General features: G+C 46.7%; 45 protein-coding genes. 19 read left to right on the top strand and 26 right to left on the bottom strand.

Features of this window, described 5'->3' with window-relative positions:
- Nucleotides 1-158: 158 nt before the first annotated feature.
- The 3 genes from MHN31_RS06365 to MHN31_RS06355 form a co-directional block, all read right to left on the bottom strand.
- A complete protein-coding gene (locus MHN31_RS06365) occupies nucleotides 159-566 on the bottom strand; it encodes a VOC family protein (RefSeq protein WP_010380361.1) in 408 nt (135 codons plus the stop codon).
- A 72-nt stretch (nucleotides 567-638) separates the two neighbouring features.
- Nucleotides 639-1,049: an AraC family transcriptional regulator gene (locus MHN31_RS06360; protein ID WP_138539235.1), complete on the bottom strand. Its 411-nt coding sequence runs from the start codon at nucleotides 1,047-1,049 to the stop codon at nucleotides 639-641.
- Between the two features lie 330 nt (nucleotides 1,050-1,379).
- Nucleotides 1,380-2,513, bottom strand: coding sequence for a fibronectin type III domain-containing protein (locus tag MHN31_RS06355; protein ID WP_239443786.1), 1,134 nt, complete (start codon nucleotides 2,511-2,513; stop codon nucleotides 1,380-1,382).
- 273 nt (nucleotides 2,514-2,786) lie between these two features.
- On the opposite strand from MHN31_RS06355, the gene MHN31_RS06350 reads away from it, so the two are divergent.
- Nucleotides 2,787-3,260: a GNAT family N-acetyltransferase gene (locus MHN31_RS06350; RefSeq protein WP_275446759.1), complete on the top strand. Its 474-nt coding sequence runs from the start codon at nucleotides 2,787-2,789 to the stop codon at nucleotides 3,258-3,260.
- 105 nt (nucleotides 3,261-3,365) lie between these two features.
- On the opposite strand, the gene MHN31_RS06345 is transcribed toward MHN31_RS06350, so the two are convergent.
- Nucleotides 3,366-4,487 (bottom strand): response regulator, encoded by a 1,122-nt coding sequence (locus MHN31_RS06345; protein WP_239443785.1) that lies wholly within the window; start codon nucleotides 4,485-4,487, stop codon nucleotides 3,366-3,368.
- A 17-nt stretch (nucleotides 4,488-4,504) separates the two neighbouring features.
- On the bottom strand, nucleotides 4,505-5,584 hold the full coding sequence (locus MHN31_RS06340) for a two-component system response regulator (RefSeq protein ID WP_138539238.1): 1,080 nt from the start codon (nucleotides 5,582-5,584) through the stop codon (nucleotides 4,505-4,507).
- 91 nt (nucleotides 5,585-5,675) lie between these two features.
- Here MHN31_RS06340 and MHN31_RS06335 point away from each other — a divergent pair, with 91 nt between their 5' ends.
- The 4 genes from MHN31_RS06335 to MHN31_RS06320 all read left to right on the top strand — a co-directional run bounded on the left by MHN31_RS06335 (nucleotide 5,676) and on the right by MHN31_RS06320 (nucleotide 13,101).
- The gene (locus tag MHN31_RS06335) at nucleotides 5,676-9,677 is read left to right on the top strand and encodes a hybrid sensor histidine kinase/response regulator (protein WP_239443784.1); all 4,002 of its coding nucleotides are present in this window, start codon (nucleotides 5,676-5,678) and stop codon (nucleotides 9,675-9,677) included.
- A 220-nt stretch (nucleotides 9,678-9,897) separates the two neighbouring features.
- Nucleotides 9,898-11,931, top strand: a complete 2,034-nt coding sequence (locus MHN31_RS06330; RefSeq protein WP_239443783.1) for a S9 family peptidase — start codon at nucleotides 9,898-9,900, stop codon at nucleotides 11,929-11,931.
- A 50-nt stretch (nucleotides 11,932-11,981) separates the two neighbouring features.
- Nucleotides 11,982-12,740 carry an alpha/beta hydrolase gene (locus MHN31_RS06325; RefSeq protein ID WP_239443782.1) on the top strand — a complete coding sequence of 253 codons (759 nt, stop codon included), beginning with the start codon at nucleotides 11,982-11,984 and terminating at the stop codon, nucleotides 12,738-12,740.
- 76 nt (nucleotides 12,741-12,816) lie between these two features.
- Nucleotides 12,817-13,101: an energy transducer TonB gene (locus MHN31_RS06320; protein WP_239443781.1), complete on the top strand. Its 285-nt coding sequence runs from the start codon at nucleotides 12,817-12,819 to the stop codon at nucleotides 13,099-13,101.
- A gap of 436 nt (nucleotides 13,102-13,537) precedes the next feature.
- Here the strand turns inward: MHN31_RS06320 and MHN31_RS06315 are convergent, their stop codons facing one another.
- Nucleotides 13,538-13,891: a MerR family transcriptional regulator gene (locus tag MHN31_RS06315; protein ID WP_125557654.1), complete on the bottom strand. Its 354-nt coding sequence runs from the start codon at nucleotides 13,889-13,891 to the stop codon at nucleotides 13,538-13,540.
- An 81-nt stretch (nucleotides 13,892-13,972) separates the two neighbouring features.
- Here MHN31_RS06315 and MHN31_RS06310 point away from each other — a divergent pair, with 81 nt between their 5' ends.
- Nucleotides 13,973-14,788 carry an aminotransferase class IV family protein gene (locus MHN31_RS06310; RefSeq protein ID WP_239443780.1) on the top strand — a complete coding sequence of 272 codons (816 nt, stop codon included), beginning with the start codon at nucleotides 13,973-13,975 and terminating at the stop codon, nucleotides 14,786-14,788.
- 59 nt (nucleotides 14,789-14,847) lie between these two features.
- Here the strand turns inward: MHN31_RS06310 and MHN31_RS06305 are convergent, their stop codons facing one another.
- From MHN31_RS06305 to MHN31_RS06290, 4 genes are all read right to left on the bottom strand, one after another.
- A complete protein-coding gene (locus MHN31_RS06305; RefSeq protein ID WP_239443779.1) occupies nucleotides 14,848-15,450 on the bottom strand; it encodes a hypothetical protein in 603 nt (200 codons plus the stop codon).
- Nucleotides 15,447-15,935, bottom strand: a complete 489-nt coding sequence (locus MHN31_RS06300) for an RNA polymerase sigma factor (protein ID WP_239443778.1) — start codon at nucleotides 15,933-15,935, stop codon at nucleotides 15,447-15,449. Before MHN31_RS06300 ends, MHN31_RS06305 begins: the two co-directional genes overlap by 4 nt.
- 183 nt (nucleotides 15,936-16,118) lie before the next feature.
- The gene (locus MHN31_RS06295; RefSeq protein ID WP_239443777.1) at nucleotides 16,119-18,281 is read right to left on the bottom strand and encodes a S9 family peptidase; all 2,163 of its coding nucleotides are present in this window, start codon (nucleotides 18,279-18,281) and stop codon (nucleotides 16,119-16,121) included.
- A 290-nt stretch (nucleotides 18,282-18,571) separates the two neighbouring features.
- Entirely contained in the window at nucleotides 18,572-19,444 is an 873-nt protein-coding gene (locus tag MHN31_RS06290) for a LysR family transcriptional regulator (RefSeq protein ID WP_239443776.1), read from the bottom strand.
- Nucleotides 19,445-19,545: 101 nt separating this feature from the next.
- On the opposite strand from MHN31_RS06290, the gene MHN31_RS06285 reads away from it, so the two are divergent.
- Nucleotides 19,546-19,899: a DoxX family protein gene (locus MHN31_RS06285; protein WP_239443775.1), complete on the top strand. Its 354-nt coding sequence runs from the start codon at nucleotides 19,546-19,548 to the stop codon at nucleotides 19,897-19,899.
- A gap of 42 nt (nucleotides 19,900-19,941) precedes the next feature.
- Here MHN31_RS06285 and MHN31_RS06280 read toward each other — a convergent pair whose 3' ends face one another.
- On the bottom strand, nucleotides 19,942-20,931 hold the full coding sequence (locus MHN31_RS06280) for a tetratricopeptide repeat protein (RefSeq protein WP_239443774.1): 990 nt from the start codon (nucleotides 20,929-20,931) through the stop codon (nucleotides 19,942-19,944).
- Between the two features lie 89 nt (nucleotides 20,932-21,020).
- Nucleotides 21,021-21,476 (bottom strand): DUF6326 family protein, encoded by a 456-nt coding sequence (locus tag MHN31_RS06275; protein ID WP_239443773.1) that lies wholly within the window; start codon nucleotides 21,474-21,476, stop codon nucleotides 21,021-21,023.
- A 209-nt stretch (nucleotides 21,477-21,685) separates the two neighbouring features.
- Here MHN31_RS06275 and MHN31_RS24370 point away from each other — a divergent pair, with 209 nt between their 5' ends.
- Nucleotides 21,686-22,876, top strand: a complete 1,191-nt coding sequence (locus MHN31_RS24370; RefSeq protein ID WP_239443772.1) for an AraC family transcriptional regulator — start codon at nucleotides 21,686-21,688, stop codon at nucleotides 22,874-22,876.
- Between the two features lie 33 nt (nucleotides 22,877-22,909).
- Here MHN31_RS24370 and MHN31_RS06265 read toward each other — a convergent pair whose 3' ends face one another.
- The 6 genes from MHN31_RS06265 to MHN31_RS06240 form a co-directional block, all read right to left on the bottom strand.
- Entirely contained in the window at nucleotides 22,910-23,317 is a 408-nt protein-coding gene (locus tag MHN31_RS06265; protein ID WP_239443771.1) for a GNAT family N-acetyltransferase, read from the bottom strand.
- A complete protein-coding gene (locus MHN31_RS06260; protein ID WP_125557632.1) occupies nucleotides 23,310-25,265 on the bottom strand; it encodes a methyl-accepting chemotaxis protein in 1,956 nt (651 codons plus the stop codon). Before MHN31_RS06260 ends, MHN31_RS06265 begins: the two co-directional genes overlap by 8 nt.
- A 194-nt stretch (nucleotides 25,266-25,459) precedes the next feature.
- The gene (locus MHN31_RS06255; protein ID WP_155946430.1) at nucleotides 25,460-25,615 is read right to left on the bottom strand and encodes a hypothetical protein; all 156 of its coding nucleotides are present in this window, start codon (nucleotides 25,613-25,615) and stop codon (nucleotides 25,460-25,462) included.
- 193 nt (nucleotides 25,616-25,808) lie between these two features.
- Nucleotides 25,809-27,149: a sigma-54 dependent transcriptional regulator gene (locus MHN31_RS06250; RefSeq protein WP_239443770.1), complete on the bottom strand. Its 1,341-nt coding sequence runs from the start codon at nucleotides 27,147-27,149 to the stop codon at nucleotides 25,809-25,811.
- Nucleotides 27,149-27,685, bottom strand: coding sequence for a hypothetical protein (locus tag MHN31_RS06245; protein WP_239443769.1), 537 nt, complete (start codon nucleotides 27,683-27,685; stop codon nucleotides 27,149-27,151). The genes MHN31_RS06250 and MHN31_RS06245 overlap by 1 nt, the downstream gene beginning before the upstream one ends.
- Complete coding sequence (locus MHN31_RS06240) at nucleotides 27,682-29,091, bottom strand: HAMP domain-containing sensor histidine kinase (RefSeq protein WP_239443768.1); 1,410 nt, start codon at nucleotides 29,089-29,091, stop codon at nucleotides 27,682-27,684. Before MHN31_RS06240 ends, MHN31_RS06245 begins: the two co-directional genes overlap by 4 nt.
- Before the next feature lie 287 nt (nucleotides 29,092-29,378).
- Between MHN31_RS06240 and MHN31_RS06235 the strand changes: the two genes are divergently transcribed.
- The 3 genes from MHN31_RS06235 to MHN31_RS06225 are packed head-to-tail and all read left to right on the top strand — an operon-like array spanning nucleotide 29,379 to nucleotide 30,071.
- Nucleotides 29,379-29,600 carry an EF-hand domain-containing protein gene (locus tag MHN31_RS06235; RefSeq protein WP_239443767.1) on the top strand — a complete coding sequence of 74 codons (222 nt, stop codon included), beginning with the start codon at nucleotides 29,379-29,381 and terminating at the stop codon, nucleotides 29,598-29,600.
- A gap of 26 nt (nucleotides 29,601-29,626) precedes the next feature.
- The gene (locus tag MHN31_RS06230; RefSeq protein WP_125557622.1) at nucleotides 29,627-29,854 is read left to right on the top strand and encodes an EF-hand domain-containing protein; all 228 of its coding nucleotides are present in this window, start codon (nucleotides 29,627-29,629) and stop codon (nucleotides 29,852-29,854) included.
- A 10-nt stretch (nucleotides 29,855-29,864) separates the two neighbouring features.
- A complete protein-coding gene (locus MHN31_RS06225) occupies nucleotides 29,865-30,071 on the top strand; it encodes an EF-hand domain-containing protein (protein WP_194867042.1) in 207 nt (68 codons plus the stop codon).
- Between the two features lie 109 nt (nucleotides 30,072-30,180).
- Here the strand turns inward: MHN31_RS06225 and MHN31_RS06220 are convergent, their stop codons facing one another.
- On the bottom strand, nucleotides 30,181-30,738 hold the full coding sequence (locus MHN31_RS06220; RefSeq protein WP_194867043.1) for a GNAT family protein: 558 nt from the start codon (nucleotides 30,736-30,738) through the stop codon (nucleotides 30,181-30,183).
- Between the two features lie 20 nt (nucleotides 30,739-30,758).
- Nucleotides 30,759-31,925, bottom strand: a complete 1,167-nt coding sequence (locus MHN31_RS06215) for an MFS transporter (RefSeq protein ID WP_230090695.1) — start codon at nucleotides 31,923-31,925, stop codon at nucleotides 30,759-30,761.
- Nucleotides 31,926-32,032: 107 nt separating this feature from the next.
- On the opposite strand from MHN31_RS06215, the gene MHN31_RS06210 reads away from it, so the two are divergent.
- A complete protein-coding gene (locus MHN31_RS06210) occupies nucleotides 32,033-32,917 on the top strand; it encodes a LysR family transcriptional regulator (protein ID WP_239443766.1) in 885 nt (294 codons plus the stop codon).
- Between the two features lie 87 nt (nucleotides 32,918-33,004).
- On the opposite strand, the gene MHN31_RS06205 is transcribed toward MHN31_RS06210, so the two are convergent.
- A complete protein-coding gene (locus MHN31_RS06205; RefSeq protein WP_239443765.1) occupies nucleotides 33,005-33,595 on the bottom strand; it encodes an outer membrane beta-barrel protein in 591 nt (196 codons plus the stop codon).
- 194 nt (nucleotides 33,596-33,789) lie between these two features.
- Between MHN31_RS06205 and MHN31_RS06200 the strand changes: the two genes are divergently transcribed.
- Nucleotides 33,790-35,973 carry an OsmC domain/YcaO domain-containing protein gene (locus MHN31_RS06200; RefSeq protein WP_239443764.1) on the top strand — a complete coding sequence of 728 codons (2,184 nt, stop codon included), beginning with the start codon at nucleotides 33,790-33,792 and terminating at the stop codon, nucleotides 35,971-35,973.
- Between the two features lie 192 nt (nucleotides 35,974-36,165).
- On the opposite strand, the gene MHN31_RS06195 is transcribed toward MHN31_RS06200, so the two are convergent.
- From MHN31_RS06195 to MHN31_RS06175, 5 genes are read right to left on the bottom strand one after another with little or no spacing between them, the layout of a single operon-like run.
- Nucleotides 36,166-38,172, bottom strand: a complete 2,007-nt coding sequence (locus MHN31_RS06195) for a YcaO-like family protein (protein WP_239443763.1) — start codon at nucleotides 38,170-38,172, stop codon at nucleotides 36,166-36,168.
- A gap of 14 nt (nucleotides 38,173-38,186) precedes the next feature.
- Nucleotides 38,187-38,939, bottom strand: coding sequence for a phytanoyl-CoA dioxygenase family protein (locus MHN31_RS06190; RefSeq protein WP_239443762.1), 753 nt, complete (start codon nucleotides 38,937-38,939; stop codon nucleotides 38,187-38,189).
- Nucleotides 38,932-40,080 carry an amidohydrolase family protein gene (locus tag MHN31_RS06185; RefSeq protein WP_239443761.1) on the bottom strand — a complete coding sequence of 383 codons (1,149 nt, stop codon included), beginning with the start codon at nucleotides 40,078-40,080 and terminating at the stop codon, nucleotides 38,932-38,934. Before MHN31_RS06185 ends, MHN31_RS06190 begins: the two co-directional genes overlap by 8 nt.
- Before the next feature lie 54 nt (nucleotides 40,081-40,134).
- Nucleotides 40,135-40,860, bottom strand: a complete 726-nt coding sequence (locus MHN31_RS06180) for a hypothetical protein (protein WP_125557604.1) — start codon at nucleotides 40,858-40,860, stop codon at nucleotides 40,135-40,137.
- A 1-nt stretch (nucleotide 40,861) separates the two neighbouring features.
- A complete protein-coding gene (locus MHN31_RS06175; protein WP_239443760.1) occupies nucleotides 40,862-44,965 on the bottom strand; it encodes a TOMM system kinase/cyclase fusion protein in 4,104 nt (1,367 codons plus the stop codon).
- A gap of 455 nt (nucleotides 44,966-45,420) precedes the next feature.
- On the opposite strand from MHN31_RS06175, the gene MHN31_RS06170 reads away from it, so the two are divergent.
- From MHN31_RS06170 to MHN31_RS06145, 6 genes are all read left to right on the top strand, one after another.
- Nucleotides 45,421-46,149 (top strand): hypothetical protein, encoded by a 729-nt coding sequence (locus tag MHN31_RS06170; protein ID WP_239443759.1) that lies wholly within the window; start codon nucleotides 45,421-45,423, stop codon nucleotides 46,147-46,149.
- 96 nt (nucleotides 46,150-46,245) lie between these two features.
- The gene (locus MHN31_RS06165; protein WP_239443758.1) at nucleotides 46,246-47,484 is read left to right on the top strand and encodes a hypothetical protein; all 1,239 of its coding nucleotides are present in this window, start codon (nucleotides 46,246-46,248) and stop codon (nucleotides 47,482-47,484) included.
- Nucleotides 47,485-47,494: 10 nt separating this feature from the next.
- On the top strand, nucleotides 47,495-48,466 hold the full coding sequence (locus tag MHN31_RS06160; protein WP_239443757.1) for a formyltransferase family protein: 972 nt from the start codon (nucleotides 47,495-47,497) through the stop codon (nucleotides 48,464-48,466).
- Between the two features lie 172 nt (nucleotides 48,467-48,638).
- Nucleotides 48,639-49,112, top strand: coding sequence for a hypothetical protein (locus MHN31_RS06155; RefSeq protein ID WP_125557594.1), 474 nt, complete (start codon nucleotides 48,639-48,641; stop codon nucleotides 49,110-49,112).
- Nucleotides 49,113-49,281: 169 nt separating this feature from the next.
- A complete protein-coding gene (locus MHN31_RS06150; RefSeq protein WP_010380455.1) occupies nucleotides 49,282-49,896 on the top strand; it encodes a tail fiber protein in 615 nt (204 codons plus the stop codon).
- Between the two features lie 136 nt (nucleotides 49,897-50,032).
- Nucleotides 50,033-57,671: Ig-like domain-containing protein (locus MHN31_RS06145; RefSeq protein ID WP_239443756.1), on the top strand; the 7,639-nt coding region annotated here is incomplete at its 3' end.

The raw sequence follows: 57,671 nt of genomic DNA, 5'->3' as shown, positions 1-57,671 counted from the left end.
CAGGTGGAGCGGCTATTACCACGAAAATCATGTAGGCAGCCAGAGCCCGGAGAGTGATAGACACAAAATAGTGAGCACTTCTTAGGTGCTTAATATATGCAAGGCAAAGCAGCAGAGCCGCATGGCGCGACTTGCTGACTTTATTTAGTGATCTGGTTTTATCTTTGTACCAAACTAAACCAGTTTCCGGAGTTGTCCAGACCCATGGCTTCTACGCCATATAATTGCTCTGTTGGCGGCTGAATGAATTCCACGCCTTTGGCGACAAGCTCTTCGTACGTTTGCTGACAATTTTCCGTTTCGAAGACGCCTGCGCCGAATGCGCCTTCTGCAATTAAACTACGTATTTTTTCGGCAGCCTCTTTGTTAAACATGGGCCCTTCTTTTGGCTCTGCTAATACCAGCTGGAGCTGTGAATTCGATTTCGGATAGACAGTTAACCACCGGAAACCACCTTCTACTTTCATATCATCACCGATTTCGAAACCAAGCTTATTTTTATAAAAATCAAGCGCCTCGTCCTGATTTAGTACATATATTGTGGCATGCGCTATGGATGTGATCATCTTCATATTCCTTGTTGTGAGTTCACCTTTATTGTATAGATAAAATCCAGCAAAGGTTTCTCCAATATTGCGCTATTTGCCTAAAAAGTGACGAGCATAACAGGCCGGTATGGCCTGAGCGGGAAAGCAAAATGGCTCAGCTGACAAGGCCCAAAGTTTGCGTCGATATAAAGTCGGTGCCATGCCTGTTTGCTTTAAAAATAAAGAGGAAAAGCTGCCAAGACTTGAATAACCCACATGCTCACAAATCTCTGAGACACTGTGGTTTTCGGTAATCAGCAGTTTCTTTGCGTGTGCTACTCTGAGCCGGATCAAAAATTCATTGGGCGTTTCGCCATAAGTGTCCTTGAAAACCCGTAAAAAATGGTAGGGAGAGATATGCGCGTGCTGTGCCATATCAGAAAGGCTCAGTGCATTGTGGAAGTTGTCGGCAATGTGATCCCTGCCAGCTTTCACTTTTTTAAATTTGTAATTTGTGGCCATAACATTTAACGCTTATTCCCTGTAAAAATGACGGGCGTACTGGCATTACTTCAGGCCTGTTAACGCTTTCAACAGCCCTATATACGCATCATTCATTGCGATAACGAAGCAAATAAATTACCACTGCTAAACCCCTTACTCAAGCACAACCAGATTAGAAAGGCGACCTATAGAATAAACGAAAATTATGTCACTCATTCTGAAGAAAAGCCGACTTATATAGCTTAACAAATTTCAACGCTCCTTAATTGCAGGCTAATTCATTACTCAATGGCGACTACCAACCTTCATTCAAAGCATTGAGGTTGGTAGCCGACGCGGATTAAAGCGTTAGTTACTTACAACGTTAGATGCAGGTGATGCGTTGTAGCAAATGCCACTTTGTGTACATGCTTTGACGCGATATTGCCTGTTGCCTGACCCTAAGTTTGACCAAGAGATACTGGACGTGTTTGGTGCGCTGTAGAACCGGTAGTCAGTCCAGTTATTGTTGTTGTACTTGATTGAAAGTACATACTGATATGCGCCAGGCACATCGTTCCAATCCACAATGATGGTATTGCCATTTAATCTGGCGTATGGCGCGTTGGGTGTACCCAAGCCTGAGCTCACTGTAACTGTGTTTGAGATCGGCGAAGGTTGAGAGCAGCCATAGCTATTACAAGCAACGACGCGATAACGACGATTACCATCATTTAAGTTGTGCCAACTCATGTAGGACGCCGAAGCCGGACTTGGAATATATTGATAGTCGGTCCAGCTATTGTTGTTATATTGAATGGCAACTTTATAGGTTGCACCGCTGACAGGTTCCCAGTTTACATTCACGCTGTTACCTGAAGCTGAGGCATTGATCCAGCCTGGTGCATCAGGCACACCAGGCACTTCATATTCATAATCAACGCCGATGGTGTATTCGAAATACATATAGTCTTCGCATTCAGCGGGGTTTCTATTAGCACACCGCAAACTCACGCTGTTGCTCAGCTGTGCCTTCAGAGTGAATGACAGATTATCTAAGCGAGTACCATTAAAGGGTAGGTTTACTGTTGAAGACCCTAACGAGTTTGCACCGTATGCCGACATAATGGCCTTCACCTGACCCGTTAGCGGATTAGGTAAATAGGGAGAAGATGCGCTAACTGTGAGAATATAATCGCCCAGCAGCAGGCCCCGGGTCAGTACTTGTCTATCCGCATAGGCAGTAAAACTCGCGCGAATATTGGTGATAGTCGCATTGTTTGGGACTTCACAGCTCTCGGCGCCAAAGACGGAGTATTTGGCGGTTGTCACGTAGTCATTGTTGTCCCAACTCATAGGCGGCGCGCCCGGTTGGGTTCTGGATATTTCACAATATCCATTTTGTGTCGCTGCGGTGGCAGAGAAAGTGGGGAGAAGTCCGAGTGCCAGCGTGGCGCTCACACATAACGCTGAAGCACAGCTTGGTAATAACTTAGAGATCATACTTACTTTCCTTTTATAGTCTGTCCTAAAAAATGTGGGGCTGGCACATCTTGCCAGCCATGAGAAAAGTGCACTTTTAATTACAATGGCCATTTGATGTTATATTAAAATATTCATCAGGTAATTGATTTAGTCGGCATTCCGGATGCAAATTTTCGAAGTTGAAAGGCCTTGAATGTTTTGTACAAACAGACAAAAAGCACGGAGTTATTACTTTCTTGCAAGTCTGTATCAATATTGCGACAGTGGACCTATTCAACAAACAGACCAGGCATGATTACATTGGAATTTTGCTTTCTCGCTGAAAGACCGGAGTTTACGGCGCTGGTTGCTCACTGGTATTTCAACGAGTGGGGGGCGCTGGCTCCTGGCGCCACAGTAAACTCGTTTGAAGATAAGCTCGCAGGGTATCTGCAAAAAGATGCTATCCCACTGGCGTTGCTGGCAATGCAGGCAAACAAACCTGTCGGCGTTGCTCACCTGCGCTTTCACGAAATGACCATTTACCCGGATAAAACGCACTGGCTGGGAGGTGTGTATGTCGCACCTCACGCAAGAGGGGAGCAGGTCGCTTCTGCGTTGGTAAAAAGAATCGAGCAGTTGGCTCAGTCTTTTGGTGTCCGGGAACTACACTTACAAACCGAACAACAAGACGGCGGGCTTTACCAGCGTTTAGGTTGGAAAGCACAGGAACGAGTAAATTATCGCGGCGTGGATGTGGTTGTAATGAGCAAGTCGCTTTCCTGATTTGAGCCCCCGGTGTATGCGGTTTCTTTGCTTAGCATGGCACTCGCTTTCGATGTAAAAACACTGAGTGCCATGATGCATTTAACCCTGATATTACCCTCAGCATTAATCGATTAGCTTATCCAGCTTGATAAAAAAGTCATTAAAGGTTGTCGACATGTCTTCTGAGTGTGCTTGTATCTGTTGCAAATCGTCCTTTGCTCCGTCGAGGGTCTCGCGAATTGTCCGCTCCTGCGCATCGCTGAACCCAAATGTTAGCATTGACTCCTCGATATCAAAGATAAGTCGTTCAATCAGCTCCTGACACGATTCATTATAGTGCTTAAAAATGTGCTCGATACTTTCTAAATCTTTGCTGGCAATCTGGCTTAGTTCCTTAAGGCCCTGGTTTTTTGCCTGAATAGCCTGAACATTGCTCTCCAGGCTTTTTAGTCTGGCATTCGCCCCTCTGACGACCAGAGCCAGGATGTCATTGAAGCGCCCATATTTCTCTTCGTCGTCTGTGGGCATATTTTTAACCAGCAAGGAGCAATATGCGCTGTTAAAGAAGCTCCGCTTTTCAATATTGATAACGGTTTTGCTCTCGCGGCCTTTTTTTAATAATTCGCGCTCAAGCGGGTTAATTACGCCAAAGTTGCTAAAATCCCGAAACTCTCCCAGTAACCCGAGCTGTAAGGACGCTTTCAGGTTAAGGTTTTGACAGAGCGCCAGGATGGCTGTGGAGAGCTCTGAGAGTGTATTACACCGATATGTGTTTTCAATAAACTCAAGGCACAGCCCCAGCTCGCTGCAACTGGTTATGGCGGTCATCGTGACTTCTTCAGCGGCTTCGCAGTTTACTTTCAAAGTATCTATTTCATTGCTGTACTTCACCAGGCGTTCGATTCTGAAAGCCAGCTCGTCTGCATCAAATGGCTTGGTGATGTAATCATCACCACCCGCCTTAAAGCCTTCCAGTTTGTCGTCAATACAGTCTTTGGATGACACAAATAAAACCGGGGTATCGTTATGACTTGAGGCATTGCGAATTGCCTGACAAACCTCGTAGCCGTTCATTCCCGGCATGACGACATCCAGTAAAACAGCATCGTACTTTCGTTCACTGAACAGTGTCAGTGCGTCTTTCCCATTAAATGCCGAAAAGTAGCTATGTGTTTCGCCCAGCATGGTCATTGCGATGTCATGGTTTACCTCATCATCGTCCACTAATAAAATTGAGTAAGGCATAAGTCCCCCGTTCGATCTTAGTCCCGGTATTGTTGAGAAATCTTAAAAAATGCGCTTTCTTGTGCCAGAAATTCATCTAATAGTTCGGGGTCAAAATGACTACCTCGGCCTTCTTTCATAATCGCAATTGCGTCGCTGTGTTCCATGGCATCTTTATAAACTCGTCGACTGATGAGTGCATCGTAAACATCGGCAATGGCCATCAGCCTGGCACTGAGTGGGATATCTTCTCCTTTGAGGCCTTCGGGGTAACCTGAGCCATCCCATTTTTCATGGTGATAATGAGAAATCTCTTTTGCTGTTTGTAAAAAGCTGTCGGTCTGGCCCAGCGCTGACTCGGCTGTTTCGATAGCATTGCGGCCAAATACGGTATGGCTTTTCATAATCTCAAACTCTTCAGCTGTAAGCCGGGCTGGTTTGAGTAGTACATTGTCCGGTATGCCAACTTTGCCAATATCATGCAGTGGCGCAGATTTGTAATAAATATTGATGACTTCGGGGGTCAGTATCTGCTTATACTTTTCTTTGCCACTGAGTATGGTGGCGAGCAACTTGACATAAAGTTGTGTACGGCGAATATGATTACCGGTTTCCTGATCCCGGGTTTCTGCAAGGCTTGCCATTGCCTGAATAGTAACGTCCTGCAGCTGCGACATTTGCTCGGTCCGTTTCTGGACTTCTTCTTCTAAGTAATTGTTTTTGTTTTTAAGAATATCTTTAGATTCTTTGTTTAGCAGATGCGTATTTAGGCGAGCCAACAGGATGGGGGGGCTAATTGGTTTGTTGATATAATCACATGCGCCCAGCATAAAACCTTTTTCTTCATCCGAGACACTGGTTTTTGCGGTCAGGAAGATGACCGGAATTTCACAGTGAGACTCATGTGACTTCAGATACTTAATGACATCGTAGCCATTCATTTGTGGCATCACAACGTCCAGCAAAATAATATCTATCTGATTGTTCTCAACAAGGTTAATCGCGGCTTCGCCACTTTTTACTGCCAATACACGATATTTGTCTTTGATAATTTCCGCCATGAAAGCCAGGTTCTCTTTCACATCATCTACTACCAGCACGGTCTTCAGTTCTTCCATAGCCTCTGTTACCACTATGTTGCACGATTGCACGACGTACTCAGAAATATAGGTCTATTATTAGTGAAACGCCAAATAGGGATAGAGTAAAATGAAAAGCTTAAGAGCTAGCTTCTTTATCACTTTTTTAATGATGCTGGTTGTGAGTTGTGGGATCGGCTTGATGTCGCATTTTGTCAGGGTAGAGGTCAATGCCTTATCACAGAAGCAAGCTCAGTTATTTCAGCTTACGGAACTTGCCCATGAATTGAAACTCAGCTCGGATAACTTAACTAATTTTGCCCGGGCCTATGCGGTAACCGGCGATGAAAAATGGCAGCAGTTGTTTCAGTTTGTTTTGCTTGTACGGGATGGCAAAGTGCAAGCCCAAAGCGCCAATACTTTCGATTATTGGGATAATCTCGCGTCACCTCATGCCAGCATGCCAAAGTTACAGCGGATAGAAGACGGGCATAATATTATCGAGCGCTTCCAACAACTTGGTGCACAAGATTTTGAACTGTTGCAAATGCAAAATGCCCTGTCCACGTCGAATGGATTAGTGGGGTTAGAAAGGCAGGCTTTTAACGCCATTCAGGGGATCTATCGGGATGAGTATGGGAATTGGGTGGAAGGCGGGGAACCCGATTTAACAAGTGCGCAGAAGATTTTATTCAGCGATACGTTTTTAGCCGAAAAATCAAAAATTATGACCGCAATTGGCGAGGCGCACAGAGCCATTGCAACACGCCTGAATAATGAATTGCAAAGCCATCAAGACAGTCTCAGCGCTGCTTATATGTTCAGAAACATATTTAATCTGATTTTACTTATCAATATTGCATTGTCATTTTATCTGCTGTGGAAACTGTATATTAACCCCGTTGCCTCTATCCAAAAGCAGGTGGTCAGCAATGTGGAGCAAGGTAACTATAATTTTACGCTTGATGAATCTGTAAAAGGGGAGCTGTCAGACCTCTCTATGTCTATGAACAAGCTGCTTAATGACTTATCTGAGCAACTTGAGTTTAACACCATTATGAAGGATTTTGGCCTTGCATTGCGGGGCAAGAAAAGTCCGCATGATCTTGGTGAAGAGCTGTTACAGTTTCTGGAGCAGCGGTTATCCGTTCCCTTACTTGGCTTATATGTATTTGAAGATCAGAAAGCACTTAACCGAGTTGCCGGAACAGGTTATAGCAGTAGCTGCGCCACAACATACAGCAATTATGACTCCATTCACTTTCATGTTCTTAGCACTCAAAAGCCCTACTCTATGAAGTTTGAAAAAGAGCAATATGCTATCGAGTTGAACGGACAAAAGCTCTCTATTAGTGAGCTATATTACTTCCCGCTGGTGGTGAGTAACGACAGTATCGGGTTATTGGAATTAGGCAGCCTGGTTGAACTGACGGAGCAGGACTACAAGTGGGTTAAATCGGTTATTAATGATCTGGCGGTGAGTTTGCAATTGACCCAGAATATTGACCTACAGTCTAAAGCAGAAAAGCGCATTGTCGAGCAGCTTGAGTTGAATAAGAAAATTCTCGACGCCATCCCCAGCCCCATGTACTACAAAAATAGCGAAGGCCAATATTTAGGCGTAAATAGCGTTTTTAATCAATACTTTGGGACATTCGATGCCGATGTGTTGGACGCCACGGCTGAGGATATTTTCGATTACGAGATTGCTCAGGTTTTTGAGCAATCTCATCAGGATTTAATCGACAGAGAGTCAAACCACCATTATGAAATAACAATCGAGAATGCAGAAGGCGACCCCAGAAATTTCATTGTGTATGAGGCGTTATTTACCAATGCTGAAAATCGGCTTGCAGGCGTGGTCGGTTTGCTGCTTGACGTGACAGAGCGCAAACATATGGAGCAAGAATTAAGGCAGGCTAAGGATAAAGCCGATGAAATGAGTACCGCAAAAGGGGAGTTTTTGGCAAATATGAGCCACGAGATCCGAACCCCGATGAATGCCATTATCGGAATGAGCCATTTGGCGCTTAGAACCGATCTTACCCCTCAACAGATGGGCTATATCAATAAAATAGATCAAGCCGCGAAAAGTTTGCTGGGGATCATTAACGATATATTAGATTTTTCCAAAATTGAGTCAGGTAAGCTTGAAATTGAACACATCGACTTTTCTTTGCAAGAGGTCCTGGACAATGTGGTCAACATCAATGTGATTCGGGTGCAGGAGAAAGGCCTGGAGATGTTGCTAGATATCGCCCCTGATGTGCCAATTAGCCTGGTTGGCGATCCCCTGCGCTTGGGGCAGATCCTGATTAATTTGTGTGGTAACGCCATTAAATTCACTGAGCAGGGTGAAATTACTATTTCGGTGACCGCCGCCGAGCAAATTGAAGACCAGGTAACCTTAAAGTTCTCGGTGAAAGATACGGGCATTGGCATGTCTCGCGAGCAGCAAAATAAGTTGTTTCAGGCCTTTTCGCAGGCAGATGGTTCAATCACACGTAAGTATGGTGGTACTGGGCTTGGTCTGAGTATCTGCAAGAAGCTTGTGGAGCTCATGGGGGGCTCTATTGGTGTTCACAGTGGGCAGGGGAAAGGCTCTGAGTTCTTTTTCACCATAAAGAGTGGCTTACAGTCAGCTAAGCTCACCAATGTAATTTGTCCTGACAGTCAGCTCGCGGGTAAGCAAGCACTGGTTGTCGATGATAATGAAAGTGCACGGGCCATTTTAACTAATTTGCTTAAAGCAATGAAGTTTCAGGTGACATGCTCTGCCAGCGGTTCAGGTGCCGTCGAACTGGCGCAAGCCGGGGGCTACGACATTATTTTTATGGACTGGAAAATGCCGCATATGAGCGGTATTGATGCGATAAAACATATTCGGGCATTAGAGCTGGAAACAGAACCTAAATATGTGCTTGTGACAGCATATGGAACGGATATTGGCATGAACTCAGAGGTGAATGAACTTATTGATTCGGTCATTTTGAAGCCCGTGAATGCGTCTGTGCTGCTCAATTCGATCATGGAGTCTTTTCAGTTGTCGGATCAGAAGGGGGGCAATGAGTCATATAAAAAGATCGACAATACTGCGCTTTTGTTTGAGCAGCAGCATGTACTTTTGGTTGAAGACAACAGCACAAATCAGGAAATCGCCAAAGAAATGCTGTCCTCGTTAAACCTCCAGGTGAGTATTGCTGAAAATGGTCAGGTTGCGGTCGAAATGATTAAGACACAAGCGTTTGACATTGTACTGATGGATATACAAATGCCTGTTATGGACGGGTATTCTGCAACAAAGTACATCAGAAAGCTCAGTCAGTTTAATGCATTACCAATTATCGCAATGACAGCAAACGTTATGAAGGAAGATCTTAAAAAGTGTCAATCTGCCGGAATGAATGGCCATATTGGTAAACCAATCAACTTCAATCAAATGGCAGAAACAATACGCTGTCACTTATATAAGCAATCTGAGCCTACTGAACCTGTTGCGCTGCAAACTGAAATGCAGCTGGATAAAGGCAAGGAAGCGAAAAACGATGAGCAAATCGAAATAGCTGGTGTAGACGTTGAACGTGCAATCAAGCGGCTGGGCGGCAATGACAAGGCGTTTTGGAGCATTATTAAGAAATTTGCCAGAAACCAAATTGAGGAAACCATCAATTTGAATCAGGCGCTGGTCATAGGTGATCTGGAACATGCTGAGCGTATTGCTCACTCTTTGAAAGGCGCTAGTGCCAATTTATGCATGGATGACTTATCAAAACGCGCCGCAGAGATTGAAAAAGCGATTGGCAGCGGTGAGCTAGTTGAGTTGGAACAGGTAGAGCATCTGACTGAATTTCTGAGGGGTCTACACAAGCAGCTGAGTGAACTAAATCAGGAAGATACACCCTTAGTTAAGCGAACAAATGTGGTTAGTTTAAAGGTGACGAAAGAGGATTTTACTCAGCTGGAAGCACTGTTGCTCAGTTGTGATACGCAATCAGTTGAACAGGTGCGTGAGCTTGCCGCCAGCCATAAGTTGGACGAGGCGACCAGCAAGCGGCTGATTGATCTGATCGAAGATTTTGAATTTGAAGAGGCTACCAAGGTGGTTGCCCATTTGTTAGAAAAATCAGCGTAGTGAATCCATAGTGTCCACCAAGGGATACAAACCAAAGCGTATCAAGCTCAATAGATTAACAGCCAGACATTGGTTTGGCTGACTTAAACGACATTCAATATCTGTGTGATTATATAACACATCGGGTTTTTATTCCGTTTTATCGCGTATTGGATGACATCTGTATTCAGCTGAATAACTATGTGGCCTTTATTAAAATGATAACAATAGGAGGCTGCCCATGCCTTTTGGACTGAAACGTACTTTGCAATGTTCTTTATTGGCGTTTGCAACACTACCCGTATTGGCGCAGGCAAATGCCGGGCTACAGGCTGAAGATATTTTTGAGCTTGAATATGCAAGCGATCCGCAAATATCGCCCAACGGCGAGCAAGTGGTGTACGTACGTAACAGCAACGACGTGATGAAAGATGCCAAAAGACAAAACTTGTGGCTGGTCGATGCAAAAACGGGCGTACAGTCTCCTTTGTTCTCAGATGAAAACCGCTACTATCAGCCGCGCTGGTCACCCGATGGCAGCAAGATCGCCTTTTTGAGTGATGTATCTGGCAGCACTCAGGTGCACGTGCATTACATTGCGCAAAATCGCACCGCTTTGTTGACTCAGTTACAGGCTGGGATCAGTGATTTGACCTGGTCGCCTGATGGTAAATGGCTGGCATTTAGCCAAAAGGTAGAAGAAAAGCCTGCGGTCATCGCCAAAATGCCGGCAAAGCCAAAAGGCGCCAAGTGGTCCGAGTCGGCCATTGTGATTGATAAAGCCTATTATCAGGCGGATGGACGCGGTCTGGTTAAGCCTGGATATCGGCAAATTTTTGTGTTGCCAAGCGAAGGCGGTACGCCTCGTCAGCTAACTTCAGGTAACTATCACCACAGTGGTAAACTGGCCTGGCGTAGCGATTCCAAAGGTATTGTGTTCTCGGCAAACCGTATTGCGGACTGGGAATATAAGCGCTTAGAGGGTGATCTGTTTGAAGTAGATTTTGCTGGTAAGATCACGCAATTGACCAATGCGCCGGGTCGCGAGCACTCTCCGAGCTTTTCAGAAAATGGCAAGCAGCTGGCGTTTTTAAGCTCATCGGGTGAGTTGAACCCGTATCGCAATCACAAACTAAATATTATGAACTGGCAAAGCAAGCAATCTCGCATGATTGCGAAGGACTTTGACCGTTCAATCCAAAGTCCAAGCTGGATAGGCAGCACTAAGCTGGCAATGGCTTACGACGACCATGGCATGCGCAAGCTGGCCACCATTACTACCAAAGGCAAAATTAAAGATCTGACCAATACGCTGTCAGGCACCACGCTGGGCCGTCCTTACCTGAGCGGTCAGTTTAGCGCCAACTTTGATGGTGAGATTGCCTTTACCAAAGGCTCAAGCTCGCGTCCGGCTGATGTCGCTGTCACAACCAGTAAAGGGAAAGTGAAGTCGCTGACTGCCCTGAACGAGGATTTACTGGCACACAAAACACTGGGCAAAGTACACGAAATCACTTACAAATCATCGTTTGATGGCGAGCAGATCCAGGGCTGGTATATCACGCCACCAGATTTTGATCCGAATAAGAAGTATCCATTGTTGATGGAGATCCACGGTGGTCCACACCTGGCTTATGGTCCACACTTCTCGGCTGAGTTACAACGCTATGCAGCACAAGGTTATGTGGTGTTTTACGATAACCATCGTGGTAGTAGCTCGTACGGTGAGCGTTTTGCGATGTTGTTGAAATACAAGTACAGCTCAAAAGAAGACTTTGCCGATCATAACTCGGGCGTAGACGCCATGATTGCCAAAGGCTTTATTGATCAGGATAACCTGTTTATCGCGGGTGGCTCTGCAGGCGGTATCGCGACTGCCTATGCCATTGGCCTGACAGATCGCTTTAATGCTGCTGTGGTTGTTAAGCCAGTGATCAACTGGTTGAGCAAAGTACTGACGGCCGACAGTGGTCTGGTGCAGATCCCCACTCAGTTCCCAGGGATGCCGTGGGAGCATGTTGATCATTACTGGGAGCGCTCGCCGCTGTCTTTGGTAGGCAATGTTACCACGCCAACCATGTTAATGACCGGAGAGGAAGACCTGCGTACGCCAATGGCTGAAACAGAGCAGTTCTATCAGGCACTAAAACACCGTAAAATAGACTCCGTGCTGGTGAAAATTCCGGGTGCACCCCATGGTATCGCCGGGCGTCCTTCGCGGATGATCAGTAAAATAGAACACACGCTTGCGTGGTTCGAAAAGTACAAAAAATAATGGAAAAGCCGCGCAATGCGGCTTTTTTAACAATATAGTTCAGGAGTTTTATGAAGTTTCTAAAAGGATTTGGTGTGGCAGCTGCCTGCTGGTTGAGTACAGCTGCGGCCGACGTTCAACCTGCCAGTGTTTACGATAAAGCCCGTGATAGGGCCATTCCGGTGGAGATCACTTATCCCGAATCTCAGGCACAATGCAGTGAACAAGCCCTTTGCCCGGTGGCGTTCCTCGGAGCAGGCTACGGTATGTCGCATACTGATTACACCTTTTTATCCAAAGTGCTGAATAAACACGGGTATCTGGTGGTCGCAATCGGACACGAATTACCGGGCGATCCGCCGCTTTCTGTCTCTGGTAATTTGTTTGAAACGCGCAGTGAAAACTGGCAGCGTGGTGCAAAAACACTGGCGTTTTTACACGAAGAATTGCAACACAGCATAACCGGATACGATTTTAATAATTTAACTTTGGTTGGCCACTCAAATGGGGGTGATATTTCTGCCTGGCTGGGAAATGAAGGCAAGCCCTATGTTAAACAGATCATTACCTTAGACCATCGCCGTGTGCCATTACCAAAAACTAAGGATATCAAGGTGCTGTCTATACGTGCCAGCGACTTTCCGGCAGACTCGGGCGTGCTGCCCAGCGAAGCGGAGCAAGTCGAGTTTGGCAGCTGCGTGGTGACCATTCCCAAAGCGCGCCATAATGATATCTCCGACTTTGGTCCAGGCTGGTTGAAGGATAAGATCACGCAATTGGTACGATTACACTTTGATGGGAAGCCGTGTTCACAGTTGCAAAAAGCATAGTGGGCTGACAGAAAATATCATGGCAGTGTGCCAGTCGCATTGCCATAGTCACACATAATCATAAGCGCACTTTCATATGAAATACTTATTGACCGCCCTGTTTACCCTTATTTTTATCGGTGGTTGCACGTCAACTCAGCAGGCAGATCCTCAGATTAAAAACGGCTATGTTCGGATGCAATTCGATATTAACGAGCAAGGCAGGCCCGAGAATATTCGCATCATTGAATCGAGCCATAATGGCTTATTTGATCAAGAAGCCATACGCTCACTAAAAAAATGGAAATATAACCCTAAGACAGAGAATGGCACACCCGTCAGGCAGACCAACCAAAATGTACAGCTGGAATTTGATATTTAAAATTAAGCAGGTAGTTCGTGAACGAATTTATTTCGTTTTGTTCTGCTTATAGGCAATTTGACGCGCGGTTCTTCGTTTAGTGCCTATTCTAGATTTGACTTTCAGCGGGCACAACAAAGCAGCAACTGCGGCCAACAGTGGAATTATCACAAGGCCCAACAAAATCACGTCGACAGACCGTTTAGTAAAAGCGAAGACTGACATGAGTATTATACTCAGGCTCATAGCGCCTGTTATCGTCCATAAAGCGCCTTGGTGAAGATAAAGTAGCGAACCACATAGTTTACAACGGACTTTTGTATCAAAGATAAGAAGCGATTTCTGCAGTGGAGAAATCCCATTTTGGGCACAGTCAGGGCACTTCATTCAAAAATTCCATTGAGCAAGGTGAGTAATATACTACTTTGATTTAACAACAATGGGTATCGACGCTGACTTACCCTTGCTCAATTTCCTCTAAAAACCGACTGAGTATCGCTTTGCTCTTGGCCAGCTGTACCGTTTTCTCATCAACGGCTTTGATTTCGCTGTGTAACAGGTTTCTGAGCTCGTCACAGGGCTCAAAAATGGGCCTGTCGCCGCGAATACAGGGTAAAAACTGCAAAATGGTATTGAGTGTCATGCCTGCCGCGCTCAGTAACTGAATACGGGTCAGAGTCTGGATATCGTTCTGTGTGTAGTGGCGATAGCCTGAGGGGGAGCGGCTGGGGTGAAGTAAGCCTTGCTCTTCGTAATACCGCAGCATGCGAATGCTGATCCCGGTTTGTTTTGATAATTCGCCGATTTTCATGATGTGCTATTGACTCTCACAGTGCTGTCAGGGTTTATAGTACTGGCTTCCAAAAAAGGTTTCAAACCGGGAGTTAATTGTATGAAAGAACAAGCCTTTACGGTGCAAACTGTGGTTAACGGCACGCTACTTCAGAGTTCACAGATGAGCCAGCTGGCCTTCTCTGGTTTTGCACATTTTACCGCCATGCAGGTACGAGATGGCATGGTAAAGGGGATGGATCTGCACCTGGACAGGTTACGTCATGCCTCAGTCGAATTGTTTGGCCAGGCACTGTCTGATGAAGAAATTCTGACGTCTGTTCGTACGGCCATCGCTGCGGCGGGGACGGACTTGTCTTTGACGGTGACTCTGTATTCTGCCCATGGTGAGTTCACCCTGGATAGTATGGACACCCAGCCGAGTATTATGGTTCGCACTAGTGCACCCGCAAATGGACCGAGTGGATCGCTGAAGCTGCTGGCTACCGAATACAGCCGGCCGTTACCTCACATTAAACATGTCGGGGAGATCAGTAAAACTTACTACCTCCACAAGGCTGCACAGCAGGGCTATGATGATGCGGTATTCATAGATGATACCGGTTGTCTGAGTGAAGGGACCATCTGGAATCTGGCCTTTTGGGATGGTGAAACGGTGATTTGGCCACAGGCTCCAAAATTACAAGGCACTATGATGAGCATGGTCCAGCGGCAACTAAGGTTACTTAATATCAAACAGCGCACTGAGTCTGTGACATTGGCGAGTTTGCCATCGCTTTGCGGGGCTGTGGTGATGAATTCCTGGACACCAGGTGTCGAAGTGGCGGAAATTTCAGGGCACCGCCTGAAAGAGTCTCAGTCCTTATCTGCGCTTCTTCATCGGGCATATCAGGCAGAGCCCGCTCAGGTAATCTAGTGCGCTGAGCCCCGTTGCGTCAGCAGTTCGGGGCTCGATGATGCATGGTCGTAATGTGCCTATTCGTCGCTCAGTTCATTAAGCTGTTGTTCGACGCGCTCCAGCAAAGGTCCAAACCTCTTCTCGGCGGCGCGTTTATTCCAAAAGTAGATCCCCACCATACCAAGCAGTACGACCAGGTAATACAATTGCATGTGGGTATCGAGTTGAATCACCCCATTGTCATCCATGTTGGCGCCCAGCGTGATCAACATGACACTGACAAAAATGGGCGCTATGTACCACCATACTATACTCTCCAAAAGTTGCTTTTGCTGAGTAAGCCTTTGCTGCTCCTGACGTAAATATGCACGGATGCTGTCATCTTTGCAGGGGGAAAGGCGGCGAGCTCTAAGTAATTTATAGGGGATGTACAGGCTCGTTAGGGTGGCCAGAATACAGCCTAAAGACTGGACCCAGTTAAAGCTAATTGTGAGGCCATACAGCCAGACAGGAATAAGCAACAATGAAATGGAGATTTCCATAAAATCGCGCACTTTAATATCTCGCTGATATTTTTTAGTTTTGACTTTAAGCTCATCGATTTGCAACGCCAGTTTTTTTTCTGAGCTGTTCGTTTCGATTTGCTGTGCAAAGTTGTGTTTTAGATCATCCAGCTTCATGACTCGTCTCCTACAAAGTTTTGTTCAAACTCACGCTTAATGCGCTTTATTCGTGAGCGCACTGCGTTGTCACTTATCCCTAATACCTGTGCAATGTCTTCCGATTTCAGGCCATCCAGATACATCATCAGGACACCAGCATCGATATCACTGAGCTTGTCCATAAACTGATTCAGAATGTCGGCCTGACAGCCTGTTTGTTCAGCGTGAGGTTGCTGTTTGTTATGCCTGGAAACGGATTGTTTAATGTCATTGTGTTTAATTCGGGTTTTGACAAAGGTGTTGGCCGTATTCAGCGCGACTTTATACACCCAGGTACCGATTGAGGACTGCCCCGAATAGCTTTCATAGCTGCGCCACAATTGCAGCAGGATCTCCTGATACATATCATCGCGGTCACTCGATCCGCCGTAGCGATCAGCGATATATCGGATCCGCCCGTCGTTGTCAGCGAGCATCTGTTTGAATGCGTGTTGTGTGTTCACTATGTCCCTGCTTGTTGTTATTGGTGATACTTAGTTAGTCGGCCACAGAAGTGGAATGTGTCACAGCTTGGCAAAAAAGATAAGTGTATTGGAGTAAAAGCAAGAAATACGCAGGATTGCGGCGGGAGCCTGATGATATGCCAAAGCCCTGCGAGAGGGCTTTGGCTAAAACGGAGTACGTAGTTACAGTTTGCCCTCAGCCAGGCCAATGATAAAGCCATAGCTCAGCGCGGTATCATGAATGCGCTTAAAGCGACCCGATGCGCCACCGTGACCGGCAGACATATCGGTTTTTAACAACAGCGTGTTATCGTCGGTTTTATATTCACGCAGTTTTGCAACCCATTTGGCAGGTTCAAAGTACTGTACTTGCGAATCATGCAAGCCAGTGGTGACCAGCATGTTCGGGTAATTCTGTGCGCTCACCTGATCATAAGGTGAATAAGAGCGCATATAGTCAAAATAGACTTTGTCATTCGGGTTACCCCACTCATCGTACTCATTGGTTGTCAGCGGTAATGACTCATCCAGCATGGTGTTGATCACATCGACAAAGGGTACCGCAGAGTGCACGCCGTGATACAGTTCAGGCTCCTGATTGATCACTGCGCCCATCAACAGGCCGCCAGCACTGCCACCGCGGGCGTAAAGGCGTTTTGGATCGCCATACCCTGATTTAGTAAGTGCCTTGGTGACGTCGATGAAGTCATTAAAGGTGTTCTTTTTATTGAGCTTTTTACCATCTTCATACCAAGGTCTTCCGAGCGCCTGAGAGCCACGGATATGGGCAATGGCATAAACAAAGCCACGATCCAGTAAGCTCAAAGTGCTGACTCTGAAGTAAGGGTCACGGGTCGAGCCGTAAGATCCATAACCATACTGTAAGAGTGGGTTAGTGCCATCTTTTTTAAACGTTGCCTTTTTGTAGACCAGGGTCACCGGTACTTTGGTGCCATCTCTGGCCTCGATAAACAGACGTTCAGAGGCATAATCATTGGCATTGAAGTCGCCCAGTACTTTGGTTTGCTTGCGCTGGGTTTTTTCCAGAGTAGTCAGGTCAATATCATAAATGGTTTTCGGCGTGGTCAGGCTCTGATAGCTGACCCGGACAAACTGACTATCCAGGGTTCGGTTGCCTGTCATTGACACCATGTAGGCGGGATCTTTAAACGTGAGCGCTTTGTGCTGTTTGGTTTTAAGATCTAACACATTCAGGGTACCTATCCCCTTAACGCGAGACTGATAAACCAGATGCTGATTAAACAGTTCTACTTCTTCCAGCTTAGCATCGGGGTTGTGCGCAATGATGGTTTTCCATTTACGCTTGTCAGCCACATCATTTTTGTGGGCTTTCATTAGCTTGAAGTTAACGGCATTGTCATTGGTATAAATAAAGTAGAAGTCGCCCTGTTTGATCAAGCTATATTCATGGCCTTTGGTACGTGGCAAGAGGCGTTGTGGCTGAGCGTTAGGGTTGTTGGCATCAATGACAGACACCCCTTTGGCTTCTGTACTGTCGTGGACAATGTAAATTTCACTGCCTTCTTTGCTTTTTTCCAGATAGGTATAGTAGGTGTTGTCTTTTTCTTCGTAGACCAGTTCATCTTGTGATTGTTCTCGGCCCAGCACGTGACGATAGACCTGATATCCCAGCAAAGTGACGGGGTCTTTTTTAATGTAGTAAAGGCTACGGTTGTCGCTTCCCCACTCAATGCTATCCGCAGCACCCTCGAGTTTGTCGGTATAAATTTCACCAGTTTCAAGGTTTTTAATACTGATGGTATAAATGCGACGGCTGAGGGTATCTTCCGCAAATGCCATGAGCTTGCCATCCGGGCTGATGCTAATCGCACCCAGCGCATAATAAGACTGGCCTTCGGCTTGCTTGTTGGCGTTAAAAATCTCAGTGGCATTGCTGCCGTCTGCGCTTTTACTGCGATAGAAGTTGCGGTATTCCTGATCGCCTTTCACTTCACTGAAATAATAGTAGTCGCCACGTTTATAAGGCACGCTGCGATCGTCTTTGGCGATTTTATTTTTAATTTCTTCAAACAGGGTCTCACGCAATGTCTCAATAGGCGCAAGCTTCACGTCTGCGTAGCGGTTTTCCTGCTCAAGGTGAGTAAGCACTTTTTCTGAACTTCTTGAATCATCGCGTAGCCAGTGATAGTTGTCGACCAGTTCATAACCATGGATTTGGGTAACATGGGGCACTTTTTGCGCCACAGGGGGCTGAATTTGCTGCTGCGTTGTTTGGGTGTCTGTGTTGTTATTTGATGTGATCTGGCTGCAGGCGCTGGCCAGTAAAACGGCACCAGCAATGGCGCTGAATTTAATCGTTGTCATGTTTGTCCTTGTTGATTGCAGAGGGAGTGACTTTGCATGGCTCTGAATGAAATTGGGATTCATTGCCTGAATCAATTGTTGTCGAATTGTAGTCTGAATTTTAATAAATGGTCAAAGTGGCTGAGATAAACCGAATAGTTTTGCGATTAGCGGCATAAAATAATGGAAAACTAGTTGAACTTATTACCGAGGCGACTGATGTTCAACTGCTGGGGTGAGCTTGGTTTAAGCTCCTTAGGTGCGCAAAGCGTAGGCGCGCATCACATATCACCCGTGGCAGGACTGAAGGGTTAATAAGCAAAATGCTCCGCGAGGAAGTCTATTAGGGCTCTAAACCTTACTGGCGTAAACTCGGTATTTTTATATAGAGCGTACATAGGCAGGGTATGGCCTTGCCAGTTATCAAATAAAGTGACGAGCGTTTTGTCTCTTAGTTGTTGGGCGATCATCCAGTCTGGCATTGCCGCGATACCGAGCCCGGACAAAGCCAACCTGACAATCATCTCGGGACTATCTGAGCGAATATACTCGTTGAGTTTGTAGTGTGTTTTATCAAATAACCAGACATTTGATGGTTTGTTCAACGAATAGGTGAGGCATTGATGCGCTTTTAATTCGTCAGGAGAGTGTGGCATACCTTGACGTTTCAGATAGTCAGGTGATGCAAAATAGCAAACTGAGTGATCCAACAACTTCTTTGCTTTTAATCCGGAGTCCTTCAGGACTGACGCTCTGATGGCGATGTCTACGTCTTCGTTGATCAAATCTACCTGTTGATCGCTGACACTGATGTCTAACGTAACTTTTGGGTAACGACGCATAAATTCAGCAAGTGGCTCAGCCAGGCGCTGTGTTGCGAAGGCACTGGGCGCGGAGAGTTTTATATGGCCATTTACCTGTGCCTGTTCATCACGGATCTGGTGTTCTACTTCGGCCATAGTATCTAGTAGTGACTGGCTGTAGGTGAGGTAAGCCTTGCCTGCTGAGGTCAGGGCTATGGCGCGGGATGTCCTGTGAAATAAGGTGAAACCAAGATGTTGTTCAAGCCAGGCCACTTTCTTGCTTACAGAACTTTGCGTCATATTGAGAGCGTTTGCGGCATGCGTAAAGCTGCCCTTATGTGCGACTTCGGTAAATAGTCTGATGCAAACGAGTTTGTCCATATTGATTCCAATTTGGAATAGTAACTGGCTTAATAATACGGTTCTTAATGTTGTTTTGGAATGCTTTAATGCATTCACTTTAACTTGTCAGGAACATTTTTATGCTAATACTCTCAGGCTTGCTGGCCACTTTTTTCACTCTTGCCGGTTCTCAAAAGATATTTTCCTGGAGCACACGGGTGTTCACTATACAAAGTGCGTTTTTCAGGCGATATGGGCTTGGCAGAAAGCATATGTATGCGATTGGACTCATTGAGTCGCTTGCTGCTGGGTTGATGGTGTTTGCTATTTTGACTGAGCACGTTCAAAGTATGCTGCTTGGTTCAGTCTTGATACTATTAACCTCAGTAGGGGCGTGCTACTTCCACTTTAGGTATGACACCTTTAAGGATGCCATTCCCGCAATATTAACGGGAATTGGCTCAGGAGTTTTGCTGGCTTTAGGGTTGCTGTGATGTGAGAAAGGGCTTGTTGTAAAGCCCACTGGCAGAGTGCGCTCAGGCCCTGGCTAACTTTTTCAAAGCGGAGCGGGCTTTTTTCTTTAGCTTGTCACTCAGCGTTTCAGTTATGACTTCGTTTAATAGTCGCTGCGCGAGTGTGGTTTTCTTTTGTGCCATGGCTATCGAAGCCAACCTGAATTTGACCAGGTTTTTGTCGGGCAGGTCGTAGTGATGGGCTGCCTCATTCAGATACTGCTGTAGCGCGTTCTGCCCCTCGTCATAATTGCGCTTCAGTTGCTGACTTAAAGTACCAATTAACACCAGAGACTGATATCGGGCTTTTTCTTGTTTCAGGTTTTTTGCCTGCTTGTTAGCTGCACTTCTGAACTGATTTAGGGCCATTTCAGACTCTTCCTGATCAAGATAGATTTGGCCTAAAGTATAAAAATAGCGGGGGTCGGCGGCAAAGTTTTGCTGCCCAACCTTTATCAGACGAGCGAACTCTTCTTGTTCATCTGACTTAGCGGCCAGGTATAAGCGAGTCAGAAAAGCATCAAAGGGCGAGACTTTTTCCAGTGCCTGAATGTGCGTTAAAGCGGCCTGTTTGTCACCACCAAACATGCTGGGCGCATTGATGTAAAACTTGATCAGCGTACTGCGGTATTCACGATTGTCTGGTGCCAGTTCGACTGCTTTGATGAATGAGGCTTTGAGTTTTTTGATATACCCAGACACGCTAAAAATACTGGCTTGTTCGGCAATTTTAGCGACGACTTCGGCATGTGCAAAATAGAGCTCCGGATTGTTTGGGTGCTGCTCTATGGCTGCTTCTAAGTGTTGCAGTGCCGCTTCGTCCTGATCGCTTCTAAGTGCTATGCGTGCCAGAAGCAGTGGTTTTTGATAATCAGAGGTTTGCTGTTGCGACAAAATGGATTGCGCAAGGCGCAGATTACCTTTGTCGAATTCTGCCTGGCCCAGTTCAACACTGGCTGTGGTTATGTTGCAATAAACAAGCAGAGTAAGGGGAATAAGCAGTTTGCTTTTCATGAGTATGTTTCCTTCTTAAATGTTCTAAATACAAATGTAATCTGCTGAATCCTTGGGTGTTTATGGTTCAGAGTCCTGTCATCTATGATTCAACTTTGAGCTGTGCTTAACACTGCCGCTTCAGGTGCTCGCCACCGTATGACCATCCAGGCTATGCTTAAAAGCAGGGTGAGCTGTATGCATGCCAGAAACAGGTAGAAAGGATCCGTTTCAATACCACCCAGTACAAACAGGAAAGTTAACGGGACAGCCACCAGATTACAGAGGCGGTTTAATCGATAGCTGAGATATTGGGACAGGAAAATCATCACGATGGGAATCTCGATGAGTATGGCTGAGACCAGAAGTAACTCTTGGGTGAGTTTAACTGAGCCTGAGTAGCCGCTCATCAGTGTGTCTATTACTCCCGGAGTGATAAAGGCTGAAACAAAGGCCAAAATATCGGCATAAATCATATTCAGCATAACTAACAGCCATAGTGTCGCGATTTTGATGCGAGTGCGGCTATCCTGTGATGCACTGGTGGTTAAAATTGCGTTTGTCATAAGCGATTCCTTAAGTCATATTGAATGTCCCTGCAAGGTTTGCCAAAAGGCATGTGCCCTGTTTTATCCAGGTTAGTATCAGGCTAATCACTTTGCAGGGATACGTCGTCCTGGCGTAAAGGCGCGGACAGTCTTTGTGGAAAGGAAAATTTAAAAGCAAATAAAACAAAATATTATGGATAAATTTATTTTGGTGTCAGGGGAGTTACGTGACTGAATCTATCGTGATGGTGCTGATTGCTATGCTCATTGGGCAAATCGTGTTGAGTGTACCTGTGCTGCTACTGCCGCGAGCGACACGTGTTTATCGTCTGCCTCTGGTGCTTTTTCTTTGTGCCAGTGGGGTGCTTGCGCTCAATGCAATCGTGCTAGTTCTATTACCCAGCTGGTATCAGGTATATACCGTTTTGGGTTTTCCCATGCTCTTCGTGTTGTGTCCGGCGCTGCGCTTGTATATTGAAGGGATTACCACACAGAAAAGATGGATACTTAACAGAGCTAAGTTAAGCAAATTTGTCTTGTTATGGCCTGCCGTGCTGATTTCCGGCGCGGTTGCGTTATTGCCTGCACAGCATCACAGGGCAATGTTCGTGACAGATGATATGCCTGCGGGTCCTTACGTTGTGGTGTTGGCCTGTGCGATGCTGGTTTTGATGTGTTTTTGGTTGATTGAGTGCGGGTTTACGCTACTGGTGGTCATCAGGCGTCTGGCCAGATTCAATGCGCAGCTAAAAGAAAGTTACTCTAATCTGGACAGCCCCAAGCTCACTGTTATCAGAAAGCTCATTTTTATCGCCGTTTGTATTTGGATTTTTGTGCTAGTGTCAGTCTTCTTATCTAGTCTGCTAGAACACGCATTACTGTCGCGCAGCGCCGAAGTGTTTGTTGCATTGGTGCTTATCTGGAGCGTAACCTTTTTTGCAATGCAGCAAACAACGCCGTTGCTTCAACCACAGCCCGCTAGCAAGGTTGAACGCACTGATGCTCCGACTCTGTCGCCCAGTGAAGATACAGGGAGCAAGTATCATAAATCAGCACTGGATGAGTGTCAGTCAGCCCGGATAGTTGAAAAAATTACGCAGGCTATGGAAAACAGTAAACTCTATCTGGATGCCGATCTGACTCTGCAAAAGCTATCACAGGCAAGTGGGATATCACCTAATTACCTGTCACAGGCTTTAAATGAAACCCTGAAAATGAACTTCTTTGATTTTGTCAATCACTGGCGTATCAAGGCTTCGAAATCCCGCCTGTTGAGCAGCGATGAATCGGTGTTGAATATTGCTCTTGAGGTGGGGTTTAATGCGCGTTCTTCGTTTTACAAAGCATTTAAGAAAGAAACAGGTATGACACCAGGCCAGTTCAGGCGTGAACATGAAAACCCGCCAACATGCGAGTAGTGCAGTGATGCAGGCAACCGTTATCGTCTGCGACTAGTAAAACTTACACATCCCCAATCCCAGCTTTTCGCCGTCTCGTAGTGAATAACCGTATCCTTGGTAGAAGGTTTCCTTGCCAGCCGCCGCTAACAAAGCGGCGGTCGCGCCACTGTGGCAATGTGTCGCCAGATACTGTTCTATATTATCCATAATAAGGTGGCCCTGGCCCTGGTGGCTTGGGTGCACTATGACATCCTGAATGTAAAAGTACATGTGCCCGTCGCCTACAATCCGACCACAGGCAATTAATTTATCTGCCTTGCGACACTGCACCCAGTAAAGTGACGCCGTAATGCTGGCCGCAACGATATCGGGCGCAGGGTTTTGCCAGCCTACACTTTCGCGCAGCGCGCTAAATTCCCAGGGATCAGGAGGGGTATGCAAGATCTTTAGTTCAGTCATCGACATCAAATCTGTCAACCAATTGATCCAGGTTGTTGGCCAGTTCAACCAATTGTGTTGCACCTGTATGCAGTGCATCGGCAGAGTCACCCACTTGTTGTACTGACTGACTTACGCCGTGAATACGAGATTGGGTGTCCTCAGCAGCTTGCCCTTGCGCATTGGCCTGCTGAGAAATGTCAGCAATGATCCCCTTAACGCGGGAAACTGAGCTGGCAATATCATCGAATGCCTGATGGGCTAGCTCCGACTGGTCGATGGCATGTTTTGATTCCCCCACACTGGCAGTCATGCGTTCAGACACACTGCGAGTTTGCTCAATCAGCTTAGTTAAAACCTGTTCAATATCCTGAGTGGCATCGTGAGAGCGCTGTGCCAGCGTCCGTACTTCGTCGGCCACAACTGCAAATCCCCGGCCTTGCTCACCGGCACGGGCCGCTTCAATAGCGGCATTAAGGGCCAGCAAGTTAGTTTGTTCGGCAATGGTGCGGATCACCTCCAGAATATTGGTGATATTGTTACTTTCATTTTCAAGCTTGCTCATGGCCGTCGCTGAGTCGCCCAGAGAATCGTTAAGCTTAGCGACCTGAGCCACAGTGCTTTGGATCATCTGGTTGCCAGTCTGGGTGTGTTGCTCTGTCGTCGAGATTTCGTTGAGTGCATCACCACAGTTGTCGCTGACTGTCATGGCCATGCTTGCCATGGATTGTGTGGTATCCGTCGCGGTTTGCGATGTTTTTTCCTGATGGCGGCACTGGTTACGAATATCATTGATCCGCGACTGAGAGCTCTGGGCTTCACTATTCAGGGTTCGTGCATTGCCCTGAATGTCTTTCACCAAGGCATTAATGGAGTTGAGGAATTGGTTAAACCAGGTTGCCAGCTCGCTTATTTCATCATTGCCAATGACCTGGAGTCGTTTTGATAAATTACCCTCACCCTGAGCGATTTCTTTTAGCCCGTCCGATACCATTTCAATGGGGTAAACGATTTTGTTAGCCAGCACAATGGCAATGACCACAAACAGCGCCAGCATGATGACCGCAATGATACTGATGCTGTAGGTCATATTATAAGACGAGGTGAGGATCTCATCTTCTTCAATGATGGCGATAAAGGTCCAGCCAAGTTCTTCAGAGCGATAAAACTTGGCATAGAAGGCTTTGTCCTGATACTCCAGCGTAATGAAAGGCGCATTCCCCGCGTTCTGTATTGCCTTATAACGGGCATCATTCAAATCACGAATGTTCTTAAAGTTACTGTCGGCATTTTTCGGATCTGCCAGCACCGTCCCCTGATTGTCGAGCAGCAATAAGTAGCCGGTTTGGCCGAGTTTAATGTTGCTCACAATGTCGGTGAGTGTCGATAAGGTTACATCCAGTGATTGTACGCCTAACATCTCGTTGTTTTTCATGATCCCGGTGGCGACGGAAACCATCGCTTGTCCGGTGACGCCTTGATAGGGTTCTGTGATAATGACCTGAGATGGGTTTGAGCTAACTTGCTGATACCAAGGGCGCTTACGAGGGTCGTAGTTACCAAGTGGCTCTGCGGGATACTGAATAAAGCCACCCTCACGGGTACCGAGGTAGACAAATAATAGTTCGGGGTGGGTTTTGCCAAAGGTGGTGTACAAATCGAAGATGGCCGCCTCGGCCTCGCCGGACGCGTCGGGCATCATCATCTTTTCGGCGCCCAGGTAGGTTGTGGTGTCTTTGCTCACCGACTGTACCGTTTTGCTCTGCGCTAAGAATCGGGCATTACTTTTCATCTGATCAAAAAAGATGATAAATGCATTCTCAATTTGTCTGATCTCGTTAACCGATGTCTCTAAGAATCGGTCCAGTGACTCCTGTTTGGTGCGCGAGATACTCATGATGGATATTGCAAGAATAGGAATGATAACGGTCATAACAAAGCTTAAGATCAGCTTTTTACGCATTCTCATGGGCAACCACCTCGTTTTTTATTCTAATAATAGTGTAGTTGTGAACGGAGCATGTTGCTCTGATGTGATGTCAATTTATGACATTAATTCGAAGATACTATTGCAAACTTTGCACGGGAGGACAAGGGGCGAGGCTGAAGGATGTACGGCTTTCTTATCGATGCAGAGTTCTGAACTCAGAACTCTGTTTTGGCTTAACGGCAATAGTGGTACAAGGAAAACATATCACAAATTTTGCCTGATAATGAGGCGGCCACATCACCACCCGCGATTTGCGGCGTCGCCTGTTGAGGAAGTGAATGAGACTCCGAAAGGCGTTTTAAATTGGTTTTCTTTACCTTTATTTTCATGTTGTTATCCAGTTTTTGTTGTATTAGAGATCATAGCTTTTCAATCCCTGTATGATAGTGATAAATAACCAGGCTCACTCAAACGTACTAAAAGTACAAAAGTAACCTTGTGACTGAAGGGCTAAGCACTCCTTGCCTGCCTTCCTATTCATTTAAGCGCATGTATAATAATTGGTCAAATGTTTTTACTAATTTATTTTATATCGTGTTTTTTCATCAGTTTATAGAAGTCTGAGCGATTTCTTTGAGCCAGTTTGGCGGCCTGAGGGACATTGTTCTCACACAGGGCGAGCACTTTTATCAGATAATCACGTTCAAACTGACGTTTAGCTTCATTCAGTCCGACAAAGGCTTGCTTGTCGTCTTGTTCTGGCAGTGCGCTGATAATACTGTCTGCAGTGATTAATTTGCCGGGTGTCATCGCTACACAGTATTCAACTACGTTATGTAGCTGACGAATATTGCCTGGCCAGGCATAACTTAACAGCGCCGTTGTGGCGTCTAAAGAGAGGCGTTTTTGTCCAGCGGCGAGTTGCTTGATAAACAAGTCTGCCAGTAGGGGGATGTCTTCCACTCGCTCACGCAGCGCAGGCAACTGAATGGCGACGACGTTGAGCCGATAGTACAGATCTTCTCTGAATTTTCCTTCGCTGACAGCCTGCGCCAGGTTTTTATGGCTGGCGGAGAGAATACGGACATCAACCGTTTGTTCGTGCTGCCCGCCGATCGGCCGGACCGTTTTTTCCTGTAATACCCGTAATAGCTTTACCTGTAGATCGAGTGGCATATCTCCTATTTCGTCCAATAATAAAGTGCCTTTATCGGCACTTTGGATCAGCCCCTGTTTATCCGAAATTGCGCCGGTAAATGCCCCCTTTTTATGGCCAAACAGCTCTGATTCAAGCAAGTGCGCGGGCAGGGCACCACAGTTGATGGCGATAAATGGGCCCTGGGCATGACTGCTCGCCCGGTGAATGGCGCGTGCGGTGACTTCCTTACCCGTGCCACTTTCACCCTGGAGCAAAATATTAGCCTGACTGGGCGCGATGGCTTTAATCTGCTGTACCAGTTGGCGCATGCTCGCGCTCTGGTGATACAAGCCGTGAAAGTTATCCGGATCAGTGAGTTGTATCGCCCTGTTTTTAGGTAATGCTTTGTCGATCGCTGCCAGTAGTTCTTCGCTGTTTATCGGTTTGGTAATAAAAGCGGTGATCCCTTGCTCAATGGCATCCACAGCATCGGGGATCGAGCCATGCGCAGTCATCATGATCACAGGCAGGCCTGGGTATTGGGCTTGTAATTTCTGGTTCAGTGCCAGACCGTCCATGTGCTCCATTCGTAAGTCCGTGATCACTACATCAACAGGTATACTGGCCAGTTGTCGCAAGGCCGCATGGCCACTACTGGCCAGGGTTACGTCAAAGCCATGACTTTCCAGGCGTATTGCCAGCAGCTCGCTCAATGCCGGATCATCATCGACCAGCAAAACAGAGGGGGTGTGGGTGTCTGAGGTAGGCGGTGTTGTATAAGACATTATTGCTGCTCCGGCGTTTGAATGGGCGCATTCAGGGGCATGTCCTGAAGCCTTTGTTGTTCGATCTCGGCCAGCGCCTGTTTGAGCGTGAGCAGTGCCTGATTGGTTTGGGTCAACTGCGTTTGGATCTGGCTCAATTTGGCGTTGCTTCGATGCAAACGGATCTTTTGTCCCCGCAGCACCTGCGTCTGTTGTTTCAGGGTATCGAACCACAGATGGTAGTGTTGGGGCCAGTGCTGACTTTGTTTGATCTTTGCAATTGCTTGCAACTGTCTGGTTGTTGACACGGTATTGCAGTAGCTGTGTATGAAGGTCTCAATAGCGGCCTGACCGATATAAGGTTCAGGCTTTTGTTGCTCAACAGCTTGATTGTTTTGACACAGTGTCAGGTAGCGCTGCAATAGTAGCGCCAAAGAAGCGTATTGTGGCTCAAGCGTTTTGCGAGGCCCGACAAAGTGGGTGTTTTGCTGTGTTGGGCTCAGTTGGCAACCGCTCAGGCTGATAACGAGTGTCACGATTAAAAAGAGGGGTTTCATCTGCTTTCTCCGTGTTTTGGCAGTTTCAGAGTAAATTCGCAGCCTGGCCGGGTATTTTGCCACTGTAACTGGCCACCGCACTGGCTCATACATTCATGTGCAATGGCCAGGCCCAGTCCACTGCCTGCTATTTTTTGGCTGCGCTGGCCTCTGACAAAGGGTTTGAATAAGTGGTTGGCCTCCTGGGGATCGAGCCCGGGCCCATCGTCCCGGATACTGATCTGCCAGTGGCTTGAGGTAGCCAAAAAGTCGATGCGGATCTGGCTGTGTGTATATTGAATTGCATTACTGAGCAGGTGTGTCAGAGCCAGTTTGACTGGTAGCTCAGGTAAGTCCGCGAGTTGCTGTTCAAAGTGCCAGTGAATACGGATATCTCGCCTCTGCAGCCGTTGTGCAAAGTGGTCTTCCAGTTGCACTTTGATTGCCCGGGCACTACAGCGTGCCTGTTGGCTGTGTGGGTGACTGGCAGCGCTAAACGTAAGCAGATCGTCAATGAGCTGAGTGAGCTTGGCGACAGAGACGTGGAGAATATCGGTTACGCGTCGTTGCTTGTCATTGAGCTGCCCAAGGTGATCGCTATTCAGCAACTCTGTGCCCTCTTTAATGGAGGCGAGTGGGGTTTTCAGTTCGTGCGATACGTGGCGTAAAAAGGTCTCCTTTTGATGTTTGCTGGCAGCCAGCTCCTGGCGCAATTGCTCAAGACGCTCACCCAGCTGGCTGAACTCGCGGCTGCCTGCTAGCTGGATTGGCGTAGTAAAGCGGTCTTCACCAATGACTGCTATGGCTCGCTCCAGCTGAAATAGCTGATCGGAGATCCGCTTGATAAGCCAGATACTCATGCCGACTAGGATAGGTAACAGAATGCTCAGTCCAATTAAAAAGCGCTGCCGGATGAGACTTTGCTGCAAGAGCGCATCCGTTAGCTGTTTGTCCAGAGTCTGTTGCAGCGGTTGTGACTGGCGAGTTAGTGCATCGGCCAGTGCCGACAGGGTGTTACTGTCTGGCGTCTGGGTGTGTTGGAGTAGGTGTTGCCAATTAGCAACTGCTGCATCTTTCTCAAGTCGTGTAAGCAGTGATATAAGTCTATTTTTTTGCACCTGCCAGCTTTTGTTAATGCTTATTTTTAATTGTTCGCTTTGTAGTAACTGATTGTTTTGTTGTGCTTTCTGAAGTGCCTGAAAGGCGTTTTTTAACTCACTGAATTCTGATTTAACTTTCTGATTATCAACATAAATATCCTGAACTCTATGCTGCTGATAGGCAACAGACTGAATAAACCACAAGGTCAACAGCAACAGAGGAACCAGGGCCAGCATTAATGCCATAAGTGCCTGTTTCCACAATGCCTGAGAAAAAAAGGGTCTGAGTGGCGTGTGTGAGCGTAATTTTGAGCTGGCATGGAGCATAAAGAGCCTGATAGTTTGCGCGCTTTTGGTTGACTGTTGCCAATTAGCGACAGATATAAGTAACTGATTTTAAATAGTAAGCTAAAAACGCGAGTTGAATTTTGTCGCCATTTAGCAACAAATCGCCTTAATGTCCCCTGAACTTTTTTACCCAAGAAAAACTAACTTATTGAAAATTAATATCTAATTAAACCTGGCATCAAAGTTGGAATAGTCCTGTCAAACGCAGCCGGCAAGCTCAGAACAGTTTCGCGGCGGCACACATTCAAAAACAGAAGGAAAATATGATGAAAACAGCGATGACAAAGATGACAGCTATGGCTCTGACGGTGTTGGCGACACAGGCAATTGCAGGCGAGGGTTTTGAAAAGTATGACACGGATGGTGATGGCACCATTAGTTTGAATGAGGCGACGGCAAACTCCTTGCTCATGGGCCAGTTTAAAGTTCTGGATAGCAATAGTGATGGCTTGCTGAGCAGAAAAGAATTCTCTGAGTTTAACGGCTAAATCGCGTTTTAGCCGGAGCATCAGATATGCAAATTACATACGTTTTTGCGTTGACCCTGGGAATGTTCACCTGTGCGTTAGCGTTTGCAACTGAAGTCGATTTTGCACTTTTGGATGACAACAGCGATGGCCTGATCAGTCGCTCAGAAGCAGCTAAGGTTTCTCTGGTCGCTGACGCATTTAAACGCCTGGATACAAACCGGGATGGCGCGCTGAGTGCCAAAGAATTTAAACACTTTAACAAGCATTTATGAGGAACTTGATATGTACAAGCTTATGTTAAGCACCATTTTGATGGCAGCCAGTATTGGCGCGCATGCTGCGGACAGTTCGTTTTCAACTTTTGATACCAATGGTGATGGGTATATCTCTAAGTCGGAAGCCGCGGGCTCGGATACATTGATGGTCATTTTCGAAAAACTGGACACCAATGGTGACGGTAAACTATCGGAACAGGAGTTTAGTCAGTAGGACATTATCCTGACACAGTTTTCTTCTCCCAATTTTGTATTTTTACGCAACGATCTTCATGGGTCCTTCCATGAGTCAAGGCACCTGATAAGGGTGCCTTTTTCGTTTATCAGGCTGTTGCTGCCATGATATGTTCACTACGTAGTAGGCCGTACATATAGCCATCATAGTAACCATGGCTAAATTTAAAGTGCTGACGTAAATGGGCCTCACGTTGCATGCCGAGCTTTTCCATTAAGCGCCAGGAAGCCTGATTTTCGACAGCACAAAATGCACAGACTTTATTGAGTCCAAATTGCTCAAAGGCAGCTTCAATCAGCCCGTTTGCAGCTTCAAACGCATAACCCTGGCCGATATACTTTTCACTCAGACGATAACCGATTTCGGCAGTTTTGGCGTTATGGCACAAAAACTTATACATGAGTTCACCGACCAGCACATTGTCTTCACGTCTGATGATGGCCAAAAGCAGTCTTTCATGCTCATTTGCCTGCCAGGGGGCTGTTGCCTGATCAATTCTGTCCTGAGCATCTTTTAGTGTCGCTGGTTCACCAATATACCTGGAGGTATCCGGATTACGCCGGCTCTCGTAAATGGCATGAAGGTCACTTTGCTGAAGCGGCCGGATAGTAAATCGGGCAGTGTTAAAGTGGAGTTTTTCGAACATGATTGATCCCAATATTATACTTATGTGTGTTCAAAATGAGGTCGCTGAATACGGATAGTACGCCAGCAAAGTAGCAACAATGCAGCACAGACAGCGATCAGTAGCGCGATGGCTTGCGTGTTATCTGGCAGCCATTGATTCACCAGCCAGGCAATGACAGAAAATATCAGTAACTCAATTGCCCCGACCAAAGCGTTTGCGGTGCCCGCGTGAGTAGGGTGTAGTAAGCCAATCAGGTGCATATAGCTTGGAAAATATCCGCCAAATACCAACATAATGGCGGCATAGGCCAGTAATATCGCTATGGCGTTGTCGCTGGCTAATACGAATGTCAGTGCACTCAGTAATAGTGCAGGCCACAGCCACAAAACAATTTTCATATAGCTAACGTGGCGCTGTAAGACTTTAGCAAACACAGCGCCCAACAACAGACCAACCATAGGCAGCATCATGGCTTGTCCGGTCTGGCTAGTGGTGAAGCCAAAGCGGTCCTGAAGTAAAAACGGCAAATGTAGCTGGAGCGTCAAATACAAAAAGGTTGGCACCCATTTGAGACTGGCCAGCGATAAAAAGACCTGACAGCGCACCATATTTTGATAGTGCCGAACCAGGCTCATTGGGTTAATCACAAAAGGTTGAGGTTCGCTGGCTTTGAGCAGACTCAGCCCGAATATGGTGATGAACAGATAGTATGTAATGAGCACCAGTGACAAACCCTGCCAGCCAAACCAACTGCTCAGCATACCGCCGAGCAGGGGGGCAATAATTGCGGTGACACTTGCCGAGATGGCCACGGTTGCCATGGCACTTTTTAATCTGGCCCCCGACAGTCGTTGAGCCAGTAATGTGCGGCTGATTAACACCGGTGAAGCGGAGCCCGCACCTTGCAAAATTCGTCCGAGTAAAAAGGTGGTGCTGTCTGGTGCAACGGCACATAACAGTGTACCTGCCAGTAAGATGGCTTGCCCGGCGATAAACAGTGGCCGATCACCGTACTTGTCGCGCAGCGGTCCAACAATCAGTTGAGAGGCGCCAAGCGTAATGAAATAGCTGATGATCATTGCCTGACTCATGCCATTGGTTAGCACCAGGCTGTCTGCAATATCTGGTAAAACAGGCATATACACCTGGCTGACCAGCTGAGAGCAGGACATGAGTAAAACAGCAAGCATGGTAAATAGATGCACGAGCACTCCAGCGCGAAGTAAATTTGACCCGGGCACTATACGCCGCTTTCATTGTCCTAAAAATAAGGTAATAATTAAAATACTATTTCCTTGTAGGAATTAATTAAATGGATTGGTTAACGGCAACACGCAGTTTTTGCGTTCTGGCAGAGCTGGGCAGCTTTACCAAAGCGGCAGAACATCAAGGGGTTTCGGCATCTGCTATGAGTAAACGTATTGACTGGCTGGAAAGACACCTGGGGCAAAGTTTGTTCATTCGCACGACCCGACAGGTTAATCTCACGGAGCAAGGGCAGCATTTTTTTCCTCGTGCCAGAGACTGGCTTGCCCAGTTTGAAGCACTGGTAGAAACCGCGCAATCTGAGCAATGCGAGTTACAGGGCAGTTTGAAAATAGCGGCGACACAGGCGGTGGGCAGCAGTGTATTAATGCCCAAAATTGAGCAGTTTTTGTCGCAATATCCGCAGATCACCATTCACCTGAATGTACTGGCGCCGGGAGAGCCGCCGGATTTACAGCACGATGTGGTGATCACCCGGTATAACGAGTCGTTTGATTCAGTCTCGCACAAAGGCACCCGGTTGTTTGACTATCAAATGCAGCTGTTTGGGGCCCCTGAATATCTGGCACGTTGCGATGAAATAACCTGTGTTGAGGACCTGGCACAACATAAGATGTTGCTGAGTAGTTATTATCATAAAATTGGGGGCGTTGTACTTGAAGATGGCAGATTGTTTGAGTTTACCAACTATAATTTTGTGACCGATCATCTCGATGCCATTTTAAAAGCGGCAGTGCAGGGAATTGGTTTGCTGTTTATCGCACCAAGCTATATTGAGCGGGAGTTAAGATCTGGCGCCTTGGTGCCTATTTTGCCGGATATTCGCTCTGAGATAAAACAACTCTGGGCCTATTACCCAAAGGCTAGCTATACACCCCGTAAAACCAGGTTGTTTATTGAACACCTTAAAAATAACGTTGTAACTCTGTAAGAGTGGGCACTTGTTTGGTGTGACCGTGGCTAATTACAGCATCACCCCGGCCAACGAGCCGGGGCTGATAGCGATGCTGGCGATTTTTTAAAAGCGGTAAGTCAGGCCCAGACTCAGCTGGAATTGGTTAAGTACATCGCCATCAAAGTGCCATGCACAGACGTCCTCATCGCTGCCATCACAGCGTACTTTAGACGAGTTTTTGATAGAAGACGCAAGCCAGCGCAGCTCTGTTTGCGCGCTGAACCCGGCTCCTAAATGATATTTCAGGCCACCATAAAAGCCCGCAGCAAAAAAGTGATCCGATTCTTCAAAATTGGGTGTTACTCTATTTACACCGATCTGAGCACCGATATAGCTGTCCAGATTATCTGTGATATCCACATCTATGGCGCTTTGAAACATCAGATATTCCATATCCACTTTCTGGATTGGTGCATCTTCAAATTCAGTTTCTAGCATGCTGTAAAACAGGCCATAGCGTTTTTTATTCAGATAGCGATCAAAGCTGATGCCAAAGTGGTTTTCATCGGCCAGGTTAACCACTGCTTTTTGACTGGTATGCAATTCCTGATTGCTACTTTTGCCACCATACAGGGTGACACCAAAGCCGTTATTGGCCAGAGCAGAGCTGGAAAACAGGCCTAAACCAAGTGCTAACCACACATAGCTGCGCATAATAAATCCTTGTTATCTCGTGTGTTGTCTGATGAGTTTATTTGCCAAGAAAGTAACATGCCTTTACGACCAATAATAGGTATTTAGTAACTTAATTTGTGTTGGCAGGGTTATTTGTGTCATCAGCATTGGCGCCGTCTTGCAACCTCAAGTACAATAGGGGTTTTCGATCGCAATACACCGGACTCTTTCCTATGGAAATCAAAGTAAATTATCTCGATAATCTTCGAATTGACGCCAAATTTGATGATTTTTCTGTCATTGCCGACCAACCTATTCGTTATAAAGGCGATGGTTCGGCACCCAGCCCGTTTGACTATTTTCTGGCGTCGTCTGCGCTGTGTGCTGCTTACTTTGTGAAAGTGTATTGTAATGCGCGTGATATTCCGACCGATGGAATTCGTGTGGCGCAAAACAACATTGTTGACCCGGAAAATCGTTACAACCAGATCTTCAAAATTCAGGTTGAGCTGCCAGAGAGTATCTCTGAGAAAGACCGTCAGGGCATCTTGCGTTCAATCGACCGTTGTACTGTGAAAAAAGTGATCCAGACCGGACCTGAGTTCCAGGTTGAAGCGGTAGAGAGCCTGGATGACGATGCACAAGCCATGCTGATGGTAAACACCGACTCTGACGCCAGTACCTTCATTCTGGGTAAAGATCTGCCACTGGAGCAAACCATTGCCAATATGACGGGTATTCTGTCAGAGCTGGGCATGAAAATCGAAGTAGCCTCATGGCGTAACATTGTGCCCAACGTTTGGTCTTTGCATATTCGTGATGCTGCATCGCCTATGTGTTTCACCAATGGTAAAGGTGCGACTAAAGAAAGCGCGCTGTGCTCGGCGCTGGGCGAGTTTATTGAGCGACTGAACTGCAATTTTTTCTATAACGACCAGTTCTTTGGTGAAGAAATTGCCAATGCCGAGTTTGTTCATTACCACAATGAAAAGTGGTTTAAGCCGGGCCACAACGACGAGTTGCCTGCTGAGATCCTGGATGGCTACACGCGTGAAATTTACGATCCGGAAGGAGAGCTGCGCGGCTCTAACCTGATTGACACCAACTCAGGCAATATCGAGCGTGGTATTTGTTCAATTCCTTACACGCGTCACAGCGACGGTGAAACGGTTTATTTTCCATCTAACCTGATTGAAAACCTGTTTCTGAGTAACGGTATGAGCGCCGGTAATAACCTGTTTGAAGCCAAAGTGCAGTGTTTGTCTGAGATCTTTGAGCGCGCGGTGAAAAAGCAGATCATTGAACAGGAAATTGTACTGCCAGACGTGCCTGAGGACGTACTGGCTAAGTTCCCGGGTATTGTTGCTGGTATTAAAGGCCTTGAAGAGCAGGGCTTCCCGGTTGTGGTAAAAGATGCGTCGTTGGGCGGTCAGTTCCCGGTGATGTGCGTGACCCTCATGAATCCGAAAACGGGTGGAGTGTTTGCCTCTTTTGGTGCTCACCCAAGCCTGGAAGTTGCGCTGGAGCGAAGCCTAACTGAGCTGTTACAGGGCCGCAGCTTTGAAGGTCTGAATGATGTGCCAAAGCCGACATTTAACAGCATGGCAGTGTCTGAGCCGGAGAACTTTGTTGAGCACTTCATTGATTCTACCGGCGTGATCTCATGGCGTTTCTTCAGTGCCAAACATGATTATGAGTTTGTGGAGTGGGACTTCACGGGCACCAACGAAGAAGAGTGTGACAAACTGTTCGCCATTCTTAAAGATTTGGGCAAAGAGGCGTATATTGCAGAATTTACAGATATGGGTACCGCCTGCCGTATTCTGGTGCCTGGCTACTCTGAGGTTTACCCGGCCGAGGACTTAATCTGGGATAACACCAACAAAGCGCTGCAATACCGCGAAGACATTCTGAACATTCACTCGCTGGAAGACGAAGCGCTGGCTGATTTGGTTAATCGCCTTGAAGAAAGCCAGCTTGATAATTACATCGACATCATCACCCTGATCGGCGTAGAGTTCGATGAAAACACGGTTTGGGGCCAGCTGACCATTTTAGAGCTGAAAATCCTTATCTATCTGGCGCTGGGCGATATCGAAGCGGCCATTGAGCTGGTTGAAACCTTCCTGCAATACAACGACAACACGGTTGAACGCGGTTTATTCTACCAGGCTATGCACGCCACGCTGGAAGTGGCGCTGGACGAAGAGCTGGAAATTGAAGACTACATCCACAGCTTTACCCGTATGTTCGGTAAAGAAGTGATGGATGCGGTGATTGGCTCAATCAACGGTGATGTAAAGTTCTATGGTCTGACACCGACCAACATGCAACTGGAAGGCCTGGACAAGCACCTGCGCCTGATCGACAGCTATAAAAAGCTACATGCCGCACGCGCTAAGTTTGCCAAAGGGTAGTTTGTACAGTGTCACTCAAGCTTGCTGGGTTAATTGCCAGCCAGCTTGAGTGACTTAGGGTAAGGTGAGAGGGAGTCTCTACCAACAATATTCTCTCTCGCTACAAAGTGAGCTCGCATTCTGCTATACCGGCCTTGAGCTGGTATTTTGTCACAAGTATTTTAGGTTATTCACAGCCACCAAGGAGCGTAGTTAAATATACAACCCTTGCTGATTAATCGTTTTCTCCGTCAATGCTTTATCCATCCAACCCAGTTTGACAGGTGTCTCGTACAACCTTGGGTTACCTAGTTGTGGCCAGATGTGACACAGTCCGGGTACAAAGACTTTAGCAGTGCTCAGTGGAATAGGCGAGCGTGAATAATCCAGTGCCAGTGTTTCCATATCCAGGCTGTTTAACTGTTCAACAATGACGAGAATATCATCCTTCAGATCACCGCTTTGTGTTAGCTGATAGCTTGCACGAGATGCATTGGCCTCAGGCTGAAGGAAACTATCATCGGTAATGGCATCAAAATCAAAGGGGGCACCATTTTGGTCCCGGATAGGAATAAGCTGACATAGCTCAGTGAGCGCACGTTGTGCGGCCATTTCGGGTTTTAAGTGGCAGCCGAAACCAAATACATACCCCTGAGTTGCTTTGTTACGGCCAATCGCTGCCATTACGGGCACACCGGTATCCACGGTGAGATCCAGCATCCAATAGTCGTGTTCAGCGGTGATTGTTTCGTGCAGCGGTGCTAGGTAATCCGGGTCCAAGCCGCTTAACTCAAACTGCGGACGCGGTAAGCGGTTATACCACCAGATAGCGGTTGCATCACGCTCAAGCAATTCGAATAAAGCCTGTAAAATGGCCTCTTCCAGGTTATTACCGGCCGCACAGCCATTAGAATGCCATTTGCCAAAGCGGTCTTCTTCAAACGGCGTATTGGCAAAGCAGCAAACGGTGGGCACAAAGACTTTTTCATCGCGTGTGAGCGACCACAGAGCAGTCCAATTGACAGCCTCTCCAGTATAGGAAAGCGCGGCTTGCTTACGCTGAGATTCTGAGTCCGCAGGGTCCGCAAAGCGCGCATACTGCTGCTCGCTGTAGGGTAACAACTGAGAAAAGTTATAACTGCGAGCGTCCAGCTGATGAGCCTGTGCGACTTGAGTTAGCTCATCGCCCACATACTGTGCATTTTTGCGTTCGATGGCTTCGCATAACGCACTGGCCTTAGACTGTTCGTGTGTGACGCCTTTGCCTAAGCAGGTTTGATTGAATTCATCGACATTAAGGTCTGGTACGCTCCTAGCAGGATGTTTGAAAAATGCGGTACGGTATATTTTGATTGCGCCTGAGTCATTGAGAGTTGAAAGCTCATTAATTAGCCCTGTACATCGATTTATATAGGGTGCAATTTTTCTATTTGTAAGCTCAGGTTTTATACTTCTTGAGCCACCATCATGACCAAATGTAATTGGGCAGCTTCGCAGTGCTATTTTTGTTGACCACTGTTTTTTAACTTGATTGCTAGAGTTTAGTGAAAAGGTTTCTACTTCTAAATTGGAATTTACTACATTAACTTTATTTGAAGCCAGCAGCTGTTTTGAGGTAACTAGAGTAAGCGCCGAGTCTATAAAGTTACTTGATTGTCGATAATGTCGCTTTTTTGCACTGTCAGAGGATGTAATGAAATAGGAGTTCATTGGTAGGTTATTAGCCCTGATCTTTACATAATACTCAAAGTCCCTTTCTGACTCTAAGGGAGGGCTAATTACGAGCAAGTTGAAGAAGTCTTCGATAATGACCACACTTTTATTACCGACCTGGAAATTATGCAGCGATAATTCTAAAATGTCTTTGGTGATAACAATATTACTATCAGGTATATCGGTTGCTTCGGCATCAAGGCTTTCTGTTACATTAATAACCCTACTCATGGAGCTTTGATGCCATATCTCTCCTCCTTCCTGTAATGGTATTACAAGCTCCGTCTTAATCAGGCTATCCAGATAATAATAAAATAGGGCAGAATCGTGTGGGTTTTTCGATTTTAAGGCAATATCATTGACAGTCTGCTTGCCATCAATGAACTGAAATAGTGGGAAGCGGGTGTGCTCCAGAACATAATTTTGACTGTAATGTGTTAGATAAACATTACCCTGTTTGTCTGTGATGACGTTAAACTTAGGGTTCCACATTATAATACTGCTCATTACTCTTATGTCTCTTATATCAATGATGGGCAAAAGCGAGGGTTATTTAGGATGCCAGCATACCCATAGTCAGGAGTATTTCTGTCTATACATAAATCTTCAGTATACACGCCAACGGATAATGCGATTCGAGCACTGTTACTGGTATTTGCGTCACTGCCATGAATTAAATCCCAATGGTGTAAAGAGAAACCACCGAGGGGAACTTCCACAGGAGTTTCCGAATAGTCTCCAGCTGAAAAGTGTGCGAGGCGTTGGGTTTCTGCCTTTAAATTCAGCTCTTGGCCTCCTAAAGGTTGAATGTATTCTTTCGTATTTTGTGAGCCACCAATATATTTTAAGCAACCTGTAGCGAGAGAGGTAGCAGAAAATGGGATCCACAAAGTTGCAACGCCTGACTTAAAAAATGGCATATGTTGAGAATCACGATGCCAGCCAACATTAAGTGATGGCGAATGACCAGCCGGTTTAATATAAAGTTGACTGCCCCAAACCTTCAATTTACGGCATTTCAAAACGTCAGCAATCAATGGCCCAAATTCGCTTTCAGTTAAGAGTGTGTAAAACGCTTGGCTACAAAAATGAGGTTGAGCAATTCGGGTCAATGAATTATTGTCAACTCCGTTTACAAGCCCCCAGTGTGATAGACCTGTATCACTGTGACCGCTAATTATGCTTTCAATTTGCTGGCAAGCTGAGTTTAGGAAAGTACTACTAATGACCTGTTTATTGAAAATAGCGAAACCGGATGTAGGGTAATTATCCACGGAACGCTCCAAAGCAATTTAAGGGATTGCTTTTTAATATCTTATCTACAACTTCTTTGGTGAGGGATGTTTCTCGATAAATACTATCTACATTCATACCCTCATGGTCGGGGTGAGGGAAATCAGAGCCAAAGAGCAGCTTATCACTGCCGATGAGCGCAATAACTTCATTTAGGCACGGCTCTTCTGGTTCAATACTCACCCAGCAGTTTTGTTTGAAGTAATGTGAGGGTTTATTTGGTAATTTCTCTTTGATTAATTCTGGAAACTCTTCATAACAAATGTTGTCTAGCCTCCAAAGCCAGTATGGGACCCATGCCGCACCTGCTTCAAGGAAGGCAAACTTTAGCTTTTTATATTTCTCAAGTACACCACCCTCTAATAAGCTCAGAAAAGCGAGTTGTGCTTCAAGTGCATGTGAGCAGGCATGTAAACTAAATCGTGAATTAAATCGATCTGCTCCTACCGTCGGACCGTGTAAATGAGTACCGCCATGAAATGCGATTGTAATGTCGTTTCGCTCGCACAGCTGCCAAAAAGGCTCATACTCTTCACTACCAAGGTGCAATCCCTGAATAGGTTCTGGTCGCAGCGTAATTGTGCTGAACCCTTGTTTTATAATGGTTTCCAGCTGTCTCTCAAGCGTGCTCGGATCGTGTCTACTAACCATTGCAACGGGAATCATTTTTGCGTAGTTCACTGCGCAGTAGTTAATTATCCACTTATTGTATGCTCTGGCATATTCTATTGATACAGAAGCAGGAAGTGCTTGATGATTCACTATGTACCCTGTAAATGTAGGAAATATAATTGCACGGTCTACACCGTCAACAAGCATACTTTGTAGCTGACCTAATCCACTACTGGCAAGCTTCCGATCCTCAGTATTTCTGGGTCTCTTAGCTGTTTCTTGTTGGATTTCCTTTCCCCAATTGTTCAGAATAGGGTGATTCCCGATGTAATAAGTTGGGGGGAGTTTTGCTGTTTTAACAGGGTTTTCAATATTATCTTGAGAGGCTATTTCAAGTGAACTGTCGTTTCTAAAATGAACGGGATACTCTTTAAAAATTTCGGGTCTGACATATTCTTGCCACAAATGCAGCGGCTCCATAACATGCCTGTCACAGTCTATGAGTGTCATATGGGCCTTCTTCTGAGTTGAATAAGAAGCAGCAAAGCTGCTTCTACTTTTACATTAACAAGATGTAAATGGCTGGCTTCTGCAAATATCCATAAAGTCGCTAATCGCTTGTGACTCAACCATAGATTTTTGAGATTCATTATCAATATGAGATAAGTCTGGCTTCGGTGGAATAGTAACGATGAAGCAGCCCGTTAATTCGCTCATATCTTTGAATTGCCAACCATTATGTAGCGGCGGTAGGTCAGAACCATCTGTATGACCGTCAAGTCCAAGCATTTCTACAAGCTTATTCTTGATTTCTTCATCTGACGGCGGCTGTTCACAGTCGCCACAAATGCTTGTTACAGACTCGATATTACTGCTTGTCTGAAAATCAGGGTTATTTGATATGTAATCTGGACATGGTTGCAGTTGTTCAACGATCTGTTGGGTTTCTGGTTCACCAGCAACTGTTGCAGATATTGTACCACCCGCATTTCGGTCTCCATGCGTGAAAGTGACAGAGTCACCTTTACGAATTACAAACCGAACTTTCGTTTGGTAGGCCGGGATTTGTGGAAAAAAGCCGAACTTCGCTAAATAATATTCAGGAAACTTTACAATATAGTCAAGCTCCTGATCATTATCCCAGTTTTTCCATGTGTATGCGATCATTCGGCTCAGAGCAGAGTGCCATGCACTAATTGCTAATACATTATCTACCGGAGTTGGCTCGGACTCTTCTACATGGCTACCAAAGCCATATCTAGTACCTAGTTTATGAAAATTGTCAGACATTTTAGTTTTCCTCGTTTAATAGTCTTTGAAGTTTGGTGAAAACAGGGCTATCTTCTAGCTGGTCATTGTCCACAAACCAGTGATAGTTTTCTTTTAGTAGCTCAAAGTTATTTTTATCCTGCTCAAGAGAATATAAATAGAGACGACTTTCTAGTTCAAAGAACCTTGCACTTTGGTCTTTTGCTGCATCAATTGAAGATTTCAACAGAGAAATTATTTCCTGATTGGAAAACCCTTGTTCCAAATACATACACTCAGCGAGTGTTTTCTTGATAAAAGGCATTACCGAAAGCTCTCCTTGACGTTGACAGCGTTCGAAGGATGATGTCATTAAGTCAAGTGCTTCATCTAAGCAGGATTCTTCTATATAAGCCTCCGCGAGATGAGTTACATAGTATCCAGCAGCAAAAGTTTGCCCTGTTTCAATTTGTTTATTGAGTGCTTGACGAGCTAAGTTTGTATTCTTGGCAGATGAGTAGCTATAGCACTCAAGGAAGTGTAAATGGAATACATTGCCTTTAGCTTGCGCACCGTACATTTCTTGGAAACGTAACCAATTATCGACAACTTTACTGTGTTGTTTTAGAAAAATGTGGTAAAGCGCAACAAAAATATTTGCAAATACAATCTCGCCTATTGAGTTTAAATCTTCTGCATAGCGTGCAGACTCATAAGCACAATTTTTTGCTTTTCTTAGCAACCCAAGATGGAGATAGTTATATGATGCAAGAGAAAGAATTTGAACTTTAATGTTCATTCCATATTCTAGTGCAAGTTCAGCATCTTGTTCATCGTTATACAGCTCTAGTGCTTCTTCATATAGTTCGCTAGCTGACAAAAGATCACCATCGATATTATAAGCTTGAGCAACATGAACTAAAACTACGATAATATCTTGTCGGTTCCCTTTTTCCCTTACTGCCTCAAGTAGACTTTCACCTAAAGTGCGGGCTTTGCTTCTGTGTGAAGCATAATGTGCTGACATGAATAGGGTCCATTGACTTTTCTTGTACATGTCGAACAGAGAGTCTTGCTGCTTATCATCAAACCATGGACTTTGGACAATTTCAGCGACTCGATTACCCCAACTCAAAACTCTCTCTGCACCATAACCAAATAACGTCATAATAGAGGGAAGCATTGCCCTGTGAAGATCTAGTTCGTTCAGAAGTGAGCTTTTGTGTGTTTTGTTGCCTTCTAGCCAGCTGAGAGCTTCGTCACCAATTACAATAGCAGAAGAATGAGCTGAACTTCTCACTTGCTTGTTTATTGCCTTGGTACGGAATGATACTGCATCATTGATTCTCTCCGCGTTATAGTAGTGATTGGAAATGACTAGCGGTTCATCGAAGTTAAAAGTACTAAATTCAGCGCTTAAAGTATCGCCAATTCTTCCGTGATTTCTAATCTTATCTTTGGGGTTCATACTCCCATAAGCCGCGTCCCTTACCAGCGCGTGTTTAAAGATATAGCTATCATTCTCAACCCGGCGTTGCTGGATGATGAGGTCTTTTTCTATCAGCTCGTTGAGGTCGTTTTGGATCTGATCTTCACTGAGAGAAGAAGCGGCGACGAGCAGGTCGTATTCGAATTCCCGGCCAATGGTGGCGGCGAGTTGTGCCGTTTCTTTAGCATGCACTAAGCTATCAAGCTTTTGCTGTAGTGATTCACGCAGGCTACTGGGGACCTGATCGAGTTTATCCGGGCTGACGAAATTGACTTCGCCGCTTTGCTCGCTGACGAGTGCTTTTTGTTTCAGCATATCAACCAGTTCTTCGATAAACAGTGGTATACCGTCGGTGCGGCTGACCAGGATGTCGCGCACGTTTTGTGATACGGCTTTGCCCTCGAATAACTGTTCGATGAAGTCTTCGGTTGCTTTGGCGGTGAGCTTGTGGAGCTCCAGCTCAAGCAATGTGAGGTCGTGCAGGCTATCCGGCTTAGGTTGACGCGAGGTGCTGATCAGCACGCTACCATCACTAAGGTTCTCGGCAAAGTGATGAATAAATTCTAAGGTGGTGGAGTCTGCCCAGTGAATATCTTCAATGATGTATAGTTTATGGCTGCTGAGGCTGAATTTGTGTGACAGCAGCAGTGCACTCAGGCCGTTGAACAGCAGTTCTTTTTGCGCGTCCGGAGCCAGTGACGACGGCTGCATGTCTTCTGGTAATTCGATGTTCAGCCAGACCATCAGAATTGGCAAAATGGCATCTGTGTTGAGTGTGCTGTTCTGCTCGTTAAGCAGTGACACAAATAATTCTATTACTTCAGCATTGCTGAGATTGCTGGTATTAAACAGATAACGTACTAGTGTCAAAATCGGGTAGAGTGCATTGTTCTGATGTTCCGGTAAGCACTGGGCAACCAGGTGCTGATATTTACCGGCGTTGGCGCGAATTTCCTGTAGTAAACGTGACTTGCCGATCCCTGCTTCACCATAGATATGGGCAACCCGAGTGGTCTGTTGTTCGTTGTTGATGATCGACAGGGTTTTATCGAGCTCGCTCTGACGGCCAATCAACTTGTGATGGTGACGTGTGCCGCGCATAAAGCCGAAGGCTTCGACCCGCTTTTCACCCTTCAGGTTATAAATGGCTTGTTGCTCAAACGCCATGCCAAGCTGCATATTGTCGAAATAGTCAAACTCACTGTAAGGCTCAAGGATGGCGCGTGACTCTGCGGTACACAAAATTTGTCGTTCACCAGCAAGACGCGCGAGTTGCATTGCTGTATTGGCGATGTGTCCTTCTGGTACTGCGTTGGCGTAAGTCACAAAAATGCCTGAATGCAGGCCAATATGGGCATTCATTTGCACGCCGTGGGCTTCCTGCATCAGCGCATTACGTTTTCCCAGTTCACTCACCACGTCCAGCGCGGTACGTGCGCTCAGGCGAGTATCGTTATCGCTGGCGACAGGATAACCGAAATAGAATAACGCGGTATCGGCGAGGTTGCCGACATGGTAGGCACCAAAACGGGTCGCGATATCGATACAGGTGTTGCGTTGCGACTTAAACAGGGTGTCTATGACATCCAGATCTTTGGCGTTTTCATCCAATATTTTAGCGCTCAGTCTCAGCGCCATGACGGTGATTTGTTTACGCTCTGTCAGCGTTGTGTAATCTTGCTGACCTGGGTGAGCCGGATCATCAGTACGCAGCACCACTGTGGCATCGTCGTAACCATGTTGCGCTTGCACATCTGCCAGCACGCCAACAAGATTTGAGACGTTCATGGAGTTGAGCTCAGCAAATGCTTCCTCACCGGAGATGACTCGCTCAGTTGCATTTTTTTGTAATACGCGGCGTAGTAATCCGGATAATGGGTGGCCTAGCAGGGCGCTTGGTAGCGGAATATGAACATCGCTCAATTGCTTGTGATAAATCGAGGCAATACTAGAGCCGGTTACAGCAGGTAATCCTGTCAGACATTCTAAAAATACCAGACCCCAGACGTAGATATCAGTTTTGGCAGACGCAGGCTCACCGCGTAATTGCTCGGGGGCGCTGTAAGAAGGCGTACCCAGGGTTTCTTGCGTGAGTGTTAGTGTCGCAAAGTCCTGATGGCGGTTTTCCTGGCTAAGCGTACCAATACCAAAGTCGAGAATCTTTGCATAGGTTTTGGCACCAGCCTGAGTCAGCATGATATTCGCAGGTTTGATGTCCCTGTGAATGATGCCTTGTTTGTGTGCATGGATCAGTGCGTCGAGCACCTGCAACATAATGTCGGTTGCGTCTACTGCGTCCAACGCGCCTTCCTGGATCAGGTGCTCGCGCAGGGATTGACCCTCCACATACTCAAACACACCGTATAGCAGGTTTTCATCAACCTGGCCTTTGTCTAGCAGCCTCACGATATGCGGGTGCTGCAACTGGCTGCTCAGAGTGGTTTCGCGTTTAAATCGCTCCACATAACGGTGCTTCTTGGCTTCGTCCAGATGTGGTTCAAGTGCCAGGAACTTGATTGCCACGATCTGATCGGTGTTTTTATTCTTCGCTTTATAAACCTTACCAAAACCGCCTTCACCGATCTTGTGGATGAGCTCATACTGAGTCGACTGAAAGCGATCCTGAATATAAGGATCGGAAAATTGAGTTAGTGGCATAGTATTTTGTTTTTATCTAATTTGTTAACAGGGCTCGAACTTAAGCTCTAAATTATTGTTAAGAATTACGATTATTACAATGTTTTTTCAACATCCTTGCCCATAGCATCGTTTATTTGACATCAGACAGATTTCACTAAGATGAAGATCGTAAGGATTACTGGAAACTCACCTCATAGCATGAGTAAATTTTAATAATTTCAATAGTTACTGATTAGTCTGAAGCATGCTAAACCTGCCGACTGTTAATCTTTACCGATTATCAATAGAGGGTCAAATGCTTCTGGCTTAGTATTGGGATAAATTACGGTGAAAAAGTGCTAAATTACTACGTTTTTGACATATTCCAGTACTAAATTGGTATATGTTGCTTGCGATGTAATATAGTGTAATATCTAATTATTCAGTAGTTTGTAATAATGAACCAGTTTTTCGGTCGCTAATGGTGTATAAAGATGGAACGTCGTACTTTTCTAAAAACAAGCTCATACTTATGTGCGAGTGGCGTATTGCCGGTCACTGCCCTTGCCGCTAATAGCACTTCATTTACATTTTCAGAGCAGGATACACAACGTATAAGTAGTGAACAGCTCGACACGCTGGCGATTGAAGCGCCGAAAGTCTCAATAGAATCACCAAACGGTGATGCTGTGCAAATCACCTTAAAACCCGCAGTGGCGAGACGCTATAGCTCAAACATCTTTGTTTATTTTGAAACGAGCAGTGAGATAAACGTATTCGATTTGTCCGGTAACCCTAGCGGAACGATTAAATTACCGCAAGGATTTAGCAGTCTCAACGATTTTGCCATTGAGCCAAATCAGCAGTTGCTGTATCTCATAGAAAGAGGGCAACACTCTGTCACTGTGGCAAACTTTTATGGTGATAAACTCACAGAGATCAGTGAGTTTGGTACTGAAGTAGACGCCCAGTTAAACGGGCCTAAAAAAATTACACTGGATACCCACGGCCACATTCATATTCTTGAAATGGGCACGGCCAGTATCAAAGTATTCAGCAATAATGGCGCATTTTTGTACTCATACGGCCGTTCTCGGTTGGGTAAAAAGCCGCTTTACAGATCACTGGATGGTACCCAGCATATCCTCGTGTCAGGGGGCAAACTGAACGACAGAAAGTGGGTTTTTAATATTGATACTCGCAAATTGTCAGCACTCAACTAGACTGAACAGTGAACGCTGACGGGCGTTACCTATGGCATCAAAATATGTCAGGTAACGCCTTGTAATCACGGAAATATTATACTTAGGTAGCGCCCGATGGAAAAACATCAGATGCGTAATGTGTCAGTGACAGATTATGCCGATCCAAAAATTGACCAACTCTTAAAACATACCGTCCGAAATCAACTTGAATCTCTGCTTAAGGCCAAGCTCACGACCGCACAAAGACAACAGGCGCTTACTCAGAGCTTTGTAGATGCGATGGCGCTAATATTCAGCACCACGCAAGCGACTCACGCGCAACTTACAGCAGCTTTTGAGGCGATGTACGAGCATGCCTTGCAGTCAATGTCGATGGCAGAGCTCAGTGAAGAATTATTGACTCGTCAGTATATTGCACCGACGGGTCTGATCATGTCCCCTTACAATAGCCGCCACACAATTAAAGACATTTACCGCATTCAGGGTTATGCAAAAGGCATTGATAAGGCAATTCGGGGCATGCTGTCTCATAAAGATTCTGTAACTATTTTGTATCCTGCCTGCGGCCCATTTGCGCCTTTGATACTGCCGTTACTCAGCTACTACAAAAACCAGAACGAGTTTAACCACGAGCAAATTAAGGTGCTATTCGTAGATACTCATCCAGGTGCCATCGTCACGCTAAAACAGCTGATTGATGACTTACAACTAGGTGAGTTTGTCGCAGATATTATCGAAGAAGACGCCACGGTATATGAGCCAGAGCAGGCCGTTGACCTGCTGGTGCTGGAGGCCATGCAACATGGTTTTACCCGAGAAGGGCAGCTGGCCATTGCAAAGCACTTAGTTAAATTTCTGACGCTTGATGGCTGGATGATCCCACGCTCTGTATCGATTAAAGGCATGATGATCCATGGCGAAACAGAATACAATCAGCAATGGAAAGACGCCGAATACTGCCACTCCGATCACTTGCGTGACAGCGCGTTAAACGAACGCGTTGAACTGGGCGAGCTGATGCGTATTGATAAGTCTGCGCTATTAGAGATGACAGAGATAGAGCTTGATGATGACATTCGGGTTGTTGCAGCGAATACAATCACAATACCAACTGGCGTTGAGGATATGTCGACCCGTATATTGGCGGTTTATGCCCAAATCAACACGTTTGGTGATGAAGGGCTGGATCAATACGACTCAGGTATTACACACCCTAAACCCGACATGAACTTTTATGTTGATGCCCGGCCCAGAGAGCTTGAGCACACGCATTTTGTTGCCAACAGCGGTGATACAGTGCAATTTTTCTATCAGCTGAGCGGTATGCCCGGGTTTGTCCCGGTAAAAGCATAGGGAGATAACCATGGAAGTGAAATATGCTTTGTTCAGCGGCAGTTGCCTATGCTTGACCGCCGTGCAGTACCTATTGCAAAGAGGCCAACTGAGTTGTGTGGTGTTGATTGAAGCAGAACCCAATCCGGATCTCGTTCAGTTGCAGCGCTTTTTGCACCACCATCAAATTCCCATGCTGCAGTATAAAACAGAATCGGACGACGCCTTGATTGCCGATCTTGACAGACTGGGAGCAAACAGTGGCATAGCCTATTTGTTTAAACATAAGCTTCGCGCCAAGCTGATAGACTTTTTTGCCGGTGATGTACTTAACATTCACCCCAGTGCATTGCCTGATTATCGTGGCCCAATGCCCGTGTTCTGGCAGCTTAAAAGTGGCGCGGATACCGTCAGGTTGACGTTACACAAAGTCGCGGAGCAGCTCGATACAGGCGATATTGCAACGCACATTAATTTACCGGTGCATCCTTTTGATACCTCACAGTGCTTTCACCAGAAAATAGCCCAGGCAGTTCCCGCTTTGCTCGAGCAATTTGCTCAACAGCAGGCCGCAGGGACTTTGAACTGGCAAGAACAAAAAGAATACATCGAAATGGATGGTGAGCAGTGTGAACCTCGCTATGCAGCGCATGTTCAGGTGGAAGATTTATTGATTGACTGGCGACGTCATACAAGTATTGAAATTGTTAATCTGGCGCGTGCAGCCAATGCTGAACTGGGCGGCGCCCGCTTTAAGTTTCGTGAAGGCATGCTGCAGCTTATGCAGGCCAGCACTATGGAGTGCAAGCTGGCAGGCATTAAGCCGGGTACGATTTTAGAGCTCGACAGAATCAAAGGGTTGTTAGTTAAAACGGTTGATGGCGCTATTCGTCTGGATACGATTTTAACCGAACAAGGTATTTTTGATGGCTACCGGTTTGCGGTGCTGTTTGGACTGGAACCTGGTTTAGAAGTAGCTGCCTCATCTGAGGGCAGAATGTAAGGTTCGAAATTAAGTGTTTTGATTGAGGTATATCAATTGCAAACCGATACCTTTGTACTAAATTTTACAATGGTAGCTTAGTTGAGAAGGACTTGTGAGTGGCCCAGCCGATGTACTTATTATCCTGCATTTCTAACTATGCTCTGAACTTTAACTCAGAAGCGAGATAGATATGAATATAAAGATCAATCTGACCAACCGATATGGTTATGATCTTACGCTGTTTCCTTATAACGGGGGCGATTTACCTAGCGGTGAAGGGCAGCGTATTGCGAAAGTTGAAGGCACTGGCGAGATAGTTGTCGCACAGGGCGAGAGCAGTATTTTGGAAGTACCCGGAATGGGCAGTTTGTTAGTCCAGTTTTTGGGAGAGCAAAAGCTCGTTGACTGCCACGAAAGGTTCTGCGACAGCCCCAGCGAATTTGACGGTTACCCATTAATGGCACTCTTACGTTACAAAACCACAGAACTATACTGGCGCTTCGAAAGCAGTGATGATCCAGCTGAGCTAAATGTCAGTATTAATGATATCGGTACAGTCTGCCTTGATAAGGTCTTAAGCGGAGAGGCGCGCAGGGTGCAGTTGCCTGAGTTTTTCATCCCACCTGTTTTTACGCCACATTTACCAGAAGGAAATCCTGATTGATCACCGAGCAGTGATAGCTCTGCAACACATATATGCCTTTCAGGCAAAGCAGTAATTGAAGTAGTTGGTGCGAACTCGTCGCAACAAGTCGATAAATCACTGAGTGAATTTTAGTGGTACTGAGCGTTTATCGTTAAAGGGTATGTTTACGAATTAGAGAGGAATTCATATGTCTACTGACCCGTATATTGGCTCAATGGGTACCTTCGGCGGTGCTTTTACAATCAGAAATTTTGCAATGTGTTTAGGCCAGACTATGGCTATTTCACAAAATCAGGCGTTATTTGCGTTAATCGGGACTATTTATGGTGGTGATGCGCGTACCACTTACGCACTACCGGATCTGCGTGGCCGTAGTCCGGTAGGTCAGGGTGTACGCCCAGGCGGTATGGACTATCGTCAAGGTGAAAGACAAGGTACTGAGCTGGTAGGTATTGAGATTATTCATATGCCTGCGCACTCTCACACTGCGATTTTCACGCCGCTGGGTGGTACAAATCCAGTGAGTGGCACGCTGCAGGCCGCTACTAATGCGGCAAATACTAAGACTCCGGATAGCAGCTCTTATATCGCGGCAAATAATAGCGAAGGCTTCTTCAAGGAAGGTTTTGCATCAGCAGATCTGACAACCATCAAGGGGCTAACCGTATCTGGTGGTGGCTCTGCGGGTGGTACTGTCACTGTTACTAACACGGGTGGCTCTGCCCCTTTGAATATATTAAATCCGGTATTACCGGTTAACTGGCTGATTGCAACAGACGGGGTGTTCCCACCTCGCAACTAATCAGTACTGGAGTGGGCTGGGCATATATTGTGCCGGCCCGCTTTTGCGTTTGATAGTCATCAAATTGCGTTGAAATTAAAGTAAATATTAAAACAATAAAATGTCACTGGACCAGGAAAAATAACGGAGTAGTAAAATGAGATTAAGTAAAGTTGCCACCGCTGTCACATCGGCTGGTATATCTGCAGCATTGTTTTCCGGCAATATCTGGGCAGGTCAAAAGACACTGGATTATTCTTCCGGTACAGGCACGCCGACTGACGTGAGAGATGGCTCAAATGGTGTTCCGGATATTTCTCTTGATTCGGCTGGCGCGGTTACTTTTATTTTGGATGGCGGTGAGAGCGGAGACAGCTATACAGCAGAGAGTTTTGCAGTGGCCTTTAGCTCATTTTATGCGACTGGTTTTATCGCTAACTCAGGAGCCAGTGCGACAGACAAAGGCTATAAGCTCCTTGAAAGCTCTGGTACACACTTTAGTTTTGATGGTATTACCTTCGTTCGTGCTGGAGACACAGATGCGGAGCGTAGGGTTCGGTTTACTGGGTTTAAAGACAGTGCGCAAACGGTCACAGTCGACTTAACACCGCCGGTGGCATCAGGGGTTGGTACAACTTTTAGTTTTACACGCAGTAGTGATTTTAATAACGCGCTCTGGCAAGACATTGACACATTAATTATAACTTTCCCGGATACGGACCCCGCCAGTGCTTATGATTCACGTATTGCTATACGTGATATTACACTGGATGATGCAACAGCGTCTGATTCAACGGCTCCTGCTTTTGTCAGTGCAAGCTCAACTCCCAATGACAACGCGACGGATGTGTCAGTCAGTAGCGACATTGTTATCGCCTTTGACGAAAACATTGCGCTGAGCACGGGTAATATCACTATTCGTAATGTCACCGACAGTAGCGACTTTGAGGTATTTGATGTTGCCAGTGAAAGTGATGGCACTACCACCACACCGGGGTCTGGGCGGGTAAGTATTAGCAGTGATAAGGTCTACCTGAATCCAACCAGTAATTTAACCGGCAACCGGACATATGCGATCCAAATCGACTCAGGTGCGGTAACAGATACATCCAGCAACGCCTTCACTGGGATCAGCGATAACACCACCTTTAATTTTAGTACAGCCAATACAACGCCTGTTGTTGACCTGGATACTGGTAGTGGCAGTAACGACAGCAGCGCTAGTTTTTCTGAAGGCAGCGGCGCGGTTAACATTGCCAGCAGCGCCTCGGCAACGGATGCTGACAGTGACACCATAACAACCATAACAGTTACACTGACCAATGATCAGGATGGGGCATCTGAAGGCCTGAACGTAACAGCGGCAGCGCAAAATGCCCTGACAGGTGTGTCGGGTGCTTCCGATATTACCTTGCAGGATACTATCTCTATTACGGGCGCAACGGCGACACCAGCCGAAGTCACAACTTTCCTGCAGGCCATCACCTATAACAATACCTCGAGTACGCCAAACGAAACTGCACGTACAGTGTCCGTGGTGATCAACGATGGTTCTGCGAGTAGTACATCGCGTACAGCCACTGTTAGTGTTACGGATGTCACGGCAGCAAGCTCGACAGCTACAGGTTTTAATACCAGTAATGGCACAAATCTGAGCCCGGCTATTACGTTTGCCGGTGGTGACGAAACCCTGACTATTGCGGATGCCAGCCATGTATCAGGTTCAACGGCCAGTGGTGGTACGGGAACAGATATCCTTTCTGTGCCAACCAGCACAAATCTTGCAAATCTAACATCCCTGAGTGGCTTTGAGACGCTGACGCCGGATAGCGGTGCATCTATTACGCTGACTGAATCTCAGCATGAGTCATTTACCACCATAAATGGTGCGGGAACTAACCAATTTACACTTAGCAGTGCTGATGGCAATGCCGTTATTACCGGTGATGCTGATATCGAGACGTATGTATTGGGTGCCGGGTTTACCTTTACCCTGGGCGGCGCAGCGCAAAATGTGACGGGCAGCAGCTCAGCTGATACGGTGGCAACTGGTTCCCTGACTGCAACGGGGACGCTGACCGGGAGTGGCGGTACCGATGTATTACAGCTGGGCAATGGTGCCAGTATTTCTGGTGCGACAGTAAGTGGTTTTGAAACACTGACCGTGGATGCCAATGCATCCGTAACTATGACTGAAGCGCAGCATGATGCCTTTAGCACAGTTACTGGTACTGCAACGGAAAGTATTACTATCTCCGCAGCAACCGACGGTTTGACGGCTGCGAGCGCAATTGAAACCTATGTGTTGGGCGCTGCGAACAGTATCACGCTTAGCTCCGCCGGGCAAAACGTCACAGGTAGCAGTGGCAACGATACCATCGACATAGCGGCATTGACTGCAACGGGTACGTTGAATGCGGCCGGTGGCACAGATACCTTATCAATGAGTTCTGGTGCCAGTATTGCTGGTGCGACGGTATCTAACTTTGAAAACCTGACATTAGCCAGTGGGGCCAGCGTCTCTATGACTGCTTCTCAGCCTGCACTCTTTGGTGGCACAATCACAGCGGCTGGCACTGAAACAATTAATATTTCAGGGGATGGTGACTTTACCACACTTGCTAATGTAGAGAATTTCTCGGTCGGTGACTCTTCGACTAATAGCCGTACAGTGACCGTTGCGGCCGCAGGCACTTCTGTGACGGCATCGTCTTCTACTGATGCCGTGACATTTAATGTGGGGACGCTCAGTTATACTGGCACACTGACCGGTGATGGTACAACGGCAGATACTGTGTCGCTGTCTTCTGGCGCTAATATTTCGGGTGGTACGCTTGCGAACATAGTTAACCTGACTTTAGCCAGTGGTGCATCAGTGACCATGACTCCTGCGCAAAATGCGTCTTTTAGCGGTACTGTCACGGCAGCAGGTTCGGAAACCATTACAATTTCCGGTGACGGTAACTTTACAACGTTATCGGGTATAGAGACTTATTCGGTTAACGATGACAGTACTAACAGCCGTACTATTACAGTAACTAATGCGTCAGCGACGATTGACGCGACAGCGTCCAATGACGCTATTACATTTGATATTACTGGAAGTGCCTTTAATGGTTCTCTTACGGGTGACGCAACGACTGGTGATACAGTCAGCGCTTCAGATGGCGCTGATGTGAGTAGTGGTGGCTTTACCAATATTGGTACCTTGTCACTGGCCAGTGGGGCAACGGTTTCCATTGATGCGGCAAATGTAGCAAATAATTTTACTACGGCAATCACCGGTGCCGCGGGATCCGAAACCCTAAAACTGATGGATGGGGGCACGTTTAACTTTGCTAATACCAGCGTCTCAGAAATCGAAAACCTGGCAATTGGCACCAATAATATCTTCAATATTACGCTGACAGATAACTTTGACTCCAATGGCAACTCGGTCACTATCTCCAATACCGTTGGCTTTGCGCTCAGCAACGCTATCACACTAAACGCCAGTGCGTTGAGTGGCGACACTATAAATATGACCGCGACTGACTTTGACGGTAACGATACGATCACCGGTGGTAGTGGTACCGATACTATCCGCCCTGGTGGTGGTACCGACTCGATGACAGGTAATGCGGGCAATGATAACTTTGTCGGCGACGCGTCTGATCTTAATGGTGATACCATCACAGACTTAAGTGTGGGTGATATTATTACCATCAATAGTGTGACGGGCCTGACAACCAGCAATGTTCGCTTTAACGGCACGAGCACACTGCAGGTGGATACTGATGCAACTGACTTCAGCGCTGTTGAAGTAGCAATAACGCTTTCAAATGCGCCAGCCAGTTCGCTTGATTTTACTGTGGCGGATAATGGTGCAAATACTGATATCACCTTTATCTCACCAAACAACGTACCAACCTTCAGTAATCTGAATGGCGGCCAGACGTTCACTGAAAACGGTTCAGCCGTTATTATTGATTCGGACGTTGTTGTTGCAGATACCGAACTGGACGCACTAGACAGTGGTGCGGGTAATTATAACAATGCAACCCTAACGATTGCCCGAAATGGCGGTGCCAGTTCACAGGATGTCTTTGGTAATAATGGCCTCTTGGGCACGCTTACCGAGAGCAGTACCTTCACCTATAACTCAACGACTGTCGGTACGGTAACAACCAATTCGTCGGGTACTTTAGTATTGACGTTCAACACCAGTGCGACCTCAGCGATCGTTGATTCGGTGTTGCAAAACATCACTTACCAGAATAATTCAGAAGCACCACCGTCGTCTGTAACGCTCGATTATACTTTCAATGATGGTACAGCAAACAGTACAGGCACTAACCAGGCAACAGTGACCATTACTGCACAAAATGATGATCCAACAGATATTAGCCTGGATACAACCTCAATTAATCAGTCTGCAACTGGCGCAGGTGCCAACATAGGCACATTAAGCACGACAGATCCTGACACCAGCGACAGCCATACGTATACGATTGTCAGTAGCGGAGCCAGCGCGAATGGTACTTGTAGCGCAGATACCAATAACGGTAGTTTCCAGATCAATGGTTCAAACCTTGAAACGCAAGCCGCGTTATCGGCGGGAAGCTATGTGGTTTGTTTGCAAACCAGTGATGCTACAACGACATTCCAAAAGGCGTTTACTATCACAGTGAATGATGACGTAGCACCTAATGCGCCATCAACGCCAGATCTTGATGCTGGATCTGATACGGGTAGTTCTGATAGTGACAATAACACCAATGACACGACACCAACATTCAGTGGTACAGCTGAAAGCGGTTCAACGGTTAGATTGTATAGTGATCAGGAAGGCGGAGGTACAACCGTAATTGGAACTGGTACGGCAACAGGCGGTAACTGGCAAATTACTACCAGTGCACTGACTGCCGGTGTAACGCACGCCATTACTGCAAAAGCAACCGATGCAAGCAGTAACGAAAGCTCAGCATCGAGTAGCCTGAGTGTGACGATAGACACAACCGCCCCTTCGGCGCCGGGCACCCCCGATCTGGATGCAAGCAGTGATACAGGTACATCCAATACGGATAACGTGACCAATGATACAACTGCGACGTTTACTGGTTCAGGTCCCAATGGTGGCGCGATCACTCTGATTTCAAGCATTGATGGTACTGTGGGCACCGGCACTGCCACTTTAGGTACCTGGACTATCACAACGTCTGCTTTGTCAGCAGGTACGCATACGATGACAGCACGTTCAACAGACACAGCAGGTAATACTGCTGATGGCTCTGGTTTGTCTGTTACTGTTGATACCAGTGTAAGCGCAGTTAGCATCACCACGCCGATTGAAGTAGATGGTATCGTTAATGCAGCAGAAGATAATGATGTGCTGATTGCCGGTACCGGGGCGGAGTCTGGCAACAGTGTGACCGTGAGCATCACGGATAACAACAGCACTGTGAGCCGCACAGTGACCGCAGATGGGTCTGGCAACTGGACACTGAGCGGCAGTGAGCTGGATGTCAGTAGCCTGAACAATGGCACATTGACGGTGTCAGCGACCCAAACTGATACAGCTGGTAATACCTCTACTGCTGCGACTCAGACGATTACATTGGATAACGCGGCGCCTTCGGCGCTGACCATTACCACGCCGATTGAGACTGATGGGGTAGTCAATGCCGCAGAAGACAATGACGTCTTAATTGCAGGTTCCGGCGCTGAGTCGGGTAACAGTGTGACCGTGACTATCACGGACAATAACAGTTCGGTAAGTCGCACTGTGACCGCAGACAGCTCTGGCAACTGGACGCTGAGCGGCAGTGAGTTGGATGTGAGTGGTCTGAATAATGGCACGCTGACGGTGTCGGCCACCCAGGCGGATACAGCAGGCAATACTTCGACTGCTGCAACTCAGACAATTACACTGGATAACGCGGCGCCTTCGGCACTGACCATTACCACACCGATAGAAACTGATGGCGTCGTCAATGCCGCAGAAGACAATGACGTGCTGATCGCCGGTTCAGGTGCTGAGTCGGGCAACAGCGTGACGGTGACCATTACAGATAACAATTCAACTGTCAGTCGTACCGTGACCGCAGACAGTTCAGGTAACTGGACGCTGAGCGGCAGTGAGCTGGACGTCAGTGGCTTGAACAATGGCACGCTGACGGTGTCTGCCACTCAGTCGGATACGGCAGGCAATACTTCGACTGCTGCAACTCAGACGATCACGCTGGATAACGCAGCACCTTCGGCACTGACTATCACCACACCGATAGAAACGGATGGTCTTGTTAACGCGGCAGAAGATAACGATGTGCTGATCGCTGGTTCTGGTGCTGAGTCGGGCAACAGCGTGACGGTAACCATCACGGATAACAATTCATCAGTCAGTCGTACCGTGACAGCAGACAGTTCAGGAAACTGGACGCTGAGCGGCAGTGAGTTGGATGTCAGTGGTCTGAACAATGGCACGCTGACGGTGTCTGCCACTCAGTCGGATACGGCAGGCAATACTTCGACTGCTGCGACTCAGACGATTACACTGGATAACGCGGCGCCTTCGGCGCTGACCATCACCACGCCGATTGAGACTGATGGGGTAGTCAATGCCGCAGAAGACAATGACGTCTTAATTGCAGGTTCCGGCGCTGAATCGGGTAACAGTGTGACCGTGACTATCACGGACAATAACAGTTCGGTAAGTCGCACTGTGACTGCCGACAGCTCAGGCAACTGGACGCTGAGCGGCAGTGAGTTGGATGTGAGTGGTCTGAATAATGGCACGCTAACCGTGTCGGCTACACAGGCGGATACGGCAGGCAATACTTCGACTGCTGCGACTCAGACGATTACATTAGATAACGCGGCGCCTTCGGCACTGACTATTACCACCCCGATTGAAACGGATGGGATCGTCAATGCCGCAGAAGACAACGATGTCAGTTCAGGTAACTGGACGCTGAGCGGCAGTGAACTGGACGTCAGTGGCCTGAACAATGGCACGCTGACTGTGTCTGCCACACAGTCGGATACGGCGGGTAACACTTCGACTGCTGCGACTCAGACGATTACACTGGATAACGCGGCACCTTCGGCACTGACCATCACCACACCGATAGAAACGGATGGTCTTGTTAACGCGGCAGAAGATAACGATGTGCTGATCGCTGGTTCTGGTGCTGAGTCGGGCAACAGTGTGACGGTAACCATCACGGATAACAATTCGACAGTCAGTCGTACCGTGACCGCAGACAGCTCTGGCAACTGGACGCTGAGCGGCAGTGAACTGGATGTCAGTGGCCTGAACAATGGCACGTTGACGGTGTCTGCCACACAGTCGGATACGGCAGGTAACAGTTCTACCGCAGCCACGCAAAGCATCACACTGGACAATGCAGCACCATCAGCAGTAACCATCACCACGCCAATTGAAACCGATGGCATCGTCAATGCGGCTGAAGACAATGATGTGCTGATCGCCGGCTCTGGTGCTGAGTCAGGCAACAGCGTAACGGTGACCATCACAGATAACAATTCATCAGTCAGCCGTACCGTGACCGCAGACAGCTCAGGAAACTGGACGCTGAGCGGCAGTGAGCTGGATGTAAGTGGCCTGAACAATGGCACGCTGACAGTGTCGGCCACCCAGGCGGATACGGCAGGTAATACTTCGACTGCTGCGACTCAGACGATTACGCTGGACAATTCAGCACCTTCGGCCTTGACCATCACCACACCGATAGAAACCGATGGCCTTGTTAACGCAGCAGAAGACAATGACGTCTTAATCGCCGGTTCTGGCGCTG

This window comes from Pseudoalteromonas sp. McH1-42, assembly GCF_022347845.1.
Lineage (GTDB): Bacteria > Pseudomonadota > Gammaproteobacteria > Enterobacterales > Alteromonadaceae > Pseudoalteromonas > Pseudoalteromonas rubra_D.
The sequence above is the reverse complement of the archived record's forward strand: the minus strand, read 5'-3'. Positions and strand labels throughout refer to the sequence as shown.

Bases quoted from the DNA above. Each gene is read 5' to 3' on its own strand.
- MHN31_RS06365 (WP_010380361.1), bottom strand. From the start codon at position 566: ATGATCACATCCATAGCGCATGCCACAATATATGTACTAAATCAGGAC.
- MHN31_RS06360 (WP_138539235.1), bottom strand. From the start codon at position 1,049: ATGGCCACAAATTACAAATTTAAAAAAGTGAAAGCTGGCAGGGATCAC.
- MHN31_RS06355 (WP_239443786.1), bottom strand. From the start codon at position 2,513: ATGATCTCTAAGTTATTACCAAGCTGTGCTTCAGCGTTATGTGTGAGC.
- MHN31_RS06350 (WP_275446759.1), top strand. From the start codon at position 2,787: ATGATTACATTGGAATTTTGCTTTCTCGCTGAAAGACCGGAGTTTACG.
- MHN31_RS06345 (WP_239443785.1), bottom strand. From the start codon at position 4,487: ATGCCTTACTCAATTTTATTAGTGGACGATGATGAGGTAAACCATGAC.
- MHN31_RS06340 (WP_138539238.1), bottom strand. From the start codon at position 5,584: ATGGAAGAACTGAAGACCGTGCTGGTAGTAGATGATGTGAAAGAGAAC.
- MHN31_RS06335 (WP_239443784.1), top strand. From the start codon at position 5,676: ATGAAAAGCTTAAGAGCTAGCTTCTTTATCACTTTTTTAATGATGCTG.
- MHN31_RS06330 (WP_239443783.1), top strand. From the start codon at position 9,898: ATGCCTTTTGGACTGAAACGTACTTTGCAATGTTCTTTATTGGCGTTT.
- MHN31_RS06325 (WP_239443782.1), top strand. From the start codon at position 11,982: ATGAAGTTTCTAAAAGGATTTGGTGTGGCAGCTGCCTGCTGGTTGAGT.
- MHN31_RS06320 (WP_239443781.1), top strand. From the start codon at position 12,817: ATGAAATACTTATTGACCGCCCTGTTTACCCTTATTTTTATCGGTGGT.
- MHN31_RS06315 (WP_125557654.1), bottom strand. From the start codon at position 13,891: ATGAAAATCGGCGAATTATCAAAACAAACCGGGATCAGCATTCGCATG.
- MHN31_RS06310 (WP_239443780.1), top strand. From the start codon at position 13,973: ATGAAAGAACAAGCCTTTACGGTGCAAACTGTGGTTAACGGCACGCTA.
- MHN31_RS06305 (WP_239443779.1), bottom strand. From the start codon at position 15,450: ATGAAGCTGGATGATCTAAAACACAACTTTGCACAGCAAATCGAAACG.
- MHN31_RS06295 (WP_239443777.1), bottom strand. From the start codon at position 18,281: ATGACAACGATTAAATTCAGCGCCATTGCTGGTGCCGTTTTACTGGCC.
- MHN31_RS06290 (WP_239443776.1), bottom strand. From the start codon at position 19,444: ATGGACAAACTCGTTTGCATCAGACTATTTACCGAAGTCGCACATAAG.
- MHN31_RS06285 (WP_239443775.1), top strand. From the start codon at position 19,546: ATGCTAATACTCTCAGGCTTGCTGGCCACTTTTTTCACTCTTGCCGGT.
- MHN31_RS06280 (WP_239443774.1), bottom strand. From the start codon at position 20,931: ATGAAAAGCAAACTGCTTATTCCCCTTACTCTGCTTGTTTATTGCAAC.
- MHN31_RS06275 (WP_239443773.1), bottom strand. From the start codon at position 21,476: ATGACAAACGCAATTTTAACCACCAGTGCATCACAGGATAGCCGCACT.
- MHN31_RS06265 (WP_239443771.1), bottom strand. From the start codon at position 23,317: ATGACTGAACTAAAGATCTTGCATACCCCTCCTGATCCCTGGGAATTT.
- MHN31_RS06260 (WP_125557632.1), bottom strand. From the start codon at position 25,265: ATGAGAATGCGTAAAAAGCTGATCTTAAGCTTTGTTATGACCGTTATC.
- MHN31_RS06255 (WP_155946430.1), bottom strand. From the start codon at position 25,615: ATGAAAATAAAGGTAAAGAAAACCAATTTAAAACGCCTTTCGGAGTCT.
- MHN31_RS06250 (WP_239443770.1), bottom strand. From the start codon at position 27,149: ATGTCTTATACAACACCGCCTACCTCAGACACCCACACCCCCTCTGTT.
- MHN31_RS06245 (WP_239443769.1), bottom strand. From the start codon at position 27,685: ATGAAACCCCTCTTTTTAATCGTGACACTCGTTATCAGCCTGAGCGGT.
- MHN31_RS06240 (WP_239443768.1), bottom strand. From the start codon at position 29,091: ATGCTCCATGCCAGCTCAAAATTACGCTCACACACGCCACTCAGACCC.
- MHN31_RS06235 (WP_239443767.1), top strand. From the start codon at position 29,379: ATGAAAACAGCGATGACAAAGATGACAGCTATGGCTCTGACGGTGTTG.
- MHN31_RS06230 (WP_125557622.1), top strand. From the start codon at position 29,627: ATGCAAATTACATACGTTTTTGCGTTGACCCTGGGAATGTTCACCTGT.
- MHN31_RS06225 (WP_194867042.1), top strand. From the start codon at position 29,865: ATGTACAAGCTTATGTTAAGCACCATTTTGATGGCAGCCAGTATTGGC.
- MHN31_RS06220 (WP_194867043.1), bottom strand. From the start codon at position 30,738: ATGTTCGAAAAACTCCACTTTAACACTGCCCGATTTACTATCCGGCCG.
- MHN31_RS06210 (WP_239443766.1), top strand. From the start codon at position 32,033: ATGGATTGGTTAACGGCAACACGCAGTTTTTGCGTTCTGGCAGAGCTG.
- MHN31_RS06205 (WP_239443765.1), bottom strand. From the start codon at position 33,595: ATGCGCAGCTATGTGTGGTTAGCACTTGGTTTAGGCCTGTTTTCCAGC.
- MHN31_RS06200 (WP_239443764.1), top strand. From the start codon at position 33,790: ATGGAAATCAAAGTAAATTATCTCGATAATCTTCGAATTGACGCCAAA.
- MHN31_RS06195 (WP_239443763.1), bottom strand. From the start codon at position 38,172: ATGAGCAGTATTATAATGTGGAACCCTAAGTTTAACGTCATCACAGAC.
- MHN31_RS06185 (WP_239443761.1), bottom strand. From the start codon at position 40,080: ATGACACTCATAGACTGTGACAGGCATGTTATGGAGCCGCTGCATTTG.
- MHN31_RS06180 (WP_125557604.1), bottom strand. From the start codon at position 40,860: ATGTCTGACAATTTTCATAAACTAGGTACTAGATATGGCTTTGGTAGC.
- MHN31_RS06175 (WP_239443760.1), bottom strand. From the start codon at position 44,965: ATGCCACTAACTCAATTTTCCGATCCTTATATTCAGGATCGCTTTCAG.
- MHN31_RS06170 (WP_239443759.1), top strand. From the start codon at position 45,421: ATGGAACGTCGTACTTTTCTAAAAACAAGCTCATACTTATGTGCGAGT.
- MHN31_RS06165 (WP_239443758.1), top strand. From the start codon at position 46,246: ATGGAAAAACATCAGATGCGTAATGTGTCAGTGACAGATTATGCCGAT.
- MHN31_RS06160 (WP_239443757.1), top strand. From the start codon at position 47,495: ATGGAAGTGAAATATGCTTTGTTCAGCGGCAGTTGCCTATGCTTGACC.
- MHN31_RS06155 (WP_125557594.1), top strand. From the start codon at position 48,639: ATGAATATAAAGATCAATCTGACCAACCGATATGGTTATGATCTTACG.
- MHN31_RS06150 (WP_010380455.1), top strand. From the start codon at position 49,282: ATGTCTACTGACCCGTATATTGGCTCAATGGGTACCTTCGGCGGTGCT.